The organism is Pseudomonas sp. NY15374, assembly GCF_048068255.1.
Lineage (GTDB): Bacteria > Pseudomonadota > Gammaproteobacteria > Pseudomonadales > Pseudomonadaceae > Aquipseudomonas > Aquipseudomonas machongensis.
Genome location: NZ_JBLUPZ010000013.1, coordinates 1 through 56364, shown reverse-complemented (window position 1 = coordinate 56364; position 56364 = coordinate 1). Strand labels below are relative to the sequence as shown.

The following is a 56364-nucleotide window of genomic DNA, read 5'->3' as shown; positions in this document are numbered from 1 at the left end:
TCGACCAGGCCACCGAGGACGTGCGCCAGAACCTGGAGACCATCGAGATCCAGAACATCGAGCTGGACATGGCGCGCAAGGAGGCCCTGGAGGCCAGTCGGATCAAATCCGAATTCCTCGCCAACATGAGCCACGAGATCCGCACCCCGCTCAATGGCATCCTCGGCTTCACCCACCTGCTGCAAAAGAGCGAGCTCACGCCTCGCCAGCTCGACTATCTGGGCACCATCGAAAAGTCCGCCGACAACCTGCTGGGGATCATCAACGAGATTCTCGACTTCTCCAAGATCGAAGCCGGCAAGCTGGTGCTCGACAGCATCCCCTTCAACCTGCGCGACCTGATCCAGGACACCCTGACCATCCTCGCCCCGGCGGCCCACGCCAAGCAGCTGGAGCTGGTCAGCCTGGTGTACCGCGACACGCCCCTGTCGCTGGTTGGCGATCCGCTGCGGCTCAAGCAGATCCTCACCAACCTGGTGAGCAACGCCATCAAGTTCACCCGCGAAGGCACGATCGTCGTGCGCGCCATGGTCGAAGACGAGCACGAAGATACCGCGCAACTGCGCATCAGCGTGCAGGACACCGGCATCGGCCTGTCACCGGCGGACGTGCGCACCCTGTTCCAGGCCTTCAGCCAGGCCGACAACTCGCTGTCGCGCCAACCTGGCGGCACCGGCCTTGGCCTGGTGATCTCCAAGCGCCTGATCGAACAGATGGGTGGCGAGATCGGCGTCGACAGCACGCCGGGCGAAGGCTCGCAGTTCTGGATCAACCTGAGCCTGCCCAAGGCCCACGACGACGCCGAGGAAATGCCCCTGCAAGCGTTGCTGGGCCGTCGCGCAGCGATCGTCGACGGCCACGAACTGGCCCGTCAGGCCCTGGAGCACCAGCTTGAAGACTGTGGCCTGAGTGTCAGCCTGTTCTCGTCGTTCGAGCAGTTGCTGCAAGGCGTACAGGCCGCCAGCCAGGCCGGCCAACCCTTCGAATTCGCCGTGCTTGGCGCCAACCTGGGCAACCTCTCGCCCGACCAGCTCGGCCAGTACCACCAACAACTCGAACGCCTGGGCTGCCAGTGCGTGGTGCTGTGCCCGACCACCGAGCAGGCGCTGTATCACCCGTTCCTGCCCAATGCCCATGGCCAATTGCTGTCCAAGCCCACCTGCACCCGCAAGTTGCGCCGCCTGCTGCTGGAACTGGTGCAACCGACCCGCCCCAGCAGCGAACCGCGGCACACTGCCGGCTCGCGGGTGCCAAGGATCCTCTGTGTCGACGACAACCCGGCCAACCTGCTGCTGGTGCAGACCCTGCTCGAAGGCATGGGCGCCGCAGTCGTGGCAGTAGACAGCGGCTTCGCGGCAGTCCAGGCCGTGCAGGACGAACCCTTCGACCTGGTGCTGATGGATGTGCAGATGCCCGGCATGGACGGCTGCGCCTGCACCGAGCAGATCCGTCGCTGGGAAGCCAGCCAGAGTGGCCCGCCCCTGCCTATCGTCGCCCTGACAGCCCACGCCATGGCCAACGAAAAGCGCGCCCTGCTGCACAGTGGCATGGATGACTACCTGACCAAGCCGATCAGCGAGCGCCAGCTGGCCCAAGTGGTGATGAAATGGACCGGCCTGAGCCTCGGTACGCCCTCACTGGACCGCGCCACTGAACGCTTGCCCGATAGCAACGAGCTCAAGGTGCTCGACCACGAAGAGGGTTTGCGCCTGGCGGCCGGCAAAGCGGACCTGGCCGCCGACATGCTGGCGATGCTGCTGGCCTCGTTGGAAGGTGATCGCCAGGCCATCCGCAGCGCCCGCGAACAAGGCGATCGTTCGGCGATGATCGAGCGCGTTCACCGCCTCAACGGCGCTTCGCGCTATTGCGGCGTCCCACAGTTGCGGGCCGCCTGTCAGCGCAGCGAGACGCTGCTCAAGCAGGACAGCCCGCAGGCATTGCAGGCGCTGGATGACCTGGAGCGCGCCATCCACCGGCTGGCGGAGCAGGCGCACCTGCGTGCCTGATCGTCGACGACACACCGAAGGAATCTCCACCATGCGCGTCCTGTTGTTCAGCAGCCAGCACTACGACCAGGAAAGCTTCACCCAGGCCGCCGCCAGCCGCGCCCTGGAGCTGCATTTCCAATCCGCTCGCCTCACCCCGGACACCGCCCCACTGGCCCAGGGCTTCGAGGTGGTCTGCGCCTTCATCAACGATGATCTGGGCGCCGAAGTCCTGCAACGCCTGGCCAGCGGTGGTACACGGCTGATCGCCCTGCGTTCGGCGGGCTACAACCATGTCGACCTGGCGGCTGCAGCACACCTTGGGCTGACGGTGGTGCGCGTCCCAGCTTATTCGCCGCACGCCGTGGCCGAGCACGCGGTGGCACTGATCCTGGCCCTCAACCGCCGCCTGCACCGCGCCTACAACCGCACCCGCGAAGGCGATTTCACCTTGCATGGCCTGACCGGCTTCGACCTGCACGGCAAGACCGTGGGCGTGGTCGGCACCGGGCAGATCGGTGCTGCGTTCGCCCGCATCATGGCCGGCTTCGGCTGCCAGTTGCTGGCCTACGACCCCTACCCCAACCCCGAGCTGCTGGCCCTCGGTGCCCGCTATCTGGAACTGCCCGAACTGCTTGGCCAGGCACGGATCATCAGCCTGCATTGCCCGCTGACCGAGCACACCCGTCATCTGATCAACGCCGAGAGCCTCGCGCGCCTGCAGCCCGGTGCCATGCTGATCAACACCGGGCGCGGTGCGCTGGTCGATACCCCGGCGCTGATCGACGCGCTCAAGAGCGGCCAGCTCGGCTACCTGGGCCTGGATGTCTATGAAGAAGAGGCGCAACTGTTCTTCGAGGACCGCTCCGACCTGCCGCTACAGGACGACGTGCTGGCCCGGCTGCTGACCTTCCCCAACGTGATCGTCACCGCGCACCAGGCGTTTCTGACCCGCGAAGCGCTGGAAGCGATTGCCGCGACCACCCTGGACAACATCGCCCGCTGGGCAGCAGGCGATGCGCAAAACACGGTCACAGGGTAGGATACGCGGCATTTCTGGAGGACCCATGGTCGAGCACGATTTCCGCTACACCCTTTTCAACCCGCAACACACCCTGATCGAATGCCGCGCGCTGGTGCCAGGCCGCTACCAGGTAACCGGCAACGGCGGATCGATGCACAAAGGCGACGTCCTGCTGGTGACGCTCAAAGGCAGCAAGGACCTGTCCATGCGCCTGACCGTCGAGAGCGTCCGTCACCTGATCAACCCGCGCGGCCAGTGGGTTGCCGTGGCCAGCGGCCCGGTGTTCAACGAACTGGAAATCCTCACCTGGCAGGTCAAGTGCGACAGCTGCGAGGCCGTGCTCGACTTCGAATTCGCCGTCGATGCAAAGCTCGGCAAGAAGGCCCGCCAGCCCGCCGCCAATGCACGCATCGCGGAGCTGGGCTGGAGCAGCCAGGGCGAGCGTCACCTGTGCCGCAACTGCCAGGGAAGCGCCCAGTGAAACACCTGTTGACCTGCACCGCCCTGCTTGGCGGTCTGTTCGGCTGCGCCGCGCAGCCTTCCAAACTGCAGCAGGAGCAGAGCTATGTGCTGGAGTGGATCGGCGAACGCCCGCTGATCGACTACAGCCACCTGACCCTCACCCTGGCCGATGATGGCCGCGCCTATGGCAATGCGGGCTGCAACCATTGGTTCGCCAGCTATACCCTGGACGGCGATAAATTGAGCTTCGGCAAGGTCGGCAAGACCCGCAAGCTGTGTGCACCGGCATTGATGGAGCAGGAGCAGCGCTTCCTCCAGGCTCTGGAAACGGTGCAGCGCTGGGATGTGTCGGCGATCGAGCAGATCCGCTTCTGGCCGGCCGAAGGCAAGCCGCTGCGCTTCTGGCCTGAGGAAGGCTGAAGTGCATCGGGGCCGCTGCGCGGCCCATTCGCGGCGCGAGGCCGCTCCCACAAGTAACACCGCAGTATTCAGAAGTTGCGGAGCTCTTGTAGGAGCGGCCTCGTGCCGCGAATGGGCTGCGAAGCAGCCCCGACAACAGGTCAGGCGCCGCCTTTGAGCGCCTTGATCTTCGCCTGCAGCCCTTCGAGCGTCTGCTCACCGAGCAACTGCTCACGCACCTTGCCCTTGTCGTCGATGATGTAGGTCACCGGCAGTGCTTCGCTGCGAGGCAGCTCGTAACGTTCGGCCGGGTCCTGGGCCAGCACGGTGAAGTCGATGCCCAGGGCCTGCACGGCCTGCTTGAGGTCGTCGCCCTGTAGCCCGTCGAAGTTCACCCCTACCACCTTGATGCCCTGGGCAGACCATTGCTTGGCCGCCGTGTTCAGTTCGGGGATCTCGGTGCGGCAAGGTCCGCACCACTCGGCCCAGTAGTTGAGCACCAGCCAGTGCCCGTCGATCTGCTCGGCCTTCACCGTATTGCCGTGCTGGTCCACGCCGTAGTCCGCACCGCAGCCGCCGAGCAAAAGGCTCGCGGTGATGGCCAGTGCAGCTGCCAAACGCCTTGCCATGGGTCAATCCTTCTCGAAGTTTTAAGGCATGAAATGTCGATCGCTGCGGTTAGAATAGCCGCCACACCCAGCTGGATGCGACCCGTCATGACCGATTTGACCCTCTATCATAACCCGCGCTGCTCCAAATCCCGCGGTGCCCTTGAACTGCTGGAAGAACGCGGCCTGGCCCCGACCGTGGTGCGCTACCTCGAAACCCCGCCCGACGCCGCCACGCTCAAGGCGCTGCTCGGCAAGCTCGGCATCGGCGCGCGCCAGTTGTTGCGCAGCGGCGAAGACGAATACAAGGCCCTGGACCTGGCCAACCCCGCGCTCACCGATGCGCAACTGATCGACGCCATGGTCCAGCATCCGAAACTGATCGAACGCCCGATCCTCGTCGCCGGCGACAAGGCCGTGATCGGTCGGCCCCCCGAGAAAGTCCTGGAGATCCTGCCGTGAACGATCCATTCATCCTGGTCCTCTACTACAGCCGCCACGGCTCCACCAGCGAGATGGCCCGGCACATCGCCCGCGGTGTCGAGATGGCGGGCCTGGAAGCGCGCCTGCGCACGGTGCCGGCGATTTCCACCGAGTGCGAAGCCGTGGCGCCGGACATCCCCGCCAGCGGCGCGCTCTACGCCACGCTCGACGACCTGCGCCACTGCGCGGGGCTTGCCTTGGGCAGCCCGACCCGCTTCGGCAACATGGCCGCGCCGCTCAAGTACTTCCTCGACGGCACCAGCAGCCTGTGGCTGGGCGGTGAACTGGTCGGCAAGCCTGCGGCGGTGTTCACCTCCACTGCCAGCCTGCACGGCGGCCAGGAAACCACCCTGCTGTCGATGCTGCTGCCGCTGATGCACCACGGCATGCTGGTCACTGGCCTGCCCTATAGCGAATCGGCCCTGCTCGAAACCCGTGGCGGCGGCACGCCCTACGGCGCCAGCCATCATGCCGGTGCCGATGGCAAGCGGGAGCTGGACCAACACGAGATCGCCCTGTGCAGGGCGCTCGGCCAACGCCTGGCCAACACGGCCAAGGCCCTGGGTGGCGAGCGTGGCTAGAAAGCCCAAGGTCCTGCCCGCACTCGACTGGCTGGCCCCGCGCCTGCGCCTGACCCGGGCGCTGAGCCTGGCCTGCTTCTTCGGCCTGATCGCCTTGCTGGTGGTGAACAACCTGTGGCTCGCCGACCTGCATGGGGCGCGGGTCGAAGTGATCCTGGCCATCGAGCTGATTCCGCTACTGCTGTTACTGCCAGGCATGCTCAACGGCAGCGCCCGGGCGCATGCCTGGACCTGCTTTGTGGTGAACATCTATTTCATCAAGGGCGTGCTGGCAGCGTTCGACCCGGCTCGGGCGCTGTTTGGCTGGATCGAGGTGCTGGTGAGCCTGGGGTTGTTCGTCAGCGGGTTGCTGTACGTGCGCTGGAAGTTTCAGTTCGAGCGGCGGATGGCGGGGGAAGGTAGCTGAGCTTGGCGTTGAAGCCATCGCGGGGCAAGCCCGCGATGGCTTCAGCGAAGACTCAATGATTGACGGTATGCGCCAGCATCACCGACAACTGGCACAGCGGCCGGCCACTCTCTTCATGCCACTGGTTGAACGCCTGCTGCACCAGCGCCAGGTCGCGCTGACTGGTGGGCTGCTTGTCGATCACCTTCTGTGCGATCAAGGCTGCTGCCATGTCCTCGGTGGGGATGAAGGTATCCTTGCCGACCATGCGCAGGAAGCGCGGCGCCGACAGGCCACCGAGCTGGTTGCCATGCTTGGCCAGGTACTTCCACAAACCGACGATATCGGTCTCGGGCCAGTCGGCGATAAAGGCACCGAAACTGCCCTTCTCCTTCGTCACGTCGAGGATCATCTGCGCATTGCGTGGCACGCTCTTGAGCTTACCCAGGTGGCGGATGATGCGCTCGTCCTGCATCAGGCGCTCCAGATGCTCGGCGCCCATCAGTACAACCTTCTCCGGGTCGAAACCGAAGAACACCTGCTCGAACGCCGGCCACTTGGCGTCCACCAGGCTGTGCTTGAGCCCGGCGCGGAACACGCGCAGGGCCAGGGTCGACAGGTAGCGGTCGTCAGTGATGTCGCGCAACTGCGCCGGCGTGCGCGGTTGCGGCAGGAACGCTTCGAGCGCCTTGGCCGAGCCGAAGCGATTGATGCAGTACTCGTGCAGCCACTGATAGTCGCGCATGAGGTCAGATGTTCAGCACGTCGAGGAAACGCGGGGTGGCGCTCTCGTCGATCTTCAGGCTGGTGAAGTCGAACAGGTCGCGGTCGGCCAGTTGCGAAGGCGCGACGTTCTGCAGGGCGCGGAAGATGCTCTCGGTACGCCCCGGGTGCTTGCGCTCCCACTCCACCAGCATGTCCTTGACCACCTGGCGCTGCAGGTTCTCCTGCGAACCGCACAGGTTGCACGGGATGATCGGGAATTCCTTCATGTCCGAGTAAGCCTGGATATCCTTCTCGCTGCAGTAGGCCAGCGGACGGATCACCACGTTGCGGCCATCGTCGGCGCGCAGCTTGGGCGGCATGCCCTTGAGCGCGCCGTTGAAGAACATGTTGAGGAAGAAGGTCTCGACGATGTCGTCGCGGTGGTGGCCCAGCGCCATCTTGGTCGCACCGATCTCGTCGGCGAAGGTGTACAGCGTGCCACGGCGCAGGCGAGAACACAGCGAGCAGGTGGTCTTGCCTTCGGGGATCAGTTCCTTGACCACCGAGTAAGTGTCCTTCTCGACGATGTGGTACTCGACGCCGAGGGTCTTGAGGTAGGCCGGCAGCACATGCTCGGGGAAGCCTGGCTGCTTCTGGTCCATGTTCACCGCGACGATCTGGAACGAAATCGGCGCCACCTTCTGCAGGTGCAGCAGAACATCGAGCATGGTGTAGCTGTCCTTGCCGCCGGACAGGCAGACCATGACCTTGTCGCCATCCTCGATCATGTTGTAGTCGGTGATGGCTTCGCCGGCGAGACGACGCAGGCGTTTTTGCAGTTTGTTCTGGTTGACCGAGAGGGTGCCCATAGCGCTTGGATCCGCGAGGTGTGACAAAAGCCGGCTATTTTACGCACAAACCGAGCACAGGCGTAGGCCATTCCGATAAAGAATCAACAGCGCCGCCGACAGCGCGATTTGCTCTAAAAAGCCGGGTTTGTGCCAGGTTCTGCTTCCTATACTGCGACATAAGGCCATATTACCGCTTGATCGGTTGCCTGGCCTCGGCCACAGGCGCTCCGCTTGGGGGGCGTTTGGCGACGACGATAGGAGTGACCGGCATGATCCATCACGTTCTGGGGCTGTTTACCCATCCCGACCAGGAATGGCGAGAGATTCGCGGTGAAGAAGAAAGCATCAGCCACATGTACTTGACCCACACCCTGATCCTGGCAGCGATTCCGGCGGTATCCGCCTTTATCGGCACCACCCAGGTCGGCTGGGTGATCGGTGATCGACCACCGGTGATGCTGACCATGGAAAGCGCGCTGTGGATGAGCGTCATGTCCTACCTGGCGATGCTTGCCGGGGTGGCGGTGATGGGAGCCTTCATCCACTGGATGGCGCGCACCTACGATGCCAACCCCTCGATGGCACAGTGCATCGCCTTTGCAACCTACACCGCCACGCCACTGTTCCTCGGCGGCCTGGCGGCGCTCTACCCTCACCTGTGGCTGGGCATGCTGCTGGGCACAGCGGCCATCTGCTATACGGTCTACCTGCTGTATGTCGGGCTGCCGACCTTCATGAACATCCCCACCGACGAAGGCTTCCTGTTCTCCAGCTCCGTGCTGGCGGTGGGCCTGGTGGTGCTGGTGGCGATCATGGCCGCCACCGTGATCATCTGGGGGCTTGGCGTGGGGCCGGTCTACACCAATTAGAAACACCAACACTGGGGCGTCGGGCCAGAGGCCGCCGTTTTGGCGGCCTCTGGCTTCGTGCTGACCGGCGGCTCGGCAAGCGTGCAGGGCTTGCGGCATAATGGCGCGTCAGGAGAATCATCCCGCCATGCCCGAGCTACTCAAGCAACGCGTCGAAACCTGTTACCAGCAAGCCGAAACCTTCTTCAAACGCCCCTTCCCGCGCCCGGAAGTCAGCTTCAAGCTGCGCGGCCAGAAGGCCGGTGTCGCTCATCTGCACGAGAACCTGCTGCGCTTCAACCTGCAGCTGTACCGCGAGAACCAGGATGACTTCCTGCGCCAGACCGTGGCCCATGAAGTCGCCCACCTGATCGCCCATCAACTGTTCGGTGACCGCATCCAGGCCCATGGCGAGGAGTGGCAACTGATCATGCGCGGGGTCTACGAACTGCCGCCCAACCGCTGCCACAACTATGAGGTGCAGCGCCGCGTGGCAACCCGCTACATCTACCGCTGCCCCTGTGCAGACAGCGACTTTGCGTTCAGCGCCCAGCGGCACAAGCTGGTGCGCCAGGGGCGGCGCTATCTGTGCCGGCGCTGCCGGGAGATCCTGGTGTACAGCGGCGAGACACGCGTCGAATGACCCAATGCATTCGCGGGCCTGTCTGATCACCGGAAAAAACCGAGCATAAAAAAAGGCGACCCGAAGGTCGCCTTTCTCATATCGCTACAACCGCTATCAGCGAGTAGCCGGGCCTTCAGCAACGCCCAGGTCGTCGGTCGGACGGGTTTCAACCAGCGGTGCACCACCGGAAGCCAGTTCCGATTGCAGCTTGTCGGTGTCCAGCTCCTTCACCCACTTGGCCACGACCACGGTGGCAACGGCGTTGCCGATCAGGTTGGTCAGGGCGCGGGCTTCGGACATGAAGCGGTCGATACCGAGGATCAGCGCCAGGCCGGCAACCGGCAGATGGCCAACGGCGGACAGGGTGGCGGCCAGGACGATGAAGCCCGAACCGGTAACGCCAGCAGCACCCTTGGACGCAACCAGCAGCACCAGCAGCAGGGTGATCTGGTGAGTGATGTCCATGGTGGTGTCGGTGGCCTGGGCGATGAACACCGCAGCCATGGTCAGGTAGATCGAGGTGCCGTCCAGGTTGAACGAGTAGCCGGTCGGGATCACCAGGCCAACGACGGATTTCTTCGCGCCCAGGCGCTCCATCTTGGTCAGCATGCGTGGCAGGGCCGATTCCGAGGAGGAAGTACCCAGTACGATCAGCAGTTCTTCACGGATGTAGCGGATCAGCTTGAGGACGCTGAAGCCGTGGGCGCGGCAGATACCGCCAAGGACGATCAGGATGAACGCCAGGCAGGTGATGTAGAAGCAGGCCATCAGGTAGCCCAGCTGCACCAGCGATCCCACGCCGTACTGGCCGATGGTGAAGGCCATGGCACCGAAGGCACCGACCGGCGCCAGCTTCATGATCATGTTGATGATGTTGAACATGACATGGGCGAAGCGGTCGATCAGCTCGAGCACTGGCTTGCCGTAGCTGCCCAGGCGGTGCAGGGCGAAGCCGAACAGTACCGAGAACATCAGCACCTGGAGGATGTCGCCGTTGGCGAAGGCGCCGACCACGGTGTTAGGGATGACGTTGAGCAGGAAGCCGACGGTGGTCTGCTGTGCACCGGCGGCGGCGTAGGCTGCGACGCTGCTGGCGTTCAGGGTGCTGACGTCGACGTGCATGCCAGCGCCAGGCTGAACCACGTTGACGACGACCAGACCGATGATCAGGGCGATGGTGGAGACGATCTCGAAGTACAGGAGTGCATAGCCGCCGGTCTTGCCGACCGACTTCATGCTCTGCATGCCGGCGATGCCGCTGACCACAGTACAGAAGATGATCGGGGCGATGACCATCTTGATCAGTTTGACGAAGCCGTCACCCAGGGGTTTGAGGGCGACACCGGTTTCGGGGTAGTAGTGGCCGAGCAGAATGCCGATGGTGATTGCAACGATCACCTGGACATACAGGGACTTGTACAGCGGCTGACGTTTCGTCATGGCTTAATTATCCTCAAGTGTGCCGTTTCACCCTTCCCAGGGCGAGGCACCTAAAGCGCGAACCCTCCTGCACCTGGAGGGATTTGTCGTTGTGTTCGAGCTGCCTGAGCAGGCCTCTGCCAGATCTTTAGCAAGGGTGATGCCAAAATGCCCGAATCAGGTGCAAGGCCCGTGTTTTCGGGAAATTTCTGCCCAAGGACAGGGCGAATCGACAGGGATGGATTGGCGGATTTCCGCCCGGTGGCGAGATTCGTACAAGGACGATGGCGGGAATCCGCCCGATGCGGGCATACGCTTGGGGCTTCGCGGGCAAGCCCCCAGGGGTTGGATTCATCAGCTATCCAGGAGCGGGCTTGCCCGCGATGAGGCCCCCGCCCGCAAGATCACTCCAGGTTGAACACGATCCTGAATGCCGCCCCGCCCAGGGGCGAATCATCCAGCGTAAGCCGGGCATCGAAGCTGTCGATGATGTCCTTGACCACCGCAAGCCCGATCCCCTGCCCCGGATGCTGCCTGTCCAGGCGCTCGCCGCGCTGCAGAATGCGCATGCGCTGGCCGGGCGGCACACCGGGGCCGTCATCTTCGACACACAAGACCTGCTGCCCAGGCAACTGCTCCAGGCTTACCCGCACCTGCCCCAGGCACAAGCGATAGGCGTTCTCCAGCAAGTTGCCGAGCAATTCGAGCAGGGCCCCCTCCTCGATCGGCACCCACGCCTGCTCGGGAATGCTCAAGGTCACGGTGACACGCTTGTCGCGATAGACCTTGTCCAGCGTGTTGCACAGGCTTTCGAGCACCGGCGCAAGGCGCACCTTGTGCCGCACCAGGCCACTCTTGCGCAGGCTGGCACGTTGCAGCTGGTAGTCGATCTGCTGGCTCATGCGCTCGATCTGGCTTTGCAGCACCCGCGCCTGCTCGCGCTCGTCGCTGCGCTGACCCATGCTTTCGCCAACCCCCTGCAGTACCGCCAGCGGAGTCTTGAGGCTGTGCGCCAGGTCATCCAGCGAGTCGCGATAACGCTGACGTTGCTCGCGCTCGCTGTGCAGCAGGCGGTTCAACGAGCCGGTCAGGCGCAGCAGCTCGCGTGGGTGCTCACGGCTCAGCCCTTCACGGGCGCCACTTTCCACCTCGTCCAGCTCTCGGCTCAGGCGACGCAACGATCGCAGCCCCCAGGTCAGGCCGGCCCAGAGCAGCACCATCAACGCCAGCAAGGCCGCACCAAAGCCCAGGTAGAGCTTCTCGCGCAGGCCATCGAGGGTGTGCTGGTACTCGCGCACAGGTTGCAGCGCGACGATGCTGAACGCCGCACTCTTGCCGCCGAGCAGCTTGACCTCGACGTCATAGACGAAGAACTCGTCGCCGTCGTCCTGGCGGATCCGCGCGAATTCGTTGCCGCGACCGTCATAGCGGGGTTGATAGTTGATGTGCTTGTCGGCGGTGGCGCGTGAACGCCAGACCAGCCGGCCCTCGCGGTCGAAGATGTAACCAAGCAGGCCCATGTTGGGCAGGTTGTAGCGCTCGTCGGGCAGCAGCTCGGGCATCTGCAGATGCCCATGCTCGATGCGCGCCGCCGAGATCATGGTGGTGACATCCGAGGCCAGGCGCTGCTCGATCGACTCCTGCAGGGCCAGGCTGAAGGCCTTCTGCAGCGCCGGCAGCAGCGCCAGCATGAACAGCAGGGCCAGCAGCGCTGCGGCCAGCATCAGGCGCAGGCGCAGCGAGCGGATCATCGGCAGCGCTCGGTGAACAGGTAGCCCAGGCCGCGCACGGTGTCGATGGGTTTGAAGCCGTTGTCGCCCTCGAGCTTGCGGCGCAGGCGGCCGACCAATACTTCGATGACGTTGGGATCGCGCTCCTCGTCGTCCGGGTAGAGCTGCTCCATCAGACGGTCCTTGGCCACCACCTGCTGGTGATGGCGCATGAGGTATTCGAGAATCCGGTATTCATAGGCGGTGAGCGCCAGCGGCTGCTCGTCCAGCGTTGCCTGCTTGCGATTGAGGTCAAGCACCAGCGGGCCTGCAGCGATAGTGGACTGGGTAAAGCCGCTGGAACGACGCAGCAACGCGTTCAGGCGCGCCTCCAGCTCTTCGAACTGGAAAGGCTTGACCACATAGTCGTCGGCACCGGCGGCCAGGCCCTCGACCTTGTCCTGCCAGTTGCCGCGGGCGGTGAGAATCAGGATGGGAAAGGTCTTGTCCTGGCTGCGCAACTGGCGGATCAGGTCCAGCCCGCTCATGCCTGGCAAGCCCAGGTCGATCACGGCGAGGTCATGGTTGTACTGCTCGGCCTGGTAAAGCGCCTCCTCGGCATCGCCCACCGCCTGCACCACATGCCCGGTCTCGCCAAGACGCGTATACAGGTGATGGCGCAGTAGCGCCTCGTCCTCGACCACCAGCAATTTCATGCCGCATCTCCTTTGTCTAAATCTCCCGAATCGCCGAGCGATCAGGGCCGGCACAGCATAACAGCGAACCGGCACGGGAAACCCCTGCCGGTTCGATGAGCCTCGACCTTAGAACTTGTAGCTGGCGGCGAGGTAGGTCTGGGCGCTGCTCTTCAGGCGCAGGGTGCCATCCTTCGGGCCACCGTGCGAAGACAGTTCGGTGGCGGCATTGCTGGTCAGGTAACGGTAGCCCAGTTCCACCGAGGTATTGTCGGTGACCTGTTGCAGAACACCGGCCTGCAGGCCGACTGCGTAGCCATAGTCGGTGTCGCGGCTATAACCGGAGGAAGTCTGGGTCAGCTTGGTGACGCCCACGCTGCCACCGCCGAACAGCTTGGTGGTGTCGGTGATCGGCAGGAACACATCGTAGCTGCCAAGCAGGTTTTCCTGACGCAGCTTGACGCCGCTGTGATCGCCGGAAACGTTGTCGTAGGTCAGGTAGTAGCGGCCTTGATCATTGATCTGGCCGACACGCAGGCCCCAGGTGCTGTCCTTGCCGATGATGCCGTCGGCGTTGAAGTTGTCGGTGTTGCGTTGCAGCAGGCCGGACTTGCGGACCTTGTCGCTGGTCTGGCCGTAGGTCAGGCTGGCGAAGGTGTCGTCGGCCTGGGCGGTGGCGGTAACGCCAGCTGCGCAAACAGCCATGGCAACCATCAGGGTGTTGAGTGCTTTCATGCTTTGTTACTCCAGTAGGTGCGCTGTTTCGGTCTGGGGGCTAGAGTAAGCAGGGCGCCCTGAACCGCTCCTGAACCCCGGCTGAACCTTGGCTGAACGAACCCGATACGGCTGCATCTTCCTGGAGAACCCCTCATGCGTTCACTGCTTGCCCTGGCCCTGATGTGCAGCGCCGCCTTCGCCCAGGCGGCGGTACAGACCCGCGAGATCCGCTACCAGGACGCCGACGGCACTGCGCTGATCGGCTACTACGCCTACGACGACGCCATCGAGGGCAAGCGCCCCGGTGTGGTCGTGGTGCATGAATGGTGGGGGCTGAACGACTACGCCAAACGCCGCGCCCGCGACCTCGCGGCGCTGGGCTACAACGCGCTGGCCATCGACATGTATGGCGACGGCAAGCACACCGAGCACCCGCAGGACGCCCAGGCGTTCATGGCGGCAGCGCTCAAGGATCCAGCAGCAGCGGCGCGACGCTTCGACGCCGGGCTGGAGCTGCTCAAGCTGCAACCCAACACCAACAAGCACCAGCTGGGCGCCGTCGGCTACTGCTTCGGCGGCAAGGTAGTGCTCGACGCTGCACGCCGGGGCGAGAAGCTCGATGGCGTAGTGAGTTTCCACGGCGCGCTGGTCACCCAGACACCGGCCAAACCGGGCGTGGTCAGGGCGAAGATCCTGGTCGAGCATGGCGAGGCCGACAGCATGGTCACGGCCGAGCAGGTCGAAGCCTTCAAGAAAGAAATGAAGGATGCCGGGGCAGACATGCAGTTCGTTGGCATTCCCGGGGCCAAGCATGGCTTTACCAACCCGGATGCGGACCGCTTGAGCCATGGCGCGCATGGCGGGCCGGACATCGGCTATGACAAGGCCGCAGATGAAAGCTCCTGGAAGGACATGCAGGCGTTCTTCAAGCAGGCGTTCAAGTAGGGGTCCAAGCCCCTACGAATTCTTTGCGCACCTGCAGGAGCGGGCTTGCCCGCGAAAGGGCCGGAACTGGCACAATACCGCCCATGGACAGACTCCCCACCTGCTGCACCCCACTCCAGCACCACTGGCCCCTGCCCCAGCCCCTCCCCGGCGCGGTGCTGGTCAGTTGCGCCTTCGATCCCAAGCGCCTGGCCGCCGACGACTTCCAGCGCGCGGGCATTGCACAGAGCCCCAGCCTGCAGCGCTCGGTAGCCAAGCGCCAGGCCGAGTACCTGGCCGGCCGGGTCTGTGCCCGCGCGGCGCTGCAACGTCTGGATGGCCGCGACTATGTTCCGGACAGCCACGAAGACCGCTCACCGATCTGGCCCGCCGGCATCCGAGGTTCGATCACCCATGGCCAGGGTTGGGCCGCTGCCGTGGTCGCCCATGAAGGCGCCTGCCAGGGCATCGGCCTGGACCAGGAAAGCCTGCTCGACGACGAGCGCGCCGAGCGCCTGGTGGGCGAGATCCTCACCGCCGACGAGTTGCAGCGCCTGGACCGTTCAAGGATTGGCCTCGGTGTGACCCTGACCTTCTCGCTCAAGGAAAGCCTGTTCAAGGCCCTCTATCCCCTGACCCTCAAGCGCTTCTACTTCGAACACGCCGAAGTGCTGGAGTGGGACGCCGCGGGCCACGCACGCCTGCGCCTGCTCACCGACCTGTCGAGCGAGTGGCACCACGGCCGCGAACTGGATGGCCAGTTCTGCCTGCAGGACGGCCACCTGCTCAGCCTGATCAGCGCCTGAGCCTCACCCCGGCGCCTGCTGTCGTGGCCAGTTCAGACTGAAGCAGGCGCCACCCAGCGCCTCGCTGCGCCCCACCTGCGCCCGTCCACCGTGCCAATAGATGATCCGCCGCACGATCGACAGGCCCAGGCCATGCCCTCCCGAGGCACGGGTACGGCTGTCATCCAGGCGCGTGAAGGGCGTGAAGATGCGGTCCCAGACGCCTTCGGGAATCCCCGGACCGTCGTCCTCGACCTCGATGCGGCAACGTTGCTGGCCGAGCTGAAAGCTCAGGCGCACCTCGGACTCGGCGTGGCGCATGGCATTGCTCACCAGGTTCTGCAGCGCCCGATGCAGGTAGCGCGGTTCGGCCTCGACCCAGGCCAACTGGTCTTCGCCCAGCTCACACGCCCCGCGAGTCACCCGCACATCCGCGCGTAGCGGCGCCAGTTCATCGATCACCCGATCCAGCAGGCTGTCCAGGTCGACGCGCTGGAACTTCAGGGCCGGCGCGCCCTGCTCCAGGCGCGCGTAGGTCAGCATCTCGTCGACCAGTCTGTCCAGGTCCTGGATATCGCTGTCCATGCCCGCCAGGTGTTTGCTCCGCGCCTGCTCGGTGCTGGCGCTTTCGATCATCTCCAGGCCGAAGCGCAGGCGCGCCACCGGCGTGCGCAATTCGTGGGACACCGCCCGCACCAGCTCACGCTGCATGCTCAGCGAACGCTGCAAATGCTCGGCCATACCATTGAACGCCGCTGCCAGACGCCCGACCGAGTCCGCATCGCCCGCCGGCACGCGGGTTTCCAGGCTGCCCTGGGCGATGCGCGAGGCCGCCATCTCCAACCCCGAGACACGGCGCTCGAGCTGGCGCACCAGCAGGTACACCACCAACCCGATCAGGCACAGGCCGAGAAAGGCGATCAGGATCAACAATTGCGGTGGATAAGGGTTGAGCTGGTACAGCGGGCCGATTTCCAGCACCCATGGCGAGCCGGACAAACCGGCGAATACGCGAATCGAGTCACCATCGCGCCCCAGCGCCATCACCGTGTCGCCTTCCTCTACCCGGCGCCGCTGATCGTCGTCCAGCCCTACCCGCTCGATCCGCTGCAGGGCGATGTCGAAGCCGAACCCCTTGCTCTGCCTGATCTGTGCCAACCGCTGCTGCTGCTCGGTCACCGGGTAGCGCACCAGTTCGTCAGCCAGCAGATAAAGCGTGGCACGGGCCAATTGCTCGCTGACCTGCTTGACCTGCGCGACCAGCACAACGTCCTCGTGCGCCACCTGGCGCAAGACCTTGGCCGCATGCGGGCCGGTCTTCTCCACCACCACCAGGCCACGCGCCAGGCGGCTGCGCTGCCCGGCATCGAGGGTCTGCATCGACAGCGGCGCCAGGTCCAGCGGCACCCCGAGCAAGCGTTCCCAGATCACCAGCGACCGCTTGCGCTCCACCTCATTCTGCATCGCCAGGTTGTCTGCCATCAGGCTGAAGGTGCCTTGCGCCAGGCCCTCGCGGTGCTGGCCTGCGCGCACCTCGTTGACCAGGTGCAGGCTCAGCACGCCCAGCACCGCGACCAGCACCAGCACCGCGAGCATGCCGCCATAGATGCGCAGGAAGATCGAATTCATGGGGTGGCATCGCCGACGAACAGGTAACCCTTGCTGCGCAGGGTCTTGATCAGGCGCGGGTGGATGGGATCGTCACCGATCTTGGGGCGAATCTTGGAGATGCGCACATCGATGGAGCGATCCTGGCCGTCATAGCCCACCCCGCGCAGCGAGGTGGAGATCTGCTCGCGCGACAGCACCCGCCCGGCGTTGCTGGCCAGCAGCCAGAGCAGGTCGAACTCGGCACCGGTCAGATCGATCGGCTGCTCGCCCAGCCAGGCCTCGCGCAGGCGGTTGTCGATGCGCAGCACCCCAAAACTAAGGTCGTGCCCCTTGCCCTGCGGCGCATCGCTGCGACGCAACAGCGCATTGATGCGTGCCAGCAGCAGGCGCGGGCGCACCGGTTTGCAGATATAGTCGTCAGCCCCCAGGTCCAGCCCCTGGATCTGGTCGAGTTCATCGCTGCGCGCGGTGAGCATGAGGATGGGGTTGGGGAACTGCCCGCGCACCCGCCGGCAGATGCTCAGGCCATCCTCTCCGGGGAGCATCAGGTCGAGGATCACCAGATCAGGCTGGCTGTCGATGATGCGCCGCACCGCCCGCCCGCCATCGCCCTCCACCGCCACCTCGAAGCCATTGGCCTGCAGGTATTCGGCTGTGAGTTCGGCCAGGCGCTGGTCATCCTCGACGATCAGGATGCGGTTGTTGGGCTGGTCCATCGCCGGTCACCTCTGTTCATGATTTTTGTTGTCGGTGCGCTACGGTGGGTGCAGGCTTGCCCCACGATGGGGCTGCTGCCGCCCTTCACCAAAGGGCAACATATCCCCCGGATACTACGTCCCGCCCCAGGCACTGCCAACCACGCGAAAAATTCTGTCACAGGCCTGAAACCGGCAAAAACCTCTTGCGACAAGGCCTACAGCGAATACCCACCTTTCACACACAAAGTACTCACAAGTTATCCACAGCGGCTCGCCTTGCAAAGCCCCCAATACCGCATTATCTTGTATCCCCATTGCAGCGAACCACTACATGTTGTGGCTTCGCCCCAAATCACAAACACAAGTCCAGGCAGAAACTCAAGCGTTTTTTCAGCCGGAACTTACGGTGATTTCAGCAGCCAAACCGCTCCTGCGGAGGCGCGACCGAGGCAAGCCCGCCAGGGCCTTGTTCGGGTATGGGTGTTGCAGGCATCGCCTGGCACCCGACAGCAACAGTTTTTGGGCGTGACCCAGAATCTTTGACTTCGGCCAGGGAGCGGCAAGTGATTGCCCCTTATTCCTGAGTCTGTCCCGAAGTCGGTAAGCCCGAGCGGGCGGATGCACGTGCGCGTGGCATCCGCCGCCCGGGCCGGTCGAACTGATGGATGGAACGGTGGGCGCCCACAAGGCGCCTGAACAATATAGAAACTGTGGAGACACCCATGCAAACCGACACAACTCGCGAGAACCCGCAGGCCAAGGCGCCGCAGGCCGCTGATTCGAACCAGGATCTGGCTGCGACCGCTCCGGGCCAACTGCGTGTGATCAAGCGCAACGGCACTGTCGTCCCCTACACCGACGACAAGATCACCGTTGCCATCACCAAGGCGTTCCTTGCAGTTGAAGGTGGCACCGCCGCCGCCTCGTCGCGCATCCACGACACCGTCGCGCGCCTGACCGAGCAGGTCACTGCCACGTTCAAGCGCCGCATGCCATCGGGTGGCACTATCCACATCGAAGAAATCCAGGACCAGGTCGAACTGGCCCTGATGCGCGCCGGCGAGCAGAAAGTCGCCCGTGACTACGTGATCTACCGCGACCAGCGCGCAAAAGAGCGCGCCACCCGCGCCCACACCGACGCCGTGGTCGAGCCGCACCCAAGCATCCGCATCACCCTGGCCGACGGCAGCCTGGCGCCGCTGGACATGGCACGCCTGAACACCATCATCAGCGAAGCCTGCGAAGGCCTGGCCGAAGTCGATGGCGACCTGATCCAGCGCGACACCCTGAAGAACCTCTACGACGGCGTGGCCATCAAGGACGTCAACACCGCCCTGGTGATGACCGCCCGTACCCTGGTCGAGCGCGAGCCGAACTACTCGTTCGTCACCGCCCGCCTGCTGATGGACACCCTGCGCGCCGAAGGCCTGGGCTTCCTGGGCGTGGCCGACAGCGCCACCCACCACGAAATGGCCGAGCTGTACGCCAAGGCCCTGCCGGCCTACGTCGAGAAAGGCGTCGAGTTCGAGCTGCTCGACCCCGCACTGAAGGGCTACGACCTGGAGCGCCTGGGCAAGGCCATCAATCACGAGCGTGACCAGCAGTTCACCTACCTGGGCCTGCAGACCCTCTACGACCGCTACTTCATCCACAAGGATGGCGTGCGCTTCGAGCTGCCGCAGGTGTTCTTCATGCGCGTCGCCATGGGCCTGGCGCTGCAGGAGAAAGACCGCGAAGCCCGTGCGATCGAGTTCTACAACCTGTTGTCGTCGTTCGACTACATGGCCTCGACCCCGACCCTGTTCAACGCCGGCACCCTGCGTCCGCAGCTGTCCAGCTGCTACCTGACCACCGTTCCGGACGACCTGTCGGGCATCTACAAGGCCATCCACGACAACGCCATGCTGTCCAAATTCGCTGGCGGCCTGGGCAACGACTGGACCCCGGTACGCGCCCTGGGCTCGTACATCAAGGGCACCAACGGCAAGTCGCAAGGCGTCGTGCCGTTCCTGAAAGTGGTCAACGACACCGCCGTTGCGGTCAACCAGGGCGGCAAGCGCAAGGGCGCGGTCTGCGCCTACCTGGAAACCTGGCACCTGGACATCGAGGAATTCCTCGAGCTGCGCAAGAACACCGGTGACGACCGTCGCCGTACCCACGACATGAACACCGCCAACTGGATCCCGGATCTGTTCATGAAGCGCGTCTTCGACGACGGCAAGTGGACCCTGTTCTCGCCAAGCGAAGTTCCTGATCTGCACGACCTGACCGGCAAGGCCTTCGAAGAGCGCTACGAGTACTACGAAGCCCTGACCGAGTACAACAAGATCAAGGTGTTCAAGACCATCCAGGCCAAAGACCTGTGGCGCAAGATGCTGTCGATGCTGTTCGAGACCGGCCACCCATGGCTGACCTTCAAGGACCCGTGCAACCTGCGTTCGCCGCAGCAGCACGTGGGCGTGGTCCACAGCTCGAACCTGTGCACCGAGATCACCCTGAACACCAACGCCGATGAAATCGCCGTGTGCAACCTGGGTTCGATCAACCTGCCGAACCACATCGTCGATGGCAAGCTGGACACCGCGAAACTGGCGCGTACCGTCAAGACCGCCGTGCGCATGCTCGACAACGTGATCGACATCAACTACTACTCGGTGCCGCAGGCACAGAACTCGAACTTCAAGCACCGCCCGGTCGGCCTGGGGATCATGGGCTTCCAGGACGCGCTGTACCTGCAGCACATCCCGTACGGCTCGGACGCTGCCGTCGAGTTCGCCGACAAGTCGATGGAAGCGGTCAGCTACTACGCCATCCAGGCCTCGTGCGACCTGGCCGATGAGCGCGGCTCCTACGAGACCTTCCAGGGTTCGCTGTGGTCCAAGGGCATCCTGCCGCTGGACTCGCAACAGATCCTGATCGAGGCCCGTGGCGCCAAGTACATCGACGTCAACCTGGAAGAGTCGCTGGACTGGGCTCCGGTCCGCGAGCGCGTACAGAAAGGCATCCGCAACTCGAACATCATGGCCATCGCGCCGACCGCAACCATCGCCAACATCACCGGCGTGTCGCAGTCGATCGAGCCGACGTACCAGAACCTGTACGTCAAATCGAACCTGTCGGGCGAGTTCACCGTGATCAACCCGTACCTGGTCCGCGACCTGAAGGCCCGTGGCCTGTGGGACTCGGTCATGATCAACGACCTGAAGTACTACGACGGTTCGGTGCAGCAGATCGAGCGTATCCCGCAAGAGCTGAAGGACCTGTACGCCACCGCGTTCGAAGTCGACACCAAGTGGATCGTCGATGCCGCCTCGCGTCGCCAGAAGTGGATCGACCAGGCCCAGTCGCTGAACCTGTACATCGCCGGCGCTTCGGGCAAGAAGCTGGACGTCACCTACCGCATGGCCTGGTACCGTGGTCTGAAGACCACCTACTACCTCCGTGCCCTGGCCGCGACCAGCACCGAGAAGTCGACCATCAACACCGGCAAGCTCAACGCCGTTTCCAGCGGCGGCGACAGCGCCCCAGTCCAGGCCGCGGGCCCAGCCCCGGTACCGAAGGCCTGCGCCATCGACGAGCCGGATTGCGAAGCCTGCCAGTAAGGCTTGGCTGAGGCTTCCCCCGGGAAGCCTCAACTTTCTGTGCCACAGCACAGCACCCTGTAGGAGCGGGCTTGCCCGCGAAGAGGCCACCACCTCTCCTGCAGACAGACATAAAAAGCCGCCGCCCAGTGCAGCGGCCAGCCCTCAAAGGGCGCTTCCGATTTGCGTGCACCGCACCGCAACCAAGATCCACCGGCCATACTCCATAGATGGCCCTCAAGCAGGAGAACCTCACCATGCTGAGCTGGGACGAATTCGATAAGGAAGACGGCGAAGTCGCCGCCAAAGGCAACACCCCTGCGCAGGCCAATGCCAGCGCCACCCTCGACAAGCTCGACAGCGCCGGCGGTGCCGCCGCCCTGGAAGCCCGCGCCGCCACCGCGACCGACTCCGACGCGGTCAAGCGCGCCAAGGCTGCCCTCGACGCCCTCGACGTCGCCGAAGGCCTGGCCGAGCTCGAAGGCTCCTCGGCCCGCGTCGCGGTCGACGAGAAGCGCATGATCAACTGCCGCGCCGACCTCAACCAGCTCGTGCCTTTCAAGTACGACTGGGCCTGGCAGAAGTACCTCGACGGCTGCGCCAACCACTGGATGCCGCAAGAGGTCAACATGACCGCCGACATCGCCCTGTGGAAGAGCATGGACGGCCTGACCGAAGACGAGCGCCGCATCGTGATGCGCAACCTCGGCTTCTTCTCCACCGCCGACTCGCTGGTTGCCAACAACCTCGCCCTGGCCGTGTACCGCCTGATCACCAACCCCGAGTGCCGCCAGTACATCCTGCGCCAGGCCTTCGAAGAGGCGATCCACACCCACGCCTACCAGTACTGCATCGAGTCGCTGGGCATGGATGAAGGCGAGATCTTCAACATGTACCACGAGATCCCATCGGTCGCGAAGAAAGCCGCCTGGGGCCTGAAGTACACCCGCGCCATCTCGGATCCGGAGTTCAACACCGGTACCGTCGAAACCGACAAAGAGCTGCTGCGCAACCTGATCGCCTACTACTGCGTACTGGAAGGCATCTTCTTCTACTGCGGCTTCACCCAGATCCTGTCGATGGGACGCCGCAACAAGATGACCGGCGTTGCCGAGCAGTTCCAGTACATCCTGCGCGACGAGTCGATGCACCTGAACTTCGGTATCGACGTGATCAACCAGATCAAGATCGAGAACCCGCACCTGTGGGATGCGGCGATGAAGGAAGAAGCGACCCAGATGATCCTGCAAGGGACCCAGCTGGAGATCGAATACGCCCGCGACACCATGCCTCGCGGCGTGCTGGGGATGAACGCGGCGATGATGGAGGATTACCTCAAGTTCATCGCTAACCGTCGCCTGACCCAGATTGGTCTGAAGGAAGAGTATCCAGGGACTACCAACCCGTTCCCTTGGATGAGCGAGATCATGGACTTGAAGAAAGAGAAGAACTTCTTTGAGACGCGTGTGATCGAGTATCAGACTGGTGGTGCTCTGAGCTGGGACTAATTATCCAGATAACCCATAACACAAAAAGGCTGCCAACAGGCAGCCTTTTTTGTTTAGTCAATAAAATCAAAAACTTAGAGTCACTCAAGACACCAAAGCTAAGACCATGCGAAGCAATGCCAATGTGCTACCATGAGGAGAGGTTGAAAGGAGCCATGGCCGAATGAAAAAAACACTCAAGGAACGAAAAGAAAAGCTCTCCATATACTTAGTGAAAAACAGAAACACTAGTGACAACATTATCCTGCATCTTGAAAACGCTCAGGCGCCAATACACCTCAACGCAAAAGGACTTGAAGACTCGAAATTATATATAAAGAAGCTGCCACCAGAGCACTCTCCCCCATGGACTCGCCTTTTTACTGAAAGGGATGAGGTCAAATCTAATGCATTTGGAAACTCTAGCTCTATTGGCGCTGTTTTTGTAACAAGCACTAGCAATCTAAAATTTATTCTATCTTTTGGTACCGGCCACCACCTCATAAACGAAGACTATATAGAAAGGGATTTCGGACTAAAAGTCACGCTAAACTCAGTTTCCCCCTCAAAACTTAGAAGCTTAGATAAAGCGAGCTATGACCATAACCCTCTAAACTACAGGACCCAAAGCACTAAAGAAGTCGACATTTTTGACCTTCACATGAACTCAGAAGTCGAGATGCTTTACGCAGTTACGGGGGCATCTACTGTCAAGGTATTTGGCAGCCATGTTACCGGACGCGATGCTTTAACTCTTATAACAAACACAGACCTAGACTCTCTCAGCCAAATTCTAGACGAGGCTGCAGCAAAGTACCACCAAAAGCTACCTGACGATTTCGAATGGGTAGATAACATTGGAAAAGTAAGAGATGCCGAGCATATTGAAATACTTGATCTGGAATTAGAAGAAAAGCTAGTAGCAAAAAAATTATCTGACTTTTGGCTAGGGGAGCCAGAAATAGTCGACTGGGAAAATCATGTAGGCTATTCGTTCGACCTCTACGGTCGCACAGAACGCCATGTAGTGCTAAGTATTGATGATTTAATCGCCTATCTTCAAAGCAAAAAACAGGAACCTACAATCACTAACCTTAAACAGACTCACATTCATATAAACAACAATGAATACCAAGCGATAAAAACTTGGTCTGCTTATAGATGCCTCTATGCAGAATTAGACTACAGCGGCGATAAATATGTACTGAGAAACTCCATATGGTATAAAATTAACACCAACTTCGTCGCACGAATAGACAACCAGTTATCAAATTTAAAAAATTACACTCACATCCTTCCACCCTACAGCCACGACAGAGAAGATGAATACAATCTACACTTAGAAACTATAGACCCAACATACAGCCTCCTTGATAAGAAAAATGTCAAGCTAGGTGGCTCATACGACAAAATGGAGTTTTGCGATCTAATCAAGGATGGTACTGATATCATTCATGTCAAATATTATCGTAGCTCTAGCACCTTAAGCCATCTATTTTCTCAAGGCTGCGTTTCAGCAGAAGCATTTGTAATTGATCCCGACTTTAGAATAAAGCTCAATGCAAAACTACCCTCCTCAATTCAACTTAAAGACCCAGCAAGTCGACCAGACCCTAGCCTGTATAAAATTGTGTACGCGATAGCAACAACAAAAAAACTCCCAGAAGAACTTCCATTCTTCTCCAAAGTAACGTTGAAGAACGCTATAAAAACCCTCCAAGGACTTAATTACACCGTAGAGCTAACCGCAATACCTGTAGACCCTACAGTATTGCTGAAGAAAAAAATGAAACCCAACAAAGCCTAAAATATTGCAGCCAATAAAATTATTGACCAAGCATGCGCCAGTTATTATCGCCCAGAGGCGCCAAAGAAACGCTCACACAGTGAACCATGCTTCGGTTAGAAACGGCTCTATTGATTTTGTAGCCAATAATGATCAACCACTATTCTCTCACCCGCCACAACCGCTCCCTCCACACCCACTGGTTCGAATCCCAAGCCTAGTTCTGCGCCCAAGAACTCGGCCGGATGACCGGGCTCTTCTTCGATGAGTGAGTCCCGGGCCTAAATTCTGCTGGCCCATCATCACATCCCAGAGAACCGATACTCGCGCCGCTGGCTGACCCACGAGGTGGTGGCAGTGCTGCGTGATGGGCAGATAAATGGAGATGAAACGCCGCGACTGAATCAGATGTGCTGGCCTGGAGGGCGCACGGCGACATTGCTGTATGGGCAGAGCGAGCCCAGGATGAGGATGCGAGATATGCCGCTGATGCTGGCTGGAGATGAGGCTGAAAAGTGCTGTGGTTCCGTGACGCTTGTAATCGTGGGTGTGAGTGACGGCTTTACCGGGGGCAAGAGGTAAGCCTGGCCGGGTACGGTTCAACGCCTGGGTAGATCCGACATCTACAGCGGAAGAAAAACGGACGTATAAATTCATCCCAAAATCTGGCGATCTTGGCACAGTCGCGACAGAAGTTAACTACCACAGCGCCGAAAATGGAACGTTCAAAGCCAACTACAGCTAGCCAGCGCGCTGCATCACAAACCGCACGAAGGCGTCGAGTTTGGACAACGCGCTGCGCTGGCGCAGGTAGACCAGATTGACCGGGCGAGTCGCCGGCAGGAAGGGTTCGAGCAACGAGACCAACCGCCCCTCGCGCAGGTCATCGGCGACCAGGAATTCCGGCTGCATGAGGATGCCGTTGCCACTGATCGCAGCCAGGCGCAGCGCCTGGCCGTCGTTGCTCTTGAGCGTCCAGTGTTCCGGCCAGGAGTATTCACGCCCAGCGTCCTGCAGCGGCCAGCTAAAGCGATGGGTCCAACTGGAATGGACAAGCAAGCGGTGCTTGCCGAGATCGGCCGGCACCGTGGGCCAACCCTGTTCGTCCAGATAGGCCGGGGCCGCACAGATCACCATGCGATAGGGGCGCAGCGGCTTGGCGACCAGATCGACATCTCCCAGCTCGCCGATACGAAACGCCAGGTCGAAACCCTCGGCCATGAGGTCGACTACACTGTTGCTCAAGACCAGATCGACGCGCATCTGCGGATGCTCCCGCAGAAACTGCGCCACGATCGGCGCCACCAGCGCCGCGCCCAAGGTCATCGGTGCACTGATTCGCAGCAGGCCGCTGGGTGCCTTCTGCAAGCTCTCGACTTGCTCGTAGGCCCGGCGCACCTGCTCCAGCGCTTGGCGAGACTCTTCATGGAACACCCTTCCCGCCTCGGTGACACGCATGCGCCGGGTACTGCGCTGGATCAACTCCACCTGCAGCGCTTCTTCCAGCCCACGGATGTATTTGCTGACCATCACGGTCGACAGCCGCAGGTGCTCGGCAGCCGCGCTGAAGCTGCCTTGCTCCACCACGGTGACGAAGACTTCCATTGCGCGCAGACGATCCATATTTAACTCTCAGTTAAAATTAATTGAACAAAACCTTTATTTATTAACAAATAATTTTCCAATAGCGTGTCGTCGTCAACTCACAACCACGGTGCTTCATCATGAGGACGCTCATCTCACAGCTCGAACAGTTCCCACGCACGTGCTTGATTGAACAGGCCACGCCCATTCAACGCCTCGTCGCGCTAGAACAGATCTTGGGGCTCGAGGTGCGTGGTATCCGTCTGTTCGCCAAGCGGGACGACTTCATGGCGCTCGGTGGCGGTGGCAACAAGCTGAGGAAACTCGAGTTTCTGCTGGGTGCAGCCCTGCATGACGGCATCGAGCATGTCATCACCGTCGGAGGCCTGCAGTCCAACCACGCGAGGTTGACCGCGGCGGCCTGCGCGTCACTGGGCCTGCCCTGCGAACTGGTGTTGTCGCGGGCAGTCGCCAAGGAGGGTGAAGAATACGAGCACAGCGGCAACGTGCTGCTGGACGAGCTCTTTGGCGCCAAGGTGCATATCAGCCCCGACGGGATCAGCGCGCTGCATTCGGCCGAACTGCGGGCAGCGCAGTTGGAGAAGGCGGGCCACAAGGTCAAGGTGATCCCTACCGGCGGCTCTACCGCCCTGGGCTGCCTGGGGTATGTCAGGGCCGCACAGGAAATCGCCGAGCAGGAGCAGGCCCTGGCCCTGCAGTTCACGCGGGTGTTCACGGCCAACGGAAGCTCCGGCACCCATGCCGGCCTTAGTGCAGGATTCGCCGCTCTCGGACGTGGCGCCAACCTGGTGAAGTCCTACGCGGTACTGGCAGACGCGAGCACTGCACAACGCCAGACCTTGGATTTGTCACACCATGTCCAAACCCTGCTCGGCCTGCCAGCCGACATCGAAGCGCACGACATCGAGGTGGATGGCAATTACCTTGGCAAAGGCTATGGGCTACCGACTCCCGAGATGCTCGATGCCCTGCGCCTGATGGCCCGCCATCAAGGCTTGCTGCTGGACCCGGTGTATTCCGGCAAGGCATTCGCCGGCTTGATCGCCGACCTGCAGAGCGACCGCTATGTGCGCGGCGACAACCTGCTGTTCGTCATGACCGGCGGAACACCTGGGTTGTTCGCCTATCGCGATGCCCTGCAAGACGCCTGATCGACTCGCTGACTACCTACCCGCTCCTCCCCCATTCCAATAAGACATCTCCCCCCGGCATCGCCGGGGGCGTGCTGATACCTCCCTCTGCACGCAACACGACGCCGGGCGATGATACGCGTCAGTCGCTGGCAAAACGGCGCCTGCGCCCCACCTCGCGCACGGCATCGACCAGCGCGCGGGTCATCGGCGTGGGCTTGCCGGTGAAGGCGTGGAAACGTGCCGTCGCCAGCGGCGGCAAGCCTTCGCTTTCGTCCACCGCGCGCAGCCCGTGGCGCAACTGGCTCTGCGCCACAGGGCTGACGGCGAAGCCAGCCTGCGCCGCAGCCAGGCAACCGGCCATGCTGCGGCTCTCGAACGCCAAGCGCCAGTCAACATCCGCCGCCGCCAGGGCATTGATCGCCGACTCGCGGTACACGCACGGCTCGGGAAACACCCACAGCGGCACGGGCTCATCGGACGGCAAGGCGGTGTGTTCGGCGAAGGCCCACACCAGAGGCTCTTCCCACAGCAGTTCACTGTCGTCTTCGATGCGTGCGCAGCGCTTGCCGAACACCACATCCAGTTCACCCTCCGCCTGTTGGCGCAGCAGTTCGGTAGTGATGCCCACCCGCAGCTCGATGGCGATGCCCGGATGCCCCCGGCGAAACACCTGTAGCACCTGCGCAAGCCAGGTGCCGGCGAAGTCTTCGGAAGCACCGATCACCAAACGCCCGGCGGACGACTCACCTCGCAGGCGCGCCCGCACCTCCTGCTCCAGGTCGAGGATATTGCGGGCGTAGGTGTAGAGCGTCTCTCCGGCTGGCGTCATGTCCAGCTGGCGGGTGGTGCGCTGCAACAGGCGCGTCCCCAGGCTGTCCTCCAGGCGCTTGATGTGGCCGCTGACCGCTGACGGCGTCAGCGCCAGACGATCGGCCGCAGCGGCGAAACCGCGCAGGTCGACCACCGCAAGGAAGGTACGCAACAGCACGATATCCAGCGCAAGTGCCGACGACGAAGGATGCGAAGACATGGGGATCTCAACTCATCACGAAAAATGATCAGTAAACATCAATTACTCACGAATCACAACGATCGCCAGCCGTAGCATTGAACGGTCATCAATACATTGGCCAGGGCACATCATGAACACCCCATCCAGATCTTTGATAAAGACCGCGGTATCGGCTGTCCGTCGACTGGCGATCGCACTGTCGCTGGTGTGCATCGGGATGCTTCGAAGCGGCACAGGCGCGGGGTTGACGCAGAGCATACGCACAACGAGTACCCGAGGCTGAGCCGTTCGAAGTGATTGGGCCGCGCCCTGTGCGGCCACGGCGTGAAAAGCGAATTTCACGCCGTTTTTTTACCTAGGCACTTGGCACCCGGACCAACGGCCTTGTAGCGTGGCAGCACCCTTACGCGTCCCGGAGCCGACAAGCCCCCATGGAGATCCGCCATTTCCGCTACTTCCTGAGCGTTGCCCAGCACGGTCACTTCACCCGTGCCGCTGAGCAGTTGGGCATCGCTCCGCCAACGCTGAGCCGGCAGATCCAGGACATGGAAAACGAGCTGGGTGTGCGCCTGTTCCAGCGCAACCAGCGGGCCGTGCGTCTCACCGCGGCGGGTGAAGCGCTGCGGGTCGAGGCGTTGCAGGCGGTGCGCCAGTTCGATGCTGCGCAACTTGGCGCGCAGCGGGCCGGGCGGGGTGATGTGGGGCGTATCGAGCTGGGTTATGTGGCTTCTGCGGCGTACTCGGGGCTTTTGCAGCAGCAGGTGACGTACTTCAGTCAATCCTGCCCCGGCGTCCAGCTCAATATCCGCGAGGTCGGCATGATGGCCTCGCCCGAGCTGGTTCGTGACGGGCTGCTTGACCTCGCCTATGTACGAATGCCCATGGAGCTGCCAGAAGAACTGAACGCCATCACGCTGCTGGAGGAAGGCTTCGTCCTCGCCCTGCCCTCCAGCTCCCGCCTCAACGAACTGCCGCAGATCAACGCCGCACGGCTGGCCGGGGAAACCTTCATCCTGCCCGAGCAGATCTCCGGCACCTTGGCGGTCGCCGCACAGGGCGGCTTCACCCCCCATCTGGGGCCGCAGCCCGGCAGCCTGGTGGCGGTGGTCGCCCTGGTGTCGCTGGGCCAGGGCGTCGCGGTGGTGCCGGAGTCGATGGTGCGCCGGGTCAGCCTGCCGCAGGTCAACTACCGCCCGATAGAAGATTGCCAACCGCGCTCGTGCCTGGCCCTGCTGCATCGCCGCTTCGAAAAGGCGCCGGCGGTGCAGCGCTACATCGAGATGCTGCGGGTGGACCAGCATCGAGGCCTGGATCAGATGCCGCTGAACCAGTTGTACCCCTGATCTTCCCAATACCCGCCAGGATTATCGTTGCTGACGTAGATCTCGACGATGTGCTTGGGGTTCTTGAACCCCAGCTTGGTCGGCACCCGCAGCCGCAGCGGATAGCCATACTCCGGCGGCAGTGCGACTTCACCATAATCCAGCGCCAGCAGGGTCTGGGGATGCAGCGCCGTGGCCATGTCCAGGCTGGAGTAATAGCGATCGGCACATTTGAAGCCGACGTACTTGGCCGTGGTGTCTGCCCCGATATGTTCGAGGAAGATGCGCAGCGGCACGCCGCCCCACTGCCCGATCGCGCTCCAGCCCTCCACGCAGACCAGCCGGGTGATGTCGGTGCGCTGGGGTAGCTTGCGCAGGCCGTCGAGGGTCCAGGGCGACTTGTCGCGCACACGGCCCGAGACGCTCAGGGCGTAGTCGGACAGGTCCACTTCGGGAATGTCGTCCTGTCCGTAATAGGCGTTGAAAGGGAAAGGCTGGGTCATCTGCGCCTTGCTGAACGTCGGGGCGAGCCGCTGGCCGCTGAACAGCCAGGCCTGGACTCGATCGTTCCAGCGCGACATGGCCCACAGCACACGGTCCACCTGATCGCCATCCTGCAGATTGCAGCCACTGAGCATCGCCATCGCGCCGACCGTGAGCCCGCCACGCAGGAAGTTGCGACGCTGGATGTTCTCCAGTTGCAGGCGTTGGGCAGGCTCGAGCTGGATGCGCGGGCCTTTTTTCGAAGCGCTCATGCCTGGCGGTCTCCTATTCGAATCGGCCGCGTGCCGCCAGTGATCATCGGCAACAGGGTCTTGGGCACCAGCAACACCAGCACCAGATGCACCACGACGAAGGCACCGATGGCCGCCATCGCGGCGAAGTGGACGTAGCGCGCGGCATCGTAGCCGCCGAACAAGGCGGTCAATTGCTGGAGCTGAATCGGCTTCCAGATCGCCAGACCCGACAGCACGATCAGCACACCGGCCGCCAGCACCAACCAGTACATCAGGCGCTGCACCGCGTTGTAGACGCCCTTTTCGTGTACCAGCTTCAGGCGCAACGCAGCGCTCATGTCACGCGCCACGGCACGGGGCGAAACCGGTAGCAGGTCGCGCTGGAAGTGCCGGCTGAGCAGGCCATGGAGCACATAGGCCAGGCCGTTGATCGCCAGCAGCCACATGAATGCGAAATGCCAGGCGAGCGAGCCGCCGAGCCAGCCGCCGACGGTCAGTTCGGCGGGAAACCTGAAACCGAACAGCGGCGAGGCGTTGTAGATCGCCCAGCCGCTCATGAACATGCACACCATGCACAGGGCATTGAGCCAGTGCATCAGGCGGATCGGCCAGGAATGAATACGGGTGTTCTTCATACTGCCCCCTTCGCGAAGGCCACGACAGCCGCCCAGCGACAGCGGTCGTGGCGCTGCCTCTGGGCGGTTGAGGTGGTTACATCGGCGGCTGGAAGCCGTCCTTGCCGACGGCGATGCCGCGTGCGTTCTTGCCGTCTTCAGCCGGGAACACCACGACCTTGGCGCCCTTGACCAGCTCGGCAGCGCTGCCTGGCTCGACGAAGGCGATCGGCACGTCATCCGGCACCACCAACTGTTTCTCGCCGCCCTTGTAATTGACGGTCAACGTGCGGCCATTGGCGCTGGAGAGCTTGCCCACGGTGCCGTTGGTCATGGTGCCGGTGCTGCCGTCGGCGTTCTCCCAGCCGTAATGGCCTTCACCGCTGCCCTTGAGCCTGGCGTCGAACACGGTCACTTCCAGGGCCTTGAGGGTGCCGTTGGCCTGGGGAATGGCGGCAGAACCGACAAAGCTGTCGGTCTTGATCGAGGCGAGGTCGGCCTTGGAGGCACGGACTACGCCGGTCTTGTCGGTCAGGCCAATGGTCTGCTGCGCGCCGGTGCGGGTCTTGAAGGTCAGGGCGTTGCTGCTGACATCTTCGATCACGCCACGCAGTGGCTTGATCACAGGCATGTCGGCGGCGCTGGCAAGCACGGTGGCGCCGGCCATCAACAGGCCGAACGCGGTGGACAGGGCAGTCTTGGTCTTCATTGCGACACATCCTCAGCGGTTTGAAGTGCCGCTATCTTTGGTGTCGCCTCGGGACCTCAGAATGACCGGCCGATTACATTTCTGTCATTCGTCCTCGGCACCGCCAAATGACAGAAATGTAACCGACAGCAGCTTGCCGTGCTGGTTACACTGCCTCTTCGCCTGCCCGCCACCCGAGGCCCGAGCCCTGCCCCCATGCATATCCTGTTGATCGAAGACGACACCAAGACCGGCGAGTACCTGAAAAAGGGCCTCGGCGAATCCGGCTTCAACGTCGACTGGACCCAGCACGGCGCCGATGGCCTGCACCAGGCGCTGGAGACGCCCTACGACCTGATCGTGCTGGATGTGATGCTGCCAGGCATCGACGGCTTCCAGATCATCGAGCTGCTGCGCGCAAGGCAGGACGTGCCGGTGCTGTTTCTCACTGCGCGCGACCAGTTGCAGGACCGCATCCGCGGCCTGGAGCTCGGCGCCGACGACTACCTGGTCAAGCCGTTCTCCTTCACCGAACTGCTACTGCGCATCCGCACCATCCTGCGCCGGGGCGTGGTGCGCGAGGCCGATCATTTCCACCTCGCCGACCTGGAACTGGACCTGATCCGCCGACGGGTCACGCGCCAGCAGCAGGTGATCGCGCTGACCAACAAGGAATTCGCCCTGCTGCACCTGTTCCTGCGCCGCGAAGGCGATGTGCTGTCGCGGGCGCAGATCGCCTCGGAGGTCTGGGACATGAATTTCGACAGCGACACCAATGTGGTCGACGTGGCGGTGAAGCGGCTGCGCAACAAGATCGACCTGCCCTATCCGCTGAAGCTGATCCATACCGTGCGCGGCATCGGCTATGTCTGCGAGGTACGGCCATGCGCCGACGACGCGCCCCGTCCCTGACCCTGCGCTCGACCCTGGCGTTTTCGCTGGTGGCAATGCTGGTAGTGGCCGGGGCCGGCCTGTACCTGTACGACTCGATGCGCGATTCGGTGATGAAGAACACCGACTACTCGGTGCTCGGACGCCTGGATCATTTTCGCAAGCTGCTGCGCTATGACCTGGAGCTGGACAGGTTGCGGGTAAACCCGCAGATACTGGAGAACATGCTCAACAATGAAGAGGACATCTTCATCATCGAAGAGCCTGGGCAGGTACCGCTGATCAAGGTCAATCCGCTGAAGGCCGTGTTGCCGCAACTGGACGAGGTGGGCCCCGACACGCCGTTGAAGGTGAAGGACCTGCGCGACGGCACCACCGCCGCTGGCGTGCCGTTGCGTGCAGCCAGCGTGATGACGATCTCCGGCGGTCGTGAGGTAAGGCTTACGGCGGCGCACATCATGACCAAGGAAATGGCCATGCTCGAAGCCTTCCGCCAACGCATCTACCTGGCCGCAGGCCTGGCGTTCCTGTTGACGGCAGTGCTGGGCTACCTGTCGCTGTACCGTGGCCTGCGCCCGTTGCGCAAGATGGCCGCGCACGCGGCAAGGATCACCCCACAGCGGCTGGACAGCCGCATGGACAGCGACGACACGCCGGTCGAACTGCTGCGCCTGAGCCACGCGTACAACGCCATGCTCGACCGCCTCGCCGCCGGCTACCAGCGCCTGAACCAGTTCTCCGCCGACCTTGCCCACGAGATTCGCACCCCCGTGGGCTCGCTGATGGGGCATTGCCAGGTCGCCTTGCGCCAATCACGCAGTGAAGATGAATACCAGGCCCTGCTGGCATCCAACCTCGAGGAACTGGAGCGTATCTCGCGGATGGTCGAGAGCATCCTGTTCCTCGCCCGCGCCGACGAAGCGCAGGCCGTGCTGGAGCGCCAGCAGCTGTCGCTGCACGATGAACTGCAGCGCGTGGCGGGGTATTTCGAAGGGCTCGCCGAAGAGCGGCAACTGTCGATGCAGACCTCGGGCAACGGTACGGTGCTGGCCGACCCTCTGCTGCTGCGCCGGGCGTTGAGCAACCTGGTGGCCAACGCGATCCGCTATGCCGATGAGGGCAGCACCGTGCTGATGCAGGTGCGTGCCGTCGAGAACGGTATGCGCATCGAGGTGCAGAACCAGGGCCCGACGCTGGGCGAAGCCACCTTGGGCAAGCTGTTCGACCGTTTCTACCGCGGCGATGCCTCGCGCCATGAGCGTTCGGACTCCAATGGGCTGGGGCTGGCGATCGTCACCGCAATCATGCAGTTGCACGGAGGAACGGCTAGCGTGGAGCAGCCCCAGCCGGGCACCGTCTGCTTCATATTGTTTTTCCCGACGCGAGGCTGAGCGCACCTGTGCGTTAGCCTCGCCATGGATTGACCAGCCTACCATCTGGAAGGTAGGCTTTTTTTTGCGCTGTCGCAATCTCTCTGTCCAAGACAAGGTGAACACATGCAAGAAAGGATCTGGCCAGACCTGCACGAGCTGCCCGAGAACACTGTCACCCCGGCGCAATACAGCTACCGTCAATTGGCGCGCAGCGATGTCGAGCGGCTGAGCCAATTGGTCAGGCGCTGGCACCCGGATGTGGGCGTGGGGATCGGTCGGGTATTCAGCGACCCGCAGTACTACTTGCAGAACGTGTCGCTCGCCGGCGAAGCTGACAAGGACACCATCGTCTACGTCGGGGTCTACGAGGGCGAGATGATCTGCGTCATGTGCCTGGAGATCAATCTGGTCAACCGCACCCTGTTCAACAAGTTCGGTGCGTGTGCACCGCAACACAGGGGCACCGGCGCCACGCTCTTCGCAGGCTACGCCATCGATGCGCTGGCAGCGAAGCTGGACATCGCGATGGCCTGGGGTTACGTCACCACGAAGACCCGCGGTATGCAGCAGATGGTAGAGCGGGCCGGATTCAATCCGGTTGGCGTGGTGAAATTCTCGGATATCGAGCTCAACGCCGAGGGTGAGCAGAGACCTGTGACTGAAGCCATCTACGCCAAGTACTACAAACAGCACGACGCTCTCGAGCCGATCCGGGAAGGCAACCTGACCCCAAAGTTACGTGCCCTGTGCCAGGCACTGGATGTTCAAGTGCTCGAATGATCACGACGCGGTGTTTTGCACACCCGTCGTGGAAAGGTCCCACAGCCGCATCACCTGGGTGATCGCACGCTCCATCGCTTCGATGCCGATGTTGTCCCGCGCCAGGGTCGAAAGCCCGACCAGAAAGCTGTCGAACATCACGCTGAGCCCCTGGGCATCGACGTCCTGGCGCAGCTCACCCGTTTCGAGCGCACGGCTGATGCAGCCGGCGATACCGGCGCGGGTGCGTGCCCGGGAACGGTTCAAGGGTGCGGTGACCTGCGCCAGTTCCGCAGAGGGTGCGCTCATCACTGCCAGGCCGACCATGCAGCCCTTCGGGTGTCCGTCCTCGCACTGCATGCGGGCGGATTGGCGCAATGCCTGCTCCAGCGCCTGACGCGGTGGCAGGTCCAGGTTCCACAAGCACTCGGTGACCTGCGCATAGGTCGCCAGGTAGCGCTGGGCACATTCCTGGAACAGCGCCTCTTTAGAACCAAAGGCTGCGTAGAAGCTGGGCGCGGAAATGCCCGGGCCAATCGCCGCCTTCAATTGCGCCAGCGATGTGGATTCGTAGCCGTGCTCCCAGAACAGGTGCATGGCCTGGTCGATCGCGTTATCGCGGTCGAAGGTTCTGGGTCTGCCCATCCGCGCCATCAACTGCTCCTCCAAATGACATAGATACTATTCGATACATAAGTCATTGACAACGACACGCGAGCACTCCTAATTTATATACCGATCGATATGTAAATCCGAGACGGCTCGATGCCGTCGGATTGGTGCTGCCTCACTTATGTATCGATCGATATATTTTAACCAGCGATCACAGGAGCTCTCGTGACCTCTTCTACCGCCACCACGCTCGACACGGCCGAGCCCTTGCCGGTCTCCGCCTTGCTGGCCCTGGCGATGACAGGTTTCATCTGCATCGTCACCGAAACCCTGCCCGCCGGCCTGCTGCCACAGATCAGCGACGGCCTGTCGATCACCTCGGCAATGGCCGGCCAGACCGTCACCGCCTATGCAGTGGGCTCGCTGGTCGCGGCCATACCGCTGACCATTCTGACCCGAAGCTGGAAGCGTCGCAGCGTACTGCTGTCCACGATCATCGGCTTCCTGGTGTTCAATTCGCTCACCGCCCTTTCACCCGACATCTGGTTGACGCTGATCGCCCGATTCTTTGCCGGAGCTTCGGCGGGGTTGGCCTGGAGCCTGCTGGCGGGCTATGCCCGGCGGATGGTTCTGCCGCACCAGCAGGGCAAGGCCATGGCGATTGCCATGGTCGGCACGCCGATTGCGCTCTCGCTGGGCGTGCCGCTGGGCACCTGGCTCGGCAGTGCAGTGGGTTGGCGCAGCGCCTTTGCCATCATGTCGGCCCTCACCCTGGTGCTGATCGTCTGGGTGCTGGCGAAAGTGCCGGACTACCCAGGCCAGACCGACCGCCAGGCCATGCCGCTGCGTCGCGTGCTGACCACAGCGGGCGTACGACCGGTACTGGCCACGGTGATCACCTGGATGCTGGCGCACAACATCCTCTACACCTACGTCGCGCCATTCGCCGCCCAAGCCGGCCTGCTCGAGCGCGTCGACCTGGTGCTGCTGGTGTTCGGGGTTGCGGCGCTTGTGGGCATCGCCATCACCGGGCGCCTGGTCGATCGGCACCTGCGCAGCGCCGTGCTGGGCAGCCTTGGCGCATTTGCGCTGGTCGCACTGATGTTCGTCTGGCTGTCGAGCGCGCCCCTCGCCGTGCTCGTCGGCATTGCGGTCTGGGGCGTGTCGTTCGGCGGCGCCGCGACGCTGCTGCAGACCGCCCTTGCCGATAGCGCAGGCGACGGCGCGGATGTGGCGCTGTCGATGAACGTCGTCGCCTGGAATGGCGCCATCGCCGGCGCCGGGCTGCTGGGCGGCGCGCTGCTCGACGGCTGGGGCGCACACGCCTTCGCACCCGCCGTACTCATCTTGCTGCTGATCGCCTTCGCCATTGCCTGGACTGCCCGCTCACACGGGTTTCGCCCCGGCGCGCGGGCTGCCGGCGCCAGCGTGGCCAGCGGCCACTGAACGATCAAGCCACGATTTCCAACCACCCCAGAGGTTCATCACCATGTTTCGCCAATTACTGCGCTCCCTGGCCTTGACTGCCGCCACCACGCTTGCCGTCGGCGCCCACGCCGCCGACGAGTTCCCCGTCCCCAAAGGCTTCACCAGCCACTACCAGACCGTCGATGGCGTGAAGCTGCACTACGTCAAGGGCGGCTCGGGGCCCCTGGTGTACCTGGTCCACGGCTTCGGCCAGACCTGGTACGAATGGCACCAACTGATGCCGGAACTCGCCAGGCACTTCACCGTTGTCGCGCCAGACCTGCCTGGCCTGGGCCAGTCGCAGACACCGCCGTCGTATCGCGCAACGGATGTGGCGCCGCTGCTGTACAAGCTCGCCGCACAGATGAGCAATGGCCAGAAGTTCGACCTGGTGGCCCACGACATCGGTATCTGGAACACCTTCCCCATGCTGGTACAAAACCAGGCGAACATCCGTCGGGTGATCTACATGGAAGCGCCGATTCCCGACGACAGCCTCTACCAGTTCCCGGCCTTCACGCCGCAGGGTGAGTCGCTGGTCTGGCATTTCAGCTTCTTCGCCGCCGAGCCCAACCTGGCCGAGACGCTGATCGCTGGCAAGGAGCGGGTGTTCTTCGAGCATTTCATCAAGCAGCACGCAACCAATACGTCGGTGTTCACACCGCAATTGCTCGATCTCTATGCCAAGTCATATGCCAAGCCGCATAGCCTCAACGCAGCGTTCGAGTACTACCGCGTGCTCAACCAGAATGCCCGCGACAACAAGCAACTGAGCAAGACCCGCATCAGCATTCCGGCGTTGGCCATCGGTGGTGGCGGCAACGGTGGCCTGGGTGAGTTCCAGGCCGAGCAGATGCGCCGCTACGGCACCGATGTGACCGGCAAAGTGCTGGAAGGCTGTGGGCACTGGCTGCCGGAGGAATGCAGCGGCGCCCTCAATGCCGAGGTGACAGGCTTCTTGCTGGCGCCATGACAGGGATTGATCAGCAGTAGGGCAATTGTGCTTTTCGCGGGTAAACCCGCCCATAGGGATGGGGCCAGCTTGTACCGGGGTGCAGGTGTTTACCCGCGAAAGAGCAATGGGACTTCGGAAGACAAATCATAGTTATAGGATCTCTTTGCCGTAACCGATCTAGAGCCCTTCCTTTGCAATTTGGCAAAAAAAACCTCTGAAACACTCGGTATAGTCCATCGATTCCTTTGCGCAAAAGCGTTGACAGCATTTTCATCGGTTGTTAATAATCGCCACAGTTGTACGACAACACACAACAAAAACAACAACCAGTGAAGCCCATCATGTCGACATCCTACCCACGCTATTCGCCTCCCCCTCTTTCCAACATTCGCCGCCGCGCCACATTGCTGGCAGCGACGGGCACCTGAGCGCCCGATCCGCGCGCTGCACCTTGGCCCACGACGGGCCATCAACCCCACCGCCCCTGTCATCGGTCGCTTGCGCGCGCCTGGCAGGCGGCTGCCTCACTGCTGGGAGCACAACAATAATGAAAATCCGCCAGACCCTGCCCTTCGCCCTGTTCGGCGCCACCGCCCTGGGATCACTGCCCGACGCTGCACTGGCCGCAGGCTTCATCGAAGATTCCAAGGCGACCCTGAACTTGCGCAACTTCTACATCAACCGCAACTTCGTCGACCCGAGCAACCCGCAAAGCAAGGCCGAGGAGTGGACCCAGAGTTTCATCCTCGACGCCCGCTCGGGATTCACCGAAGGGCCGATCGGCTTCGGCGTGGATGTGCTGGGGTTGTGGTCGGTCAAGCTCGACGGTGGTGGCGGCACTTATGGCACAGCCCTGCTGCCGCGCCATGACGACGGCCGCCCGGCAGACGATTTCGGACGCCTGGCCGTGGCAGGTAAAGCGCGCATTTCCAAGACCGAGCTGAAGATCGGCGAGTGGATGCCGGTACTGCCGATCCTGCGCTCCGACGATGGCCGCTCGCTGCCGCAGACCTTCCGTGGGGGTCAGGTGACGTCCAGCGAGATCGCCGGTCTGACGCTCTACGGCGGGCAGTTCCGCGGCAACAGCCCGCGCAACGATGCGAGCATGGAGGACATGAGTTTCGGCCGTGGGGTGTCCGACCGCTTCAACTTCGTCGGCGGCGAGTACAGCTTCAACGACAAGCGCACCCTGGTCGGGCTGTGGAATGCCCAACTCAAGGATGTCTACCAGCAGCAGTACCTGCAACTGAGCCACAGCCAGCCACTGGGCGACTGGACCCTGGGCGCCAACCTCGGCTACTTCCAGGGCGAGGACGACGGCGCCGAACGCGCCGGCAAGCTGGACAACAAGACCTACTCGGGCATGTTCTCGGCGCGCTATGCCGGCCATACCTTCTGGGTCGGCCTGCAGAAGGTCAGCGGCGATACCTGGATGCGGGTCAACGGCACCAGCGGCGGCACCCTGGCCAACGACAGCTACAATGCCAGCTTCGACAACGCCAACGAACGCTCCTGGCAGGTGCGCCACGATTTCAACTTCGTCACCGTCGGCATCCCCGGCCTGAGCATGATGAACCGCTACATCAGCGGCCGCGATGTGCACAGCGGCGCGATCAGCGATGGCAAGGAGTGGGTGCGCGAATCGGAGCTGGCCTATGTGATCCAGAGCGGGCCGTTCAAGGATCTCAGCGTGAAGTGGCGCAACTCCAATATCCGCCGCAGCTTCAGCAATAACGAGTTCGACGAGAACCGGCTGATCTTCAACTATCCGCTGTCGATCCTGTAAAGCGATGCCATCCATGCATTGACAAGCCGCGAATTCGCTGTCGATAATCGACCCATGTCGTACGACAACCTACAACAATCAACGACAAGAGCTGGCCATGACCACTACTCCCTTCAAACGCCTGCTGCTCACCGGAGCGGCAGGCGGCCTGGGCAAGGTGCTTCGCGAACGCCTCAAAGGCAGCGCCGAAGTCCTGCGCCTTTCCGATATCGCCACGATGGCACCTGCTGCCGGTCCGCATGAAGAAGTGATCACCTGCGACCTGGCCGACAAGGCTGCAGTACACGCGCTGGTCGAGGGCGTCGATGCCATCCTGCATTTTGGCGGGGTGTCCACCGAGCACAGTTTCGAGGATATCCTCGGCCCCAATATCTGCGGGGTGTTCCACATCTACGAAGCGGCGCGCAAGCACGGGGTAATACGCGTCGTCTTCGCCAGTTCCAACCACGTGATCGGTTTCTACCGTCAGGACGAGCGGCTCGATGCCCACTCCCCTCGCCGCCCCGATGGCTACTACGGCTTGTCCAAGAGCTACGGCGAGGACCTGGCCAGCTTCTACTTCGACCGCTACGGCATCGAGACCGTCAGCATCCGTATCGGCTCGTCCTTCCCGCAACCGCAGAACCCACGAATGCTCTGCACCTGGCTGAGCTACGACGACCTGCTGCAACTCATCGAGCGCAGCCTGCGCACCCCTGACGTCGGCCACACCGTGGTCTATGGCGCCTCCGACAACCGCACCGTCTGGTGGGACAACCGCCACGCCGAACACCTGGGCTACCAGCCCAAGGACAGTTCGGAGGTGTTCCGCGCCGACGTCGAATCAAGGCCCGCGCCGCCCGCCGACGATCCAAGCATGGTCTACCAGGGCGGCGCCTTCGTCGCTGCCGGCCCCTTCGACTGACCGCCACTGCGTGCAAGGAGCAGCACCATGCAGCACTGTGAACTGATCGTCGACGCGCGCAACGCCACCGGGGAAAGCCCGGTGTGGCATGCCGGCGAGCGGGCCCTGTACTGGGTCGATATTCCCGCCCGCCAACTGCACCGCTGGCGCCTGGCCGATGGCAACCACGACGTCTGGCAGGGCGATGAAATGCTGGCCTGCATCGCCCATGGCGCACAGGGCTGGGTCGGGGCGATGGAGAGCGGCCTGTTCACCCTCGATCCGACCGAGGATGGGCGCCTGCTCGGCACCCGCCTGGCCAGCGTCGAGCACGCCCGCGAGGGGATGCGCTTCAACGACGGGCGCTGCGACCGCCAGGGCCGTTTCTGGGCCGGCACCATGCTGATGGACATGCAGCAGGGCGCCCAGGTCGGCGCGCTGTACCGATACGACGGCCAGCGTCTGCACCGCCAACTCGAGGGCATGATCGTGCCCAACGGCCTGGCCTTCAGCCCGGACGGCACGCGCATGTACCTGTCCGATTCGCACCCGACGGTGCAGGCGATCTGGTCGTTCGACTACGACATCGACAGTGGCACGCCCCATAACCGGCAGCTGTTCGTCGACATGCGCGAGCATCCCGGCCGCCCCGATGGCGCGGCTGTCGATCAGGACGGCTGCTACTGGATCTGCGGCAACGACGAAGGCGTGATCCATCGCTTCACCCCGCACGGCCGCCTGGACCGCTCGCTGCGCGTGCCGGTGAAGAAGCCGGCGATGTGCGCCTTCGGTGGCACCCACCTCGATACCTTGTTCGTCACCTCGATCCGCCCCGGCGGCATCGACCTCGCCGACCAGCCCCTGGCCGGCGGCGTGTTCGCCCTGAACCCCGGCGTCAAGGGCCTGGAGGAAACACCCTGGCAGAGCTGAGCGCCCACCTCACCAACACCTGCACGACCGAAACCAGATAATAAAAACCACGGAGTTTCATCATGACCTTCAAACGTACGTTGCTTCTTGCCGCCCTCCCCTTGGCCCTCGGTCTGTCCAGTGCCGCCAGCGCACTGGACATCAAGTTCGCCGAGATCCACCCAGCCGGCTACCCGACCGTGGTCGCCGAGCAGAACATGGGCAAGAAACTCGAACAGGCCAGCAATGGCGATATCACCTTCAAGATGTTCGCCGGCGGGGTGCTCGGCTCGGAAAAGGAAGTCATCGAGCAGGCGCAGATCGGCGCGGTGCAGATGACCCGCGTGAGCCTGGGCATCGTCGGCCCGGTGGTGCCGGATGTGAACGTGTTCAACATGCCGTTCGTGTTCCGCGACCAGGCGCACATGCGCAAGATCATCGACGGCGAGATCGGCCAGGAGATCCTCGACAAGATCACCAACTCCGAATTCAACCTGGTGGCCCTGGCCTGGATGGATGGCGGCTCGCGCAGCCTCTACACCAAGAAGCCGGTGCGCAGCATCGATGACCTCAAGGGCATGAAGATCCGCGTGCAGGGCAATCCGCTGTTCATCGACATGATCAACGCCATGGGCGGCAACGGCATCGCCATGGACACCGGCGAGATCTTCAGCGCCCTGCAGACCGGGGTGATCGACGGCGCCGAGAACAACCCGCCGACCCTGCTCGAGCACAACCACTACCAGAGCGCCAAGTACTTCACCCTGACCAACCACCTGATCCTGCCGGAGCCGGTGGTGATGTCCAAGACCACCTGGAACAAGCTCACGGCCGACCAGCAGGCGCTGGTGAAGAAAGTCGCCCGTGAAGCACAGATGGAAGAGCGCGAACTGTGGGACGCCAAGTCTGCCGCCAGCGAACAGAAGCTCAAGGCCGCGGGTGTCGAGTTCATCGCCGTGGATACCAAGCCGTTCTATGACGCCACCGCCCCGGTACGCGAAAAATACGGTGCGCAGTACGCCGACCTGATGAAGCGTATCGACGCGGTCGAGTAAGCCACTTCTTCCAGACGACCCCGGCAGCACGGTGCCCGCCGTGCCGCCGCCTTGGTGATGCCCATGAAAACGTTTTTCCTGCGCCTGAACGACAGGCTCTACAGCAGCTGCATCTGGATCGCTGGCCTGTCGATCCTGACCATGTCGCTGATCATTCCCTGGGGCATCTTCGCCCGTTACGTACTCGGCGCCGGCTCCAGTTGGCCGGAGCCGGTCGCGATCCTGCTGATGGTGGTGTTCACCTTCGTCGGCGCCGCCGCCAGCTACCGCGCCGGCGCACACATGGCGGTGGCGATGCTCACCGATCGCCTGCCCGCGCCACTGCGCCAGCTGGTTGGCGTGCTGGTGCAGGTGCTGATGATCGTGGTGTGCCTGTTCATGACCTGGTACGGCACCAAGCTGTGCATCACGACGTGGAACCAGTTTCTGGCCTCGCTGCCGGGTGTGCGGGTGGGCATGACCTATGCGCCGATCCCGGTGGGCGGCGTGCTGACCTTGATCTTCGTGCTGGAAAAACTCGTGCTGGGCGATCAGAGCAACCGCAAGGTGGTGCGCTTCGACCTGGTGGAAGAAAGCGAAGGAGCGGCATAAATGGATGCGTTCATTCTGTTGGGCAGTTTCACCGCGCTCATCCTGCTGGGCATGCCGGTGGCTTATGCCCTGGGGCTCTCTGCACTGATCGGTGCCTGGTGGATCGACATTCCGCTGCAGGCGATGATGATCCAGGTGGCGAGCGGGGTTAACAAGTTCTCGCTGCTGGCCATTCCGTTCTTCGTGCTGGCCGGTGCGATCATGGCCGAGGGCGGCATGTCGCGGCGCCTGGTGGCGTTTGCCGGGGTGCTGGTGGGCTTCGTGCGTGGCGGGCTGTCGCTGGTCAATATCATGGCCTCGACCTTCTTCGGCGCGATTTCCGGCTCCTCGGTGGCCGACACGGCCTCGGTCGGTTCGGTGCTGATCCCGGAGATGGAGCGCAAGGGCTATCCGCGTGAATTCTCCACGGCGGTGACCGTCAGCGGCTCGGTGCAGGCACTGCTCACCCCACCAAGCCACAACTCGGTGCTCTATTCGCTGGCCGCAGGCGGCACGGTATCGATCGCCTCGCTGTTCATGGCCGGGGTGATGCCTGGCCTGCTGCTCAGCGCGGTGATGATGGGCCTGTGCCTGTTGTTCGCCAAGAAGCGCAACTACCCCAAGGGCGAAGTGATCCCGATGCGCCAGGCGCTGAAGATCGCCGGTGAAGCGCTCTGGGGCCTGATGGCCATGGTGATCATCCTCGGCGGCATTCTCTCGGGCGTGTTCACCGCCACCGAGTCGGCGGCCGTGGCGGTGGTGTGGTCGTTCTTCGTGACCATGTTCATCTACCGCGACTACAAGTGGCGCGACCTGCCCAAGCTGATGCATCGCACGGTGCGGACCATCTCCATCGTGATGATCCTGATCGGCTTCGCAGCCAGCTTCGGCTATGTGATGACGCTGATGCAGATCCCGTCGAAGATCACCACCGCGTTCCTGACCCTGTCGGACAACCGCTACGTGATCCTGATGTGCATCAACTTCATGCTCCTGCTGCTGGGCACGGTGATGGACATGGCGCCGCTGATTCTGATCCTCACCCCGATCCTGCTGCCGGTGATCACCGGCATCGGCGTGGACCCTGTGCACTTCGGCATGATCATGCTGGTCAACCTCGGTATCGGCCTGATCACCCCGCCGGTGGGGGCGGTACTGTTCGTCGGCTCGGCGATCGGCAAGGTCAGTATCGAGTCGACGGTCAAGGCGCTGCTGCCGTTCTACCTGGCGCTGTTCCTGGTGCTGATGGCGGTGACCTACATCCCTGCCATCTCGCTGTGGTTGCCAAGCGTGGTGCTGTAAGTTCGCGGACAGCCGCTCTATCCCGGTGTGAGCGGCGGTTCGGCGCCCCGACTTGTCCCGCGATTACCGGCAGAGCGGGTGCCATGCAGTGCGGTGTCCTTGGCGTAGGCCCCCGCTTCTGCAAGCCCCCACTGTCGACCTCTTTTGCAAATGGACCCTGCACATGGCTGTTCCCGCGTCACCTTCCCTCTTCCCACGCAAGCTGGCCATCGCCCTCCTGGCGCTGCTGGCCTGCTCGTTCGCCGGCAACCATATCGCCGCACGCATCGCCTTCGATGACGGCACCGGCGTGCTGCTGGCGATCCTCTGCCGCTCGGGCATCACCTTCCTGGCCCTGGCCAGCCTCGTGCTCTGGCAACGCCAGGCCCTGGGGCTGCCCAGCGGCACCCGGCGCTGGCAATTGCTGCTGGGGCTGCTGATCGCCACCCAGAGCCTGTGCCTGTACTCGGCGGTGGCGCGCATCCCGGTGGCGTTGGCACTGCTGGTGGGCAACACCTTCCCGATCCTGCTGGCACTGCTCAACTGGGCGCTCAACGGCATACGTCCAACCGGGCGCACAGTGATGTTCATGGCCCTGATCCTCTGCGGCCTGGTGCTGGCCCTGAATGTGCCGGGACGCCTGGCCGACAGTGGCACGAGCAATCCGCACTGGACCCTCGGGGTCAGCCTGGCCTTCTGCGCCGCCTGCGTATTCGCCTGTGCGTTGTGGATCACCGACAACAAGCTGGCCGCTGTGCATGGCCCGGTCCGCAGCCTGCTGACCTTGCTGATCGTGTTCGCCAGCATGCTGGTGGCAGGCGCTGGTGGTTGGGTGCCGGCGGGGCTGTCGTTGCCGGGCAGCGCAGGAGGATGGATGGCCCTGGCCAGCCTGGTGGTGCTGTACGGGGTGGCATTCACCCTGCTGTTCGTTTGCGTGCCACGGCTGAACATGGCGCAGAACGCGCCAGTGATGAACATCGAACCGATCGCCACCCTGCTGCTGGGATGGGCCCTGCTCGACCAACAGTTGAGAGGCCTGCAACTGCTCGGGGGGGCGGTGGTGGTCAGTGGCATCGTGCTGCTGACGTACCGCCGTCAGCCCGCGGCGAAATGATCACGGCCCTGCCGGAGAACAGCGCAATGACCGAACTGCACCTGCAGGACCGCCTGACCCGCCTCACCCTGGCCCCCGCGCTGGGCGCCAGCCTGGTCAACTGGCAGGTCAAGGCCACCGGCCAGGCGTTGTTGCGCCACAGCGACGCCGCAGCACGCGCCAGCGGCTCACCCCGGCGCCTGGCCTGCTATCCGCTGGTGCCCTGGTCCAATCGCATCGCCGCTGGCGGCTTCGCCCGCCCGGACGGCTGGCAGACCCTGACCGCGAACACCGACCACGATCCCTACCCGATCCACGGCAGCGCCTGGCAGCAGCCGTGGCGCGTGGAGCACCACAGCCAGCGGCGAGCACGGCTGGTCCTCGACAGCCAGCAGCCCTTCGCCTACCAGGCAATGCTGGATGTGCACCTGCACGAGGGGCGTCTTGACCTGGAGCTGCACGTCACTCACCTTGCCGCTCAGGCGACCTGGCACGGGCTGGGCCTGCATCCGTACTTTCCGCGGTATCCGGACACCCGCCTGCAGGCGTCCGCCAGCCAGGTGTGGCTTGGCGAGACCGGTGAGCTGCCATCACGGCTGGCGCCCATTCCGCAGGCCTGGCGCTTCGACAGCCCCGGCCACCTGCCACCGACTCAGATCGATCACGCCTTCGCAGGCTGGACAGGCACGTGCACCATCGAACAACCCGACGCGGGTTATCGCCTGGAATGCCAGGCCACCGGCGCCGAGCACTTTCTGTTGTTCTGTCCGCAGGATTGCGACTTCTTCTGCTTCGAGCCGGTCAGCCACCCGATCAACGCCCATCACCTGCCCGGGCGCCCGGGGCTGCGCTTGCTGCAACAAGGTGAGCAGACCAGCCTGGGGTTGCGCCTGCGTTATCTGCCAGGCTGACGGACAGTCAGTCCAGGCCCTTGGCGCGCACGTCGGCGGCGAGCATGTCGATGAACGCGCGCACCTTGGCCGAGCCGTACTTGCTCTCGCGGTGCAGGATATGGATGGGCCAGGGCGCCTCCTCGAAATCGGCGAGCACCACCTGCAGGCGACCGCTGGCGACCTCCTCGACCACTTGGTACGACAGCAGCCGGGCGATACCCAGGCCTGCGCATGCTGCGGCAATGGCACCGTCGTTGCTGGTCACGGTCAGGCGCGGCTTCATGCGCACCATGGTCGGCTCGTCGGTCACCCCGAAGCGCCAGCCTGCACGTGGCGACAGGTTGGTGGTGGCGATCACCACATGCTCGTGCAGTTCGGAGGGGTGAGTCGGTACGCCGTGCCTGGCAAGGTAATCGGGCGAGGCGCAGAGCATGCGCCTGACCTTGCCCACACGCAGGGCCTTGAGCCCGGAGTCAGGCAACTGGCCGATGCGCACTGCCACATCCATGCCCTCCTCGACCATGTTCACCACCCGATCGAGGAAGTAGGCCGACACGTCAACCTCAGGGTACTGCTGCAAGTAACGCACGATGCTGGGCATGACGAACTTCTTGCCGAACAGGATCGGCGCGGTCACCGCCAGTTCGCCCTTGGGCGTGGCGTTGACACCGGCAGCCGCCTCGTTGGCCTCGGCGATACTGGCGAGGATGCTGCGGCAGTCTTCCAGATAACGGCCACCGGCCTCGGTAAGGCGCACGCTGCGGGTGGTGCGCAGCAGCAGCTTGACCCCCAGGCGCTCTTCGAGGGCGCTGACCGCACGGGTCACCGCAGCGGGCGACATGTCCAGCCGCCGTGCCGCGCCAGCGAAGCTTTCCAGCTCGCCGACGGCGACGAATACCTTCATCAGGTGGATGTGGTCCATGCCCTGCCCTTCTGCCTGGAAACGATGTGCGATTATTTCAGCAGCCGGGGCGAATGAGTAGGTCGGGATGAGTGATGACCTGCGGCAGCAGGTAACTGGCCTCACACTCTGCACAGGGCAGCGCCGGGACATCGAGCGTGTCGATATCAGGGCAGCTGTCCCCAGGCCACGCGGCATACTGCTCGAGCGGTTCGACGACGTTCATCACTCATCTCCTCTCGCGTGGATCAGGCCTCGGCCTGTAGCCCTACCGCAGTGCGCGGCATCGCCACGAAACCGTCCAGTGCCTCGATCCGTGCCAGCCACGCTCGCACATTCGGGTAGGCCTCCAGCGACACGTTGCCTTCCGGCGCATGGGCGATATAGGAGTAGTTGGCGACGTCGGCGATGCTCGGCTCGCTGCCGGTGAGGAACGGCGTCTTGCCGAGCTCAGCGTCCAGCACCTTGAGCAGGTTGTGGGCACGACCGATGACTTCGTCGGCATTGAAGCCTGCACCGAACACGGTGATCAGCCGGGCAGCGGCAGGTCCGAAGGCGACGGGGCCGGCGGCGATGGACAGCCAGCGTTGTACACGGGCTTCACCGGCAGCGTCCTGGGGCAACCAGCGGCCCTGGCCATAGGTCTTGGCCAGGTAGACGAGGATGGCGTTGGAGTCGCCGATGACGGTGCCATTGTCGTCGATCACAGGCACCTGCCCGAACGGGTTGAGGGCCAGGAACTCAGGCTTTTTCTGCTCGCCCTTGGCCAGGTCGACGAAGATGACTTCCGGCTGCAGCTTGAGCAGCGACAGCATCAGCAGGGCGCGATGAGCGTGGCCGGACTTGGGGAAGTGATAGAGCTTGATAGGGTTGGACATGGTCTGGACTCCGGTTCAAAGGGTTGAGGTCTGAGCGCCGGTATCCAAGAGTGGCGCTGCTGGAGTGAATCCTGCACCTGTTCGCCGTTCAACAGAATCCGTGTGGCCAGCAATCCATAATTTCGCTGACCGGAATAATACAAGCTTTGCGCTGCCTAAAACCCGGTGGGAGCGGGCTTGCCCGCGAAGCAGCCGCGGCAATACATGGCAGCGGTAGCAGGTCGATGGCCACCGGTTGCTCTGAGTCTCGACTTCGCCATGAAGCGCCAGTGATCAGTTGCGTATCAGCTTCTGATAGCGATACAGACCGCGGGCCGCCTCGATCACGCCTGGCACGCAGGCCTGATGTTCGTCGAAGCTCATCGCATCGAGCAGCTCGAAATTGTCTTCCAGGCCATGCAGGGAAATGGCCTTGAGCAGGGCGTCCTGCTGCGCTGGCAACTCGCTCCACTCGGCAACCTGGGTGCCGCGCATGTAGCCGAAACACCACTCTTCGAGAATGATCGCTGGCCCTTCCTCACCCTCGCTTTCCTCGAACAGCGGCTCGAAGCCGTCGAGGTTCTCGGCCAACTGCTCGGCGACCTGGTCGGCGTAGCGCAGCATAAGCGCAGTGTAGGCTTCCTCGTGGGCGGGCTTCTTGAACTTGGGCACCTTGCCGCCGGCAACGGCTGGCAGCCATTGCTCGGGATTTACGCTGACAGGGGAGCTGGCCAGCGCAGTGAAGAAACCGTTGAGCTCGGCGAGGTTGAGTACCGAGTAATCGTTGCCGTAGGTGATCAGGAGGTCTTCGAGGCGGTGGAGTTCTTTTTCGCTGAGCGGCGGGAGCATGGTGCGGGTGTCCTGTAAAGCGGATGTGCGTGCACCCTAGCACAGGGAAAAATAAGGTGAAGCGTTTGTTGCCCACCACAATGCAATCGCGGGCAAGCCCGCTTCCCCAACCTGCTGGGAAGCCGACTTGCCCGCGAAGACACCTCAGGCCTTACACCGCCAGCGCGCGCTCACGCAGCTCGCTGTTGAGAATGCGGTCGTTCTCGCTGTAGTCGACCGGGCAGTCGATCACATGCACGCCTGGGGTCTTGATGCAGTGCTCGAGCAGCGGCAGCAGGCCTTCGGCGCTTTCCACGCGGTGGCCATTGGCGCCGTAGGCTTCGGCGTACTTGACGAAGTCCGGGTTGCCGTAGTCCAGGCCGAAGTCGGTGAAGCCCATGTTGGCCTGCTTCCAGCGGATCATGCCGTAGCCGTCGTCACGCAGGATCACCACGGTGATGTGCATGCCCAGACGTACGGCGGTTTCCAGCTCTTGGCTGTTCATCATGAAGCCACCGTCGCCGCACACCGAGATCACCGGGCGTTCCGGGTACACCAGGTGCGAAGCCATCGCCGACGGCAGACCGGCGCCCATGGTCGCCAGGGCGTTGTCCAGCAGCACGGTGTTGGGCTTGTGCGCCTTGTAGTTGCGGGCGAACCAGATCTTGTAGATGCCGTTGTCCAGCGCGACGATGCCTTCGGAGGGCAGCACGCGACGGATGTCGGCAACCAGGCGCTGCGGGTAGACCGGGAAGCGGTCGTCGTCGGCACCTTCGGCGATCTGCGCCTCGTTGGCTTCACGGATCGCCATCAGGCGGGTGAAGTCCCAGTGCGAGGTGTCGGTCAGCGCTTCACTGATCTGCCACACGGCGTTGGCGATGTCGCCGATCACTTCGACCTGCGGGAAGTACACGGCATCGACTTCGGCGGAGCGGAAGCTGATGTGAATGACCTCGGTGCCGCCACGGACCATGAAGAATGGCGGCTTCTCGATCACGTCGTGGCCGATGTTGATGATCAGGTCAGCGGCTTCGACAGCGCGGTGTACGAAGTCACCGGACGACAGCGCCGCGTTGCCCAGGAAGCGCGGGTGGCGCTCGTCGACCACGCCTTTACCCATCTGCGTGGTGATGAACGGGATGCCGGTCTTGTCGATCAGTTGCTTGAGGACCTTGGCGGTCATCTTGCGGTTGGCACCTGCACCGATTACCAGAATCGGGTTGCGGGCGTTCTGCAGTTTCTGCACGGCGGCTTCGATGGCCACGTGCTCGGCCAACGGGCGGCGGTGCAGGCTGCGCGGGATCGGCAGCGCGTCGGTCTGCTCGGCAGCGATGTCTTCAGGCAGTTCCAGGTGCACGGCACCGGGCTTTTCTTCTTCGGCCAGGCGGAAGGCTTCACGCATGCGCGCCGGGATGTTGTCGGCCGAGGCGAACTGGTGGGTGTACTTGGTGATGGGGTCCATCATGCCGCACACGTCGATGATCTGGAAACGGCCCTGCTTGGACTTCTTGATCGGCTTCTGGCCGGTAATCATCATCATCGGCATGCCGCCCAGATACGCGTAGGCGCTGGCGGTCACCAGGTTGGTCGCACCAGGGCCCAGGGTCGACAGGCTGACGCCGGTCTTGCCGGTCAGGCGACCATAGGTGGCGGCCATGAAGCCTGCGGATTGCTCGTGGCGGGTCAGTACCAGCTTGATCTTCGACTTGCGCAGGGATTCGAGCAGGTCGAGGTTCTCCTCGCCGGGAATGCCGAACACATACTCGACACCTTCGTTTTCCAGGCATTGCACAACGACATCGGCGGCCTTGGCCATCTTGCTTGTTACCTCAATTGATTGGACGTGGGTGGAGTCCAGGGACGGTCAGCGCGGTGCGCTGACATCGGTCTGTCCGGTGGCCAGCAAAGCCCCCCGAACAAAGCCTTGACGCAGGCAACGCTCGACAAAGTCACGTACGAATGCAGCCGAATTGTCGCAGCCCCTCGGAACAGCCATGGCCTGACGGATCGCGGTGAACGCACCGTCAAGCACACGGTAGCGTGGATCAGTGTCGGCGACCTTCTGCAAAGGCTGGCGCACACCCGCGGCGGCGTCGAGGTTTTCTTCGACAAACAGATCGATGGCTGCGGCGGAGGTGTCGGCGCGGCACAGTTCGGCATGCTGCAAGGTGCGGCTGAGGTAGAGGTCGTAGGCCGCGCCTTTGCCGACGGCCAGGCGCAAGCCGGTTTGGTCGAGTTCGTCGACGTGCTGGAAGGGGGCGTCTTTCCTGACCAGGTAGGTGCCCTCGATCAGCACGTAGGGCTCGCTGAAGGCGATCTGCGCCTCGCGCACCGGTTCGATGGCGAGGAAAGCCAAGGTCCAGGCGCCCTCCTCCAGCGCGGCGAATACCTTGCCCGCGGCGTCGAAGTTGCGCATCTCAAGGCGCACGCCCAGTTCTTCAGCCAACTGCCTGGCCAGGGCGACCGAGACGCCCTGGGGCTCGCCATCAGGGCCGCGTTGGGCGAGGACCGGGTTGCCGTAGTTGATGGCAGCACGCAGGACACCATCGGGGGCGAGTTCTTCGAGGACGGCCTTGGGGATAGTGAGAGTCATTGGAACTCCGCTGGGCTATGAGTGGGACTGATGATTACAGCGACTGGCTGTGGGACCGGGCTTGCCCGCGAAAAGGCCCTCACCGATCCAGGAATCAGCTCAGGCAGAAAAGACCATGCACACCGGGCTGCCGGTGGACACCGAGAAACCGGTCTGGCGCAACCTCCCCTGCTCGGGATCGACGGCGAAAGCCACGATGCTGTCACTGTCTTCGTTGAGCGCAAAGAGGAACCGCTGATTGGGAGTGAGGGCGAAGAAGCGTGGGGTCTTGCCGCCACTGGGCTGCACTTCGATCAGGCTCAGCAGGCCGCTGGCGACATCGACCGCATACACGGCAAGGCTGTCATAGCCGCGGTTGGAGGCGTAGACGAAGCGACCGCTGCAATCGATCTCGATCTCCGAGGCACGGCTGTTGCCGGTGTAGCTCGACGGAAGCGACGGGAGTATCTGCAACGGCTGCAGTGCCCCGCTGTGGGGGTCGAAGCGGTAGGTGGTGACGGTCGAATCCAATTCATTGATCACATAGGCGAACGACGCCTTCGGGTGCAGCGCGACATGACGCGGGCCGGCACCTTCACGGGTAGTGACGAAAGGCTGCTCGGCGGGATGCAGCCGGCCGTTGTCGAAGCGAAAACTGAATATCCGATCCAGCCCCTTGTCCGGCACCAGGACGAACTGGCCCGTGGCATCGAAGAGGTTGAAGTGCGGCTTGGCAAAGGGCTGCTCGATGCGGTGTGGGCCGATCGGGCCCTCGAGCTCGAGCAACTGGTTGAGGGTGCCGAGGCGGCCGTCCTGTTCGACATTGAGCACGGCAAGCGTGCCCGTGATGTGGTTCGAGACCACCAGGAAGCGCTCGCTCGGGTCCAATGCCAGGTGCACCGGGTTCTTGCCTTCGCAACGCTGCCGGTTGAGGAACGTGAGTCGACCAGTGGCCTTGTCGACGGTGAAGGCGCTGACCTCGTCGAGGTCGCCATGCACCGTGTAGAGCCGGTCCCCGGCTCGATTCAGCGCCAGGAAGGACGGGTTGACCAGGTCGCCGAAGACCTGGACCTGCTCCAGGCTGCCGTTGGCCTGATCGAGGCGGTAGACGGTGATGCCATCGCCGCGGGCGTTGCGCTCCCGGGTGGTGCGCGAACCGACATAGGCGTACATAGGGGTCGTTCTCCCAGTTGCGGATAGGTGGATCACCTGGCTGGCTGCCCATGGTCAGGGACGCGGAGCTGCCAGGCAAGTCCGCGCCCTGTTCAACCGTTCGTGCCGGGGCCTCAGCCGCGGGTGCGTTGCACCACCTTGCGGATGACGTAGGGCAGCACACCGCCATTGCTGAGGTAGCGGATCTCCTGCTGCGAGTCGAACCGTGCGATGAGCTCGGCCTCATCGACACCGCCATCGACGCGGCGCACCTGCAGGCGGATACGGTTGTCACCGACCCTCAGTTCGTCGAGGCCGATGAAGTCGAATTGCTCGCTGCCGTCGAGCTGCAGGTCTTCGACACCCCGCCCTGCCGGGAACAGCAACGGCAGCACACCCATGCCGATCAAGTTGCTGCGGTGGATACGCTCGATGCTGCGCGCCACCACGGCTCGCACGCCGAGCAATGCCTGGGCCTTGGCCGCCCAATCGCGACTGGAGCCCGCGCCGTAGTTGATACCGGCGAACACCACCATGGGGGTACCGGCATAGCTCTGCGCGGCTTCGTAAAGCGGCAGGCACTGACTGTGGTCGGCATTCCAGGCCCAGGCGCCGACGCCTGGGTGGGTGTCACCGAGCAGACGGTTTTTCACCGACGTGTTGGTGAAGGCACCGCGCAGCATGACTTCGTGGTTGCTGCGCCGGGTCGAATACTGATTGAGGTCCTGTGGTTGTTCGCCGCGAGCCAGCAGCCACTGGCCAGCCAGGCTACTGGCGGGAATGGCGCCGGCCGGAGAGATATGGTCGGTGGTGACGTTGTCCCCCAGCACTATCAACGTGCGGGCGTTCTCGATTGCCAGGCTCGCCTTGGGTTCGGCCTGGATATCGGCCAGGTACTGCGGGCGGCGCAGGTAGGTCGAGCGCGCATCCCAGGGGAACTGCACGCTGCCCTCGGCCGAAAGGGCCTGCCAATGATGGGTGCCGTCCCACACCGTGGCCAGGCGCTGCTGGAAGAACTCGGGCTTGACCACCTGGGCCACCAGCGCCTGCACTTCGTCATCGGGGGGCATCAGGTCGTGCAGGTGAACCGGGTTACCGGCGCTATCCTGACCGAGCGGTTCGCGGGTCAGGTCGATATCGATGCGCCCGGCAATGGCGAAGGCGATGCACAGTGCAGGCGACGCCAGGTAGCCTGCAGGTACCTTGGGGTTTACCCGACCTTCGAAGTTGCGGTTGCCCGAAAGCACCACCACCCCCTTCAGGCCTTGATCGGCAAAGGCCTCGACATGCGCCTCGAGCTTGCCGGAGTTGCCGATGCAGGTCATGCAACCGAACCCGGCCAGGTCGAAACCCAGGGCGGAGAAGTCTTGCAGCAAGTCGGCTTCGCTCAGGTAATCAGCCACCACCTGCGAACCGGGCGACAGCGAGGTCTTCACCCAAGGCTTGCGCTTGAGCCCCAAGTGCCGCGCGCGACGGGCCAGCAGACCGGCCTGGATCATCTGCGCGGGGTTGGCGGTGTTGGTGCAACTGGTGATGGCCGAGAGCACTACGGCGCCATGGTCGATGGCCTCGCCGAAGCTGGGCTCGAGGTAGCGATTACCGATCAGCTCGCTTGCGCCCAGCACCTGTTCACGGAACGACTCACCGGCGCGCGACAGCGGCTGACGCTGGTGCGGCTGGTAGGGGCCTGCGACGCTGGGCTCGATACTGGCAAGGTCGAGCTCGATCAGTTCGTCGAACTCAGGCTCCGGCAGGTCGTCGCGGCGATAGAGCCCCTGCACCTGCAGGTAGGTGGCGGCCTGCAGGCACAGCTCGGCGGAGCGACCGCTGAGCTTGAGGTAATCGAGGGTCTGGTCATCGAAGGGGAAGAACACGACGGTGGCGCCATACTCGGGCGCCATGTTCGATACGGTGCTACGCGCAGCCCAGCCGAGGTTCGATAGACCCGGGCCTGTGAACTCGACGAACTTGCCCACCACCGAGCGCTGACGCAGGATCTCGGCCACGTGCAGCGACAGGTCGGTGGCGGTCACCCCGGGGCGCAGGGCGTTGCTGACGCGAATACCGATAACCTGAGGGAAGTTGATCGGCACCGGCTCCCCCACCATCGCCGCCTGCCCTTCCAGGCCGCCGACACCCCAGCCTAGCACGCCGATGGCGTTGATCATCGGCGTGTGGCTGTCGGTGGCGACCATGTCGTCAGGGTGCAGCAAACGCTGACCCTCGGCGGTGCGGGTTTCCCACACCACCTTGGCCAGGGCCTCCATGTTCATCTGGTGGATGATGCCTGTACCCGGTGGAATGACAGCGAAATTGTCCAGGCTCTTCTGCGCCCATTTGATGAAGCGATAGCGCTCGCTGTTGCGACGAAAATCGATCTCGAGGTTCTGCTCCACCGCATCGGCTTGTGCGTAGTGTTCGACGATCACCGAATGGTCGATGGTCAGCACCGCAGGAATCAGCGGGTTCATCGCCGCGGGGTCACCGCCGAGCTCGGCGACCACATCACGCATTCCAGCAAAATCGGCCAAGGCCGGCAGGCACGTGGTGTCGTGAAACATCAGGCGGTTGGGCTGAAATGGCACCTCGCAGTCCGGGCCATCGCCGATGGCGCGGGCAAGCACGGCGTCCAGCGCCTCGGGAGCGCAGCGCGCCACGTTCTCAAGAAGGATGCGGATGGCGTAGGGCAGGCGTTGCAATTGGGTGGGAGCCAGCAGTTTCTTGAGATCGAGGTAGGTGAAGTGATCCTGGTCGATCTGCAGCGGGGTCATCAGGTGGGCATTGTCGATCATGCGTGTCGCTCGGCTTCTTGTCGTTGTCATGTCGTCGTCCAGGCGACGACGCTGCAGGTCGGCCAATGCTAGGCGCTGGAGCGCGGAGTGAAAATTGATCGATTGCCACGTCAGCGTTCTCCATCGGAGAACGCTCGAAGGGATGTTATGGCTGGGAGGGTGCGCGCAGGTGATCGATGAAGGTCTTGAGCGTCGGCGAGGCGACCTCGTACTTCTTGAATACCAGCAGCAATGAACGATGGGCCCAGGGCTCCGACAAGGTCACACGCTTGAGGCGATGGCTGCGCACGTAGGGCTCAACCGCGCTACGCGGCAGAACGGTAATACCTAGGCCATTGGCGACCATGCGACACATGCAGTCGAAGCTGCTGATACGGATGCGTAGCTTGAGCGGTTGCCCCATTGTTTTGGCCTGTTCGGTGAGCAGGCTGTGCAGGGTACTGTCCAGGTGCGGGCCGACGAACTCATACGCCAGGACCTCGCTGAAGTGCACGGTGCGGCGCTTGGCCAGATCGTGTTCTGCCGGCACCACCAACACCAATTCATCGTGCCGGTAAGGCAGGGTTTCAAGCCCCAGAGGGGCGGTGTGCGAGGAGATGATACCGAGGTCGGCGTGATCGTCGGCGACAGCGCGGACGACCGCCGAGCCAATACCTTCCTCGATATCGAACTTGATCTGTGGGTAACGCTGGGCGAAGCCAGCCATGTCCTGGGGCAGGAACTGCGACAGCGCCGAAGTGATGGCGTGGATGCGGATATGACCCTTGACCCCTGCGGCGAACTCGCTGAGTTCGTTGTCCAGCTGCGCCATGGTCTGTTTGAGCTGACGGGCGTAATAGAGCAGGGACTGGCCGGCAGGCGTCAACTCGACACCGCGCGCGTTGCGAATCAGAAGCGGCGACCCGATCTGAGCCTCAAGTTCGCTGATGCGCTTGCTGATCGCCGAGACTGCCAGGTGCTTGATACCGGCAGCGCGCGTCAGATTACGCTCCTGGGCGACAGTGATGAACAGGTCCAGGCTGGTGAGGTCGTAGCGCATGCGGGCCGGGTCAGGGAGGAATAGAGGTGCACCATACCCTGTAGAGGCAGGCTTGTCCCGTGGCGTGCGTGGTGTCGGCGTGGGGGAGCGATGCGACCTGGCGAACGCCAGAAAGACAAAACCCCTACCTGCTCGCGCAGATAGGGGTTTTGCGAAATGAATCTTGACGATGACCTACTCTCACATGGGGAAACCCCACACTACCATCGGCGATGCA

The 56364-nt window shown here is 63.0% G+C and carries 53 protein-coding genes and 1 pseudogene (1 of these 54 only partly in view); 29 read left to right on the top strand and 25 right to left on the bottom strand.

What is annotated here, in order from left to right:
* The 4 genes in view from ACNFHO_RS23370 to ACNFHO_RS23355 are tightly spaced (at most 31 nt apart) and all read left to right on the top strand, a layout consistent with a single transcriptional unit that may run on beyond the window.
* Window positions 1-2006, top strand: partial view of a response regulator gene (locus ACNFHO_RS23370; RefSeq protein ID WP_153774383.1) — the 3' portion only. 751 nt of this gene lie to the left of the window's left edge; the window shows 2006 of its 2757 coding nt (coding positions 752-2757); the start codon falls outside the window, past its left edge; its stop codon occupies window positions 2004-2006.
* A 31-nt stretch (window positions 2007-2037) separates the two neighbouring features.
* Window positions 2038-3027 carry a 2-hydroxyacid dehydrogenase gene (locus ACNFHO_RS23365; RefSeq protein WP_054892902.1) on the top strand — a complete coding sequence of 330 codons (990 nt, stop codon included), beginning with the start codon at window positions 2038-2040 and terminating at the stop codon, window positions 3025-3027.
* Window positions 3028-3052: 25 nt separating this feature from the next.
* Window positions 3053-3490, top strand: a complete 438-nt coding sequence (locus tag ACNFHO_RS23360; RefSeq protein ID WP_063543577.1) for a hypothetical protein — start codon at window positions 3053-3055, stop codon at window positions 3488-3490.
* Window positions 3487-3891 carry an META domain-containing protein gene (locus tag ACNFHO_RS23355; protein WP_151924266.1) on the top strand — a complete coding sequence of 135 codons (405 nt, stop codon included), beginning with the start codon at window positions 3487-3489 and terminating at the stop codon, window positions 3889-3891. Before ACNFHO_RS23360 ends, ACNFHO_RS23355 begins: the two co-directional genes overlap by 4 nt.
* A 140-nt stretch (window positions 3892-4031) precedes the next feature.
* On the opposite strand, the gene ACNFHO_RS23350 is transcribed toward ACNFHO_RS23355, so the two are convergent.
* Complete coding sequence (locus ACNFHO_RS23350; protein ID WP_112897668.1) at window positions 4032-4499, bottom strand: TlpA disulfide reductase family protein; 468 nt, start codon at window positions 4497-4499, stop codon at window positions 4032-4034.
* Window positions 4500-4586: 87 nt separating this feature from the next.
* Here ACNFHO_RS23350 and arsC point away from each other — a divergent pair, with 87 nt between their 5' ends.
* From arsC to ACNFHO_RS23335, 3 genes are read left to right on the top strand one after another with little or no spacing between them, the layout of a single operon-like run.
* Window positions 4587-4940 carry an arsenate reductase (glutaredoxin) gene (gene arsC, locus ACNFHO_RS23345; RefSeq protein ID WP_054892906.1) on the top strand — a complete coding sequence of 118 codons (354 nt, stop codon included), beginning with the start codon at window positions 4587-4589 and terminating at the stop codon, window positions 4938-4940.
* Window positions 4937-5542: an NAD(P)H:quinone oxidoreductase gene (gene wrbA / locus ACNFHO_RS23340; protein ID WP_054892907.1), complete on the top strand. Its 606-nt coding sequence runs from the start codon at window positions 4937-4939 to the stop codon at window positions 5540-5542. Before arsC ends, wrbA begins: the two co-directional genes overlap by 4 nt.
* On the top strand, window positions 5535-5948 hold the full coding sequence (locus ACNFHO_RS23335) for a DUF2069 domain-containing protein (protein ID WP_416767495.1): 414 nt from the start codon (window positions 5535-5537) through the stop codon (window positions 5946-5948). Before wrbA ends, ACNFHO_RS23335 begins: the two co-directional genes overlap by 8 nt.
* Before the next feature lie 52 nt (window positions 5949-6000).
* Here ACNFHO_RS23335 and ACNFHO_RS23330 read toward each other — a convergent pair whose 3' ends face one another.
* Entirely contained in the window at window positions 6001-6672 is a 672-nt protein-coding gene (locus tag ACNFHO_RS23330; protein ID WP_054892908.1) for a DNA-3-methyladenine glycosylase I, read from the bottom strand.
* A gap of 4 nt (window positions 6673-6676) precedes the next feature.
* Window positions 6677-7501, bottom strand: coding sequence for a tRNA 2-thiocytidine(32) synthetase TtcA (ttcA, locus tag ACNFHO_RS23325; protein ID WP_054892909.1), 825 nt, complete (start codon window positions 7499-7501; stop codon window positions 6677-6679).
* A gap of 251 nt (window positions 7502-7752) precedes the next feature.
* Between ttcA and ACNFHO_RS23320 the strand changes: the two genes are divergently transcribed.
* Window positions 7753-8352, top strand: coding sequence for a Yip1 family protein (locus tag ACNFHO_RS23320; RefSeq protein ID WP_054892910.1), 600 nt, complete (start codon window positions 7753-7755; stop codon window positions 8350-8352).
* 127 nt (window positions 8353-8479) lie between these two features.
* Window positions 8480-8974, top strand: a complete 495-nt coding sequence (locus ACNFHO_RS23315) for a SprT family zinc-dependent metalloprotease (RefSeq protein ID WP_054892911.1) — start codon at window positions 8480-8482, stop codon at window positions 8972-8974.
* Window positions 8975-9070: 96 nt separating this feature from the next.
* On the opposite strand, the gene ACNFHO_RS23310 is transcribed toward ACNFHO_RS23315, so the two are convergent.
* The 4 genes from ACNFHO_RS23310 to ACNFHO_RS23295 all read right to left on the bottom strand — a co-directional run bounded on the left by ACNFHO_RS23310 (window position 9071) and on the right by ACNFHO_RS23295 (window position 13514).
* Window positions 9071-10396, bottom strand: a complete 1326-nt coding sequence (locus tag ACNFHO_RS23310; protein ID WP_054892912.1) for a dicarboxylate/amino acid:cation symporter — start codon at window positions 10394-10396, stop codon at window positions 9071-9073.
* A gap of 383 nt (window positions 10397-10779) precedes the next feature.
* Window positions 10780-12126 (bottom strand): ATP-binding protein, encoded by a 1347-nt coding sequence (locus tag ACNFHO_RS23305; RefSeq protein WP_054892913.1) that lies wholly within the window; start codon window positions 12124-12126, stop codon window positions 10780-10782.
* Window positions 12123-12800 carry a response regulator gene (locus ACNFHO_RS23300; RefSeq protein ID WP_054892914.1) on the bottom strand — a complete coding sequence of 226 codons (678 nt, stop codon included), beginning with the start codon at window positions 12798-12800 and terminating at the stop codon, window positions 12123-12125. The genes ACNFHO_RS23305 and ACNFHO_RS23300 overlap by 4 nt, the downstream gene beginning before the upstream one ends.
* A gap of 108 nt (window positions 12801-12908) precedes the next feature.
* Window positions 12909-13514 carry an outer membrane protein gene (locus ACNFHO_RS23295; protein WP_054892915.1) on the bottom strand — a complete coding sequence of 202 codons (606 nt, stop codon included), beginning with the start codon at window positions 13512-13514 and terminating at the stop codon, window positions 12909-12911.
* A 135-nt stretch (window positions 13515-13649) separates the two neighbouring features.
* Between ACNFHO_RS23295 and ACNFHO_RS23290 the strand changes: the two genes are divergently transcribed.
* Window positions 13650-14441, top strand: a complete 792-nt coding sequence (locus tag ACNFHO_RS23290; protein ID WP_054892916.1) for a dienelactone hydrolase family protein — start codon at window positions 13650-13652, stop codon at window positions 14439-14441.
* A gap of 83 nt (window positions 14442-14524) precedes the next feature.
* Complete coding sequence (locus ACNFHO_RS23285) at window positions 14525-15226, top strand: 4'-phosphopantetheinyl transferase family protein (RefSeq protein ID WP_416767492.1); 702 nt, start codon at window positions 14525-14527, stop codon at window positions 15224-15226.
* Window positions 15227-15229: 3 nt separating this feature from the next.
* Here ACNFHO_RS23285 and ACNFHO_RS23280 read toward each other — a convergent pair whose 3' ends face one another.
* Both ACNFHO_RS23280 and ACNFHO_RS23275 read right to left on the bottom strand, forming a co-directional pair.
* The gene (locus ACNFHO_RS23280) at window positions 15230-16834 is read right to left on the bottom strand and encodes an ATP-binding protein (protein WP_414154962.1); all 1605 of its coding nucleotides are present in this window, start codon (window positions 16832-16834) and stop codon (window positions 15230-15232) included.
* A complete protein-coding gene (locus ACNFHO_RS23275) occupies window positions 16831-17532 on the bottom strand; it encodes a response regulator (RefSeq protein WP_416767490.1) in 702 nt (233 codons plus the stop codon). Before ACNFHO_RS23275 ends, ACNFHO_RS23280 begins: the two co-directional genes overlap by 4 nt.
* A 704-nt stretch (window positions 17533-18236) precedes the next feature.
* Here ACNFHO_RS23275 and ACNFHO_RS23270 point away from each other — a divergent pair.
* The 3 genes from ACNFHO_RS23270 (at window position 18237) to ACNFHO_RS23260 (ending at window position 24389) form a co-directional block, all read left to right on the top strand.
* A complete protein-coding gene (locus ACNFHO_RS23270; protein WP_054892920.1) occupies window positions 18237-21116 on the top strand; it encodes a ribonucleoside-diphosphate reductase subunit alpha in 2880 nt (959 codons plus the stop codon).
* Window positions 21117-21352: 236 nt separating this feature from the next.
* The gene (locus tag ACNFHO_RS23265; RefSeq protein ID WP_054892954.1) at window positions 21353-22603 is read left to right on the top strand and encodes a ribonucleotide-diphosphate reductase subunit beta; all 1251 of its coding nucleotides are present in this window, start codon (window positions 21353-21355) and stop codon (window positions 22601-22603) included.
* A 163-nt stretch (window positions 22604-22766) separates the two neighbouring features.
* Window positions 22767-24389 carry a TIGR04141 family sporadically distributed protein gene (locus ACNFHO_RS23260; RefSeq protein WP_416767488.1) on the top strand — a complete coding sequence of 541 codons (1623 nt, stop codon included), beginning with the start codon at window positions 22767-22769 and terminating at the stop codon, window positions 24387-24389.
* 477 nt (window positions 24390-24866) lie between these two features.
* Here ACNFHO_RS23260 and ACNFHO_RS23255 read toward each other — a convergent pair.
* Window positions 24867-24977: pseudogene (locus tag ACNFHO_RS23255) on the bottom strand (IS630 family transposase); the annotation flags it as partial.
* A 132-nt stretch (window positions 24978-25109) separates the two neighbouring features.
* The gene (locus ACNFHO_RS23250) at window positions 25110-25991 is read right to left on the bottom strand and encodes a LysR substrate-binding domain-containing protein (RefSeq protein ID WP_416767487.1); all 882 of its coding nucleotides are present in this window, start codon (window positions 25989-25991) and stop codon (window positions 25110-25112) included.
* Window positions 25992-26092: 101 nt separating this feature from the next.
* Here ACNFHO_RS23250 and ACNFHO_RS23245 point away from each other — a divergent pair, with 101 nt between their 5' ends.
* Window positions 26093-27124, top strand: a complete 1032-nt coding sequence (locus ACNFHO_RS23245) for a D-cysteine desulfhydrase family protein (protein WP_416767485.1) — start codon at window positions 26093-26095, stop codon at window positions 27122-27124.
* Between the two features lie 121 nt (window positions 27125-27245).
* Here the strand turns inward: ACNFHO_RS23245 and ACNFHO_RS23240 are convergent, their stop codons facing one another.
* Window positions 27246-28136, bottom strand: a complete 891-nt coding sequence (locus ACNFHO_RS23240; protein WP_416767483.1) for a LysR substrate-binding domain-containing protein — start codon at window positions 28134-28136, stop codon at window positions 27246-27248.
* A 413-nt stretch (window positions 28137-28549) separates the two neighbouring features.
* Here ACNFHO_RS23240 and ACNFHO_RS23235 point away from each other — a divergent pair, with 413 nt between their 5' ends.
* Entirely contained in the window at window positions 28550-29461 is a 912-nt protein-coding gene (locus ACNFHO_RS23235) for a LysR family transcriptional regulator (RefSeq protein WP_416767481.1), read from the top strand.
* Here the strand turns inward: ACNFHO_RS23235 and ACNFHO_RS23230 are convergent.
* The 3 genes from ACNFHO_RS23230 to ACNFHO_RS23220 all read right to left on the bottom strand — a co-directional run bounded on the left by ACNFHO_RS23230 (window position 29431) and on the right by ACNFHO_RS23220 (window position 31500).
* Window positions 29431-30195: a molybdopterin-dependent oxidoreductase gene (locus tag ACNFHO_RS23230; RefSeq protein WP_063543553.1), complete on the bottom strand. Its 765-nt coding sequence runs from the start codon at window positions 30193-30195 to the stop codon at window positions 29431-29433. The genes ACNFHO_RS23235 and ACNFHO_RS23230 overlap by 31 nt on opposite strands.
* Window positions 30192-30812 carry a cytochrome b/b6 domain-containing protein gene (locus tag ACNFHO_RS23225; protein ID WP_065861378.1) on the bottom strand — a complete coding sequence of 207 codons (621 nt, stop codon included), beginning with the start codon at window positions 30810-30812 and terminating at the stop codon, window positions 30192-30194. Before ACNFHO_RS23225 ends, ACNFHO_RS23230 begins: the two co-directional genes overlap by 4 nt.
* Before the next feature lie 76 nt (window positions 30813-30888).
* The gene (locus ACNFHO_RS23220; protein WP_065861377.1) at window positions 30889-31500 is read right to left on the bottom strand and encodes a hypothetical protein; all 612 of its coding nucleotides are present in this window, start codon (window positions 31498-31500) and stop codon (window positions 30889-30891) included.
* 195 nt (window positions 31501-31695) lie between these two features.
* Between ACNFHO_RS23220 and ACNFHO_RS23215 the strand changes: the two genes are divergently transcribed.
* The 3 genes from ACNFHO_RS23215 (at window position 31696) to ACNFHO_RS23205 (ending at window position 34523) form a co-directional block, all read left to right on the top strand.
* A complete protein-coding gene (locus ACNFHO_RS23215) occupies window positions 31696-32391 on the top strand; it encodes a heavy metal response regulator transcription factor (protein ID WP_054892930.1) in 696 nt (231 codons plus the stop codon).
* Window positions 32364-33761 carry a heavy metal sensor histidine kinase gene (locus ACNFHO_RS23210; RefSeq protein WP_416767479.1) on the top strand — a complete coding sequence of 466 codons (1398 nt, stop codon included), beginning with the start codon at window positions 32364-32366 and terminating at the stop codon, window positions 33759-33761. Before ACNFHO_RS23215 ends, ACNFHO_RS23210 begins: the two co-directional genes overlap by 28 nt.
* Before the next feature lie 105 nt (window positions 33762-33866).
* The gene (locus ACNFHO_RS23205) at window positions 33867-34523 is read left to right on the top strand and encodes a hypothetical protein (RefSeq protein WP_063543543.1); all 657 of its coding nucleotides are present in this window, start codon (window positions 33867-33869) and stop codon (window positions 34521-34523) included.
* On the opposite strand, the gene ACNFHO_RS23200 is transcribed toward ACNFHO_RS23205, so the two are convergent.
* Entirely contained in the window at window positions 34524-35156 is a 633-nt protein-coding gene (locus ACNFHO_RS23200) for a TetR/AcrR family transcriptional regulator (protein ID WP_054892933.1), read from the bottom strand. It lies immediately after the preceding gene.
* A gap of 183 nt (window positions 35157-35339) precedes the next feature.
* Between ACNFHO_RS23200 and ACNFHO_RS23195 the strand changes: the two genes are divergently transcribed.
* The 10 genes from ACNFHO_RS23195 (at window position 35340) to ACNFHO_RS23150 (ending at window position 46024) form a co-directional block, all read left to right on the top strand.
* Complete coding sequence (locus ACNFHO_RS23195; protein ID WP_416767478.1) at window positions 35340-36560, top strand: MFS transporter; 1221 nt, start codon at window positions 35340-35342, stop codon at window positions 36558-36560.
* Window positions 36561-36603: 43 nt separating this feature from the next.
* Window positions 36604-37554 carry an alpha/beta fold hydrolase gene (locus ACNFHO_RS23190; protein WP_416767477.1) on the top strand — a complete coding sequence of 317 codons (951 nt, stop codon included), beginning with the start codon at window positions 36604-36606 and terminating at the stop codon, window positions 37552-37554.
* A 529-nt stretch (window positions 37555-38083) separates the two neighbouring features.
* The gene (locus ACNFHO_RS23185) at window positions 38084-39322 is read left to right on the top strand and encodes an OprD family porin (protein WP_416767476.1); all 1239 of its coding nucleotides are present in this window, start codon (window positions 38084-38086) and stop codon (window positions 39320-39322) included.
* 97 nt (window positions 39323-39419) lie between these two features.
* A complete protein-coding gene (locus tag ACNFHO_RS23180; protein ID WP_416767475.1) occupies window positions 39420-40226 on the top strand; it encodes an NAD-dependent epimerase/dehydratase family protein in 807 nt (268 codons plus the stop codon).
* A gap of 27 nt (window positions 40227-40253) precedes the next feature.
* Entirely contained in the window at window positions 40254-41135 is an 882-nt protein-coding gene (locus tag ACNFHO_RS23175; RefSeq protein ID WP_416767474.1) for a glucurono-1,5-lactonase, read from the top strand.
* Between the two features lie 62 nt (window positions 41136-41197).
* On the top strand, window positions 41198-42169 hold the full coding sequence (locus ACNFHO_RS23170) for a TRAP transporter substrate-binding protein (protein WP_414154946.1): 972 nt from the start codon (window positions 41198-41200) through the stop codon (window positions 42167-42169).
* 63 nt (window positions 42170-42232) lie between these two features.
* On the top strand, window positions 42233-42760 hold the full coding sequence (locus ACNFHO_RS23165; protein ID WP_416767473.1) for a TRAP transporter small permease: 528 nt from the start codon (window positions 42233-42235) through the stop codon (window positions 42758-42760).
* A complete protein-coding gene (locus ACNFHO_RS23160; RefSeq protein WP_416767472.1) occupies window positions 42761-44041 on the top strand; it encodes a TRAP transporter large permease in 1281 nt (426 codons plus the stop codon).
* Window positions 44042-44204: 163 nt separating this feature from the next.
* Window positions 44205-45134: an EamA family transporter gene (locus ACNFHO_RS23155; RefSeq protein WP_416767470.1), complete on the top strand. Its 930-nt coding sequence runs from the start codon at window positions 44205-44207 to the stop codon at window positions 45132-45134.
* Between the two features lie 26 nt (window positions 45135-45160).
* The gene (locus ACNFHO_RS23150; RefSeq protein WP_416767469.1) at window positions 45161-46024 is read left to right on the top strand and encodes an aldose 1-epimerase; all 864 of its coding nucleotides are present in this window, start codon (window positions 45161-45163) and stop codon (window positions 46022-46024) included.
* Window positions 46025-46031: 7 nt separating this feature from the next.
* Here ACNFHO_RS23150 and ACNFHO_RS23145 read toward each other — a convergent pair whose 3' ends face one another.
* From ACNFHO_RS23145 to ACNFHO_RS23105, 9 genes are all read right to left on the bottom strand, one after another.
* Entirely contained in the window at window positions 46032-46928 is an 897-nt protein-coding gene (locus ACNFHO_RS23145) for a LysR family transcriptional regulator (RefSeq protein ID WP_112897646.1), read from the bottom strand.
* A 37-nt stretch (window positions 46929-46965) separates the two neighbouring features.
* Window positions 46966-47133, bottom strand: coding sequence for a hypothetical protein (locus ACNFHO_RS23140; RefSeq protein ID WP_416767468.1), 168 nt, complete (start codon window positions 47131-47133; stop codon window positions 46966-46968).
* Between the two features lie 22 nt (window positions 47134-47155).
* Entirely contained in the window at window positions 47156-47785 is a 630-nt protein-coding gene (locus ACNFHO_RS23135) for a glutathione S-transferase family protein (protein WP_054892945.1), read from the bottom strand.
* A gap of 273 nt (window positions 47786-48058) precedes the next feature.
* Entirely contained in the window at window positions 48059-48613 is a 555-nt protein-coding gene (locus tag ACNFHO_RS23130) for a UPF0149 family protein (RefSeq protein WP_054892946.1), read from the bottom strand.
* 151 nt (window positions 48614-48764) lie between these two features.
* The gene (locus tag ACNFHO_RS23125; protein ID WP_054892947.1) at window positions 48765-50408 is read right to left on the bottom strand and encodes an acetolactate synthase large subunit; all 1644 of its coding nucleotides are present in this window, start codon (window positions 50406-50408) and stop codon (window positions 48765-48767) included.
* 48 nt (window positions 50409-50456) lie between these two features.
* Window positions 50457-51185: a transporter substrate-binding domain-containing protein gene (locus ACNFHO_RS23120; RefSeq protein WP_416767465.1), complete on the bottom strand. Its 729-nt coding sequence runs from the start codon at window positions 51183-51185 to the stop codon at window positions 50457-50459.
* Between the two features lie 99 nt (window positions 51186-51284).
* On the bottom strand, window positions 51285-52337 hold the full coding sequence (locus ACNFHO_RS23115) for a lactonase family protein (RefSeq protein ID WP_416767464.1): 1053 nt from the start codon (window positions 52335-52337) through the stop codon (window positions 51285-51287).
* Between the two features lie 113 nt (window positions 52338-52450).
* Window positions 52451-55108, bottom strand: coding sequence for an aconitate hydratase AcnA (acnA, locus tag ACNFHO_RS23110; RefSeq protein ID WP_416767463.1), 2658 nt, complete (start codon window positions 55106-55108; stop codon window positions 52451-52453).
* 145 nt (window positions 55109-55253) lie between these two features.
* Window positions 55254-56147 carry a LysR family transcriptional regulator gene (locus ACNFHO_RS23105; protein WP_112897641.1) on the bottom strand — a complete coding sequence of 298 codons (894 nt, stop codon included), beginning with the start codon at window positions 56145-56147 and terminating at the stop codon, window positions 55254-55256.
* Window positions 56148-56364: the final 217 nt, after the last annotated feature.

Excerpts from the sequence above, each read along its gene's own strand:
- ACNFHO_RS23365 (WP_054892902.1), top strand. The coding sequence starts at position 2,038 with ATGCGCGTCCTGTTGTTCAGCAGCCAGCACTACGACCAGGAAAGCTTC.
- ACNFHO_RS23360 (WP_063543577.1), top strand. The coding sequence starts at position 3,053 with ATGGTCGAGCACGATTTCCGCTACACCCTTTTCAACCCGCAACACACC.
- ACNFHO_RS23350 (WP_112897668.1), bottom strand. The coding sequence starts at position 4,499 with ATGGCAAGGCGTTTGGCAGCTGCACTGGCCATCACCGCGAGCCTTTTG.
- arsC (WP_054892906.1), top strand. The coding sequence starts at position 4,587 with ATGACCGATTTGACCCTCTATCATAACCCGCGCTGCTCCAAATCCCGC.
- ACNFHO_RS23330 (WP_054892908.1), bottom strand. The coding sequence starts at position 6,672 with ATGCGCGACTATCAGTGGCTGCACGAGTACTGCATCAATCGCTTCGGC.
- ttcA (WP_054892909.1), bottom strand. The coding sequence starts at position 7,501 with ATGGGCACCCTCTCGGTCAACCAGAACAAACTGCAAAAACGCCTGCGT.
- ACNFHO_RS23320 (WP_054892910.1), top strand. The coding sequence starts at position 7,753 with ATGATCCATCACGTTCTGGGGCTGTTTACCCATCCCGACCAGGAATGG.
- ACNFHO_RS23315 (WP_054892911.1), top strand. The coding sequence starts at position 8,480 with ATGCCCGAGCTACTCAAGCAACGCGTCGAAACCTGTTACCAGCAAGCC.
- ACNFHO_RS23310 (WP_054892912.1), bottom strand. The coding sequence starts at position 10,396 with ATGACGAAACGTCAGCCGCTGTACAAGTCCCTGTATGTCCAGGTGATC.
- ACNFHO_RS23305 (WP_054892913.1), bottom strand. The coding sequence starts at position 12,126 with ATGATCCGCTCGCTGCGCCTGCGCCTGATGCTGGCCGCAGCGCTGCTG.
- ACNFHO_RS23300 (WP_054892914.1), bottom strand. The coding sequence starts at position 12,800 with ATGAAATTGCTGGTGGTCGAGGACGAGGCGCTACTGCGCCATCACCTG.
- ACNFHO_RS23295 (WP_054892915.1), bottom strand. The coding sequence starts at position 13,514 with ATGAAAGCACTCAACACCCTGATGGTTGCCATGGCTGTTTGCGCAGCT.
- ACNFHO_RS23290 (WP_054892916.1), top strand. The coding sequence starts at position 13,650 with ATGCGTTCACTGCTTGCCCTGGCCCTGATGTGCAGCGCCGCCTTCGCC.
- ACNFHO_RS23285 (WP_416767492.1), top strand. The coding sequence starts at position 14,525 with ATGGACAGACTCCCCACCTGCTGCACCCCACTCCAGCACCACTGGCCC.
- ACNFHO_RS23280 (WP_414154962.1), bottom strand. The coding sequence starts at position 16,834 with ATGAATTCGATCTTCCTGCGCATCTATGGCGGCATGCTCGCGGTGCTG.
- ACNFHO_RS23275 (WP_416767490.1), bottom strand. The coding sequence starts at position 17,532 with ATGGACCAGCCCAACAACCGCATCCTGATCGTCGAGGATGACCAGCGC.
- ACNFHO_RS23270 (WP_054892920.1), top strand. The coding sequence starts at position 18,237 with ATGCAAACCGACACAACTCGCGAGAACCCGCAGGCCAAGGCGCCGCAG.
- ACNFHO_RS23265 (WP_054892954.1), top strand. The coding sequence starts at position 21,353 with ATGCTGAGCTGGGACGAATTCGATAAGGAAGACGGCGAAGTCGCCGCC.
- ACNFHO_RS23260 (WP_416767488.1), top strand. The coding sequence starts at position 22,767 with ATGAAAAAAACACTCAAGGAACGAAAAGAAAAGCTCTCCATATACTTA.
- ACNFHO_RS23250 (WP_416767487.1), bottom strand. The coding sequence starts at position 25,991 with ATGGATCGTCTGCGCGCAATGGAAGTCTTCGTCACCGTGGTGGAGCAA.
- ACNFHO_RS23245 (WP_416767485.1), top strand. The coding sequence starts at position 26,093 with ATGAGGACGCTCATCTCACAGCTCGAACAGTTCCCACGCACGTGCTTG.
- ACNFHO_RS23240 (WP_416767483.1), bottom strand. The coding sequence starts at position 28,136 with ATGTCTTCGCATCCTTCGTCGTCGGCACTTGCGCTGGATATCGTGCTG.
- ACNFHO_RS23235 (WP_416767481.1), top strand. The coding sequence starts at position 28,550 with ATGGAGATCCGCCATTTCCGCTACTTCCTGAGCGTTGCCCAGCACGGT.
- ACNFHO_RS23230 (WP_063543553.1), bottom strand. The coding sequence starts at position 30,195 with ATGAGCGCTTCGAAAAAAGGCCCGCGCATCCAGCTCGAGCCTGCCCAA.
- ACNFHO_RS23225 (WP_065861378.1), bottom strand. The coding sequence starts at position 30,812 with ATGAAGAACACCCGTATTCATTCCTGGCCGATCCGCCTGATGCACTGG.
- ACNFHO_RS23220 (WP_065861377.1), bottom strand. The coding sequence starts at position 31,500 with ATGAAGACCAAGACTGCCCTGTCCACCGCGTTCGGCCTGTTGATGGCC.
- ACNFHO_RS23215 (WP_054892930.1), top strand. The coding sequence starts at position 31,696 with ATGCATATCCTGTTGATCGAAGACGACACCAAGACCGGCGAGTACCTG.
- ACNFHO_RS23210 (WP_416767479.1), top strand. The coding sequence starts at position 32,364 with ATGCGCCGACGACGCGCCCCGTCCCTGACCCTGCGCTCGACCCTGGCG.
- ACNFHO_RS23205 (WP_063543543.1), top strand. The coding sequence starts at position 33,867 with ATGCAAGAAAGGATCTGGCCAGACCTGCACGAGCTGCCCGAGAACACT.
- ACNFHO_RS23200 (WP_054892933.1), bottom strand. The coding sequence starts at position 35,156 with ATGGCGCGGATGGGCAGACCCAGAACCTTCGACCGCGATAACGCGATC.
- ACNFHO_RS23190 (WP_416767477.1), top strand. The coding sequence starts at position 36,604 with ATGTTTCGCCAATTACTGCGCTCCCTGGCCTTGACTGCCGCCACCACG.
- ACNFHO_RS23185 (WP_416767476.1), top strand. The coding sequence starts at position 38,084 with ATGAAAATCCGCCAGACCCTGCCCTTCGCCCTGTTCGGCGCCACCGCC.
- ACNFHO_RS23180 (WP_416767475.1), top strand. The coding sequence starts at position 39,420 with ATGACCACTACTCCCTTCAAACGCCTGCTGCTCACCGGAGCGGCAGGC.
- ACNFHO_RS23175 (WP_416767474.1), top strand. The coding sequence starts at position 40,254 with ATGCAGCACTGTGAACTGATCGTCGACGCGCGCAACGCCACCGGGGAA.
- ACNFHO_RS23170 (WP_414154946.1), top strand. The coding sequence starts at position 41,198 with ATGACCTTCAAACGTACGTTGCTTCTTGCCGCCCTCCCCTTGGCCCTC.
- ACNFHO_RS23165 (WP_416767473.1), top strand. The coding sequence starts at position 42,233 with ATGAAAACGTTTTTCCTGCGCCTGAACGACAGGCTCTACAGCAGCTGC.
- ACNFHO_RS23160 (WP_416767472.1), top strand. The coding sequence starts at position 42,761 with ATGGATGCGTTCATTCTGTTGGGCAGTTTCACCGCGCTCATCCTGCTG.
- ACNFHO_RS23155 (WP_416767470.1), top strand. The coding sequence starts at position 44,205 with ATGGCTGTTCCCGCGTCACCTTCCCTCTTCCCACGCAAGCTGGCCATC.
- ACNFHO_RS23150 (WP_416767469.1), top strand. The coding sequence starts at position 45,161 with ATGACCGAACTGCACCTGCAGGACCGCCTGACCCGCCTCACCCTGGCC.
- ACNFHO_RS23145 (WP_112897646.1), bottom strand. The coding sequence starts at position 46,928 with ATGGACCACATCCACCTGATGAAGGTATTCGTCGCCGTCGGCGAGCTG.
- ACNFHO_RS23140 (WP_416767468.1), bottom strand. The coding sequence starts at position 47,133 with ATGAACGTCGTCGAACCGCTCGAGCAGTATGCCGCGTGGCCTGGGGAC.
- ACNFHO_RS23135 (WP_054892945.1), bottom strand. The coding sequence starts at position 47,785 with ATGTCCAACCCTATCAAGCTCTATCACTTCCCCAAGTCCGGCCACGCT.
- ACNFHO_RS23130 (WP_054892946.1), bottom strand. The coding sequence starts at position 48,613 with ATGCTCCCGCCGCTCAGCGAAAAAGAACTCCACCGCCTCGAAGACCTC.
- ACNFHO_RS23125 (WP_054892947.1), bottom strand. The coding sequence starts at position 50,408 with ATGGCCAAGGCCGCCGATGTCGTTGTGCAATGCCTGGAAAACGAAGGT.
- ACNFHO_RS23120 (WP_416767465.1), bottom strand. The coding sequence starts at position 51,185 with ATGACTCTCACTATCCCCAAGGCCGTCCTCGAAGAACTCGCCCCCGAT.
- ACNFHO_RS23115 (WP_416767464.1), bottom strand. The coding sequence starts at position 52,337 with ATGTACGCCTATGTCGGTTCGCGCACCACCCGGGAGCGCAACGCCCGC.
- acnA (WP_416767463.1), bottom strand. The coding sequence starts at position 55,108 with ATGATCGACAATGCCCACCTGATGACCCCGCTGCAGATCGACCAGGAT.
- ACNFHO_RS23105 (WP_112897641.1), bottom strand. The coding sequence starts at position 56,147 with ATGCGCTACGACCTCACCAGCCTGGACCTGTTCATCACTGTCGCCCAG.